The organism is Pseudomonas violetae, assembly GCF_023072615.1.
Lineage (GTDB): Bacteria > Pseudomonadota > Gammaproteobacteria > Pseudomonadales > Pseudomonadaceae > Aquipseudomonas > Aquipseudomonas violetae.
The window spans coordinates 170,903-227,935 of sequence record NZ_JAKNRW010000002.1 but is presented as its reverse complement, the minus strand read 5'-3'; the positions used below and the strand labels follow the sequence as shown (position 1 = coordinate 227,935).

Below are 57,033 nucleotides of genomic sequence, written 5' to 3'. Positions count from 1 at the left end.
CTGGTTGAACATCTCGCCGGAAGCCGTCATGCGGCTTGCGAAATCGGCCAGTTGACCGTCATCGCCTTTCCAGAAGGACCTAACCGTGTCGCGGAACTTATCGTTCCACTCGACCCAGCCCGGTGGGAAACCACCAACCTGATAACCACCCGGACCGCAATCCCAAGGCTCGGCAATCATTTTCACCTGGCGCAGTACCGGGTCCTGGCGGCAGGCGACGAGGAAGCTGTGGCGCTCGTCAAAACCGTCGTGGTAGCGCCCGAGGATGGTCGCCAGGTCGAAGCGGAAACCGTCCACGTGCATCTCCGTGGCCCAGTAGCGCAGGGAGTCGGTGACCATCTGCAATACGCAAGGGTGGCTCAGGTCCAGGGTGTTGCCGGTACCGGAATCGTTGATGTAGTAGCGCTTGTCGTCGGGCATCAGGCGGTAGTACGAGGCATTGTCGATACCGCGCATGGACAGGGTTGGGCCTTGCTCGTTGCCCTCGGCGGTGTGGTTGTAGACCACGTCGAGTATCACTTCAAGATTGGCTTCGTGCAGGTGCGCAACCATCTCCTTGAACTCGGCGATCTTGCCACTGGCCAGGTAGCGCGGGTCCGGCGCGAAGAACGCAATACTGTTGTAGCCCCAGTAGTTGGTCATGCCCTTGTGCAGCAGATGCTGATCGTTGACGAAGGCGTGGATCGGCAGCAGTTCGACCGAGGACACACCCAGTTTGCGGATGTGTTCCAGCACGTCGTCGACCATCAGGCCGGCAAAAGTGCCCCGTACGTTTTCCGGAACCGAAGGGTGACGCATGCTGATGCCGCGTACGTGGGTTTCATAGATGATGGTCTTGTCCCACGGCACGCTGACGCGGTGATCGTGACCCCAGGTATGAGCGGGGTCGATAACTTTGCACTTGGGTACGAAGGGCGCGCTGTCGCGTTCGTCGAAGCTGAGGTCTGCGTCGGGGTGGCCGATGGTGTAGCCGAACAGGGCCTCAGACCATTTCAACTCACCGATCAGTTGCTTGGCGTAGGGGTCGATCAGCAATTTGTTGTGGTTGAAGCGGTGGCCATTGGCGGGGTCATACGCACCGTACACACGATAGCCGTAGATCAGCCCGGGATGGGCGTCGGGCAGGTAGCCGTGGTAGATCTCGTCAGTATATTCAGGCAATTCGATGCGTTCGAGTTCGACCTCGCCGGATTCATCGAAAATACACAGTTCGACCTTGGTGGCGTTGGCGGAAAACAGGGCGAAGTTGACCCCCAGGCCGTCCCAGGTGGCTCCGAGTGGGAAGGGCAGGCCCTCACGAATTCGCGACGCCTCGGCGTGAGGTTCTATCGCGGGTTTTTTTGGACTGCTCATAAGTGCTCCTGCAAATGGGGTCTAGTACGGTATTGCTATTCTTTTTCAGGGCGAAAGACCCCGGGGCATGGCGAGCAAGCTCGCCATGAATCCAGTCAAATCAAATAATCAATCGTCAGACCGCAGGCTTTTTCCTCGCTCGCGGCTTTTTCTCGGAGTTTTTTTCTCCCGGCGGTATCACCGAAGAAGCGGCTGCAGGCTTGGCCTTGGCGCCGGCCTTGGGCTTGGCTGCCGGCTTGTCTTCAAGCTTGCCGTTAGGCTTGACAGCTTTGCTGCCAGCAGCCTTTGGCGATTTACTGGGGGCGAGGGCTTCAGCTTCCGCCAGTTTGCGAGCCATTTCCCAATGCCGGGCTTCCTGGCCCTCCGGTTTCCCCTCCGACTCCCAGATCTGATAGGCAAATTCGCGCACGCGTTTATCGTCGGTACTCATCTCTATGCTCCTGAACTGAACTCAAGCTTGGGTAGAAAATTGGATAAAAAGATTGACGGGGAATTCGCCCAGCGCGGTGCTGATGTTCAGCTCCCTGTGGTTTGTGACTGTGGCTCCGGGGAAAAGTCCCTTCAGATTTTCTGCAGATGCCTCGAACGGTAATTTGACTCGGGTGTCGCCCCACTGCAGCGCATCGATCAATGGTTCGGCACTGTTTTTCAGCAGTTCCGCGCAGCGAATCGGTACGATCACCACGGCTCTGCTGCCTGCGTGCTCACGCATGAAGGCGAGCACTTTGTGGGCCTGGCTGCCGACCACTTCGAGCGCCTGATAGCTGCCGCGGGCGAACAGTTCGGCATGCTCGGCTCGCAGGTTGAGGGTGCGCCGGATCAGCGTCTGCTTGATGCGCCCATCGCGCCAGTCCGCAAGCAGCTCTGCCAGCACCTGCGGTCGTTCCATGGTTTGCTGGCGGCTTTGGTAATCCACCGGCCGGCGGTTGTCCGGATCGACCAGCGAGAAGTCCCAATAATCGTTGCCCTGATACAGGTCAGGCACTCCAGGCACCGTCATGCGCAGCAAGGTTTGCGCCAGACTGTTCAGTGCACCGGGTGCCGCCAGCGTCTGGGCGGCCTTGCCCAGGGCAGAGCGCAACAGCTCACCCTCCGGACTCAGAAGCAAGCGTTCGATGAAGACCTGGACTGCATTTTCATAAGTGTCATTGGCCGCACTCCAACTGCTTTGCAACTTGGCTTCGCGCAACGCTTTCTGCTGCCACTGCCAAAGGCGCCTGGCGTAGTCTTCGAGGGCCGATTGATCGTCACTGCGCAGCGCTAGCGGCCAACTGCCGAGGATGGCTTGATAGAGGATCAACTCGTCGCCGGCAGACGGCATTTGGTCGTCGTCACGCAACGGACGGGCGAGGGTTTGCCACAGCGGAACCTGTTCGGCGTACCAGGCGCTGCGCTCACTCAGTATGGCCAGGCGCGCGCGGGTGTCTTCACCCCGTTTGTGGTCGTGGGTCGCCGTGGCCAGCAAATTATCCGGGAAGGCTTCCAAGCGTTGCAGGCAGGCTTGGTGGAAGTCGGCGACAGGCGCGCTGAACTGTTCTGTGCTGAAGCCCACGTCGTTGCGCGACAGCAACACCGCAGAGCGATAGAACGCGGTGTCCTCGACAGCCTTGGCGGCAGCCGGTGAAGTCAGTTGCTGGAAGCGTACGCAGGCATGCTTGAGGATCTTGCGTGAGCGACCAATCGGGTGGTCACGCCAGGGCTTGCCACCGAGCCATCCTGCCAGGCAGTCGAGTACCGGCCAGTCGGCCTCGCCGAGGGTCTGCCGCGCTCCTGCCAGCGCCTGCTGGAAAAACACGTCATCTTCGCTGGAACGTCCGAGCGGGCTGATGTAGGTACGGTACACGGGAAAGTGCACGATCAATTCCTGCAGTGCGCGCCGGATAGCGCCCAGGGTCAGGTCGCGGGTCATCAGGTCGTCCCGGGCCACTTGCAGCAGTGCCTGGGCCACGCTTTCGAAATCGCCGGCCAATGAACCGTTGAGGATCTGCTGCCGGGCCAGTTGGGCTTCCTGGCGGAAGTCGGCAGGCCGTTCGCTGTACTTGCTCCACAGTTCACCCAGGGATTGGGCGCCGTCGGGGTCATGTTGCAGCAGCGACAACTGATTCATGAATTCGTAGCCAGTGGTGCCGTCCACCGACCAGTCGCGGTGCAGCGCTTCGCCTTCACCGAGAATCTTCTCAACGTAGATCGGCAGGTGGCGACCTGGAGACAGCGAGTCCACTCGACGCCGCAGTTTGCGGCAATAGCCACGCGGGTCGGCCAGGCCGTCGATGTGGTCGATGCGCAATCCGTCGATCAGGCCTTCTGCCACCAGCTCGAAAATCTTCGCGTGGGTAGCCTCGAACACGGCAGGGCGCTCAACGCGCAGGCCCCCGAGTTCGTTGACGTCGAAAAAGCGCCGCCAGTTGATGTCATCGCCCGCCGTACGCCAACTGGCGAGGCGGTAACTCTGGCGCTCTAGCAGGAGGTGGAGGCGCTCAAAACCTTCTGCGGTCTGCGAGTCGCAGTCTCGCACATTCTGCTCGATGCGCTGCAGGATGGCCGGGTCCGTGGCCAGTTCACGCAGTTCTTCCTTGAGGGGCACGGCCAGGCTGTGGGCGTCGGTCTGGTAGCTCAAGGCGCTGAAGCGGTCGGCGAGAAATCTGAGTCGCTCGTCATCGCTCTTGAGCAGTTCGCCATAGCTGTTCGGACAGATCGGAAAGTAATGATCGTAGTGCTCGACATGAAACGAACCGCACTCGGGATCAAAACACAGGGGCAGAGTGCCGTCCTGCAATGCCACGCCATAGTCACTGCCCAGGAATGGCAGCAACAACTGGCCTTCCATCAAGGGGTCGGGGGAATGCCACTGGATGTCGAAGAACTCACTGTGAGGGCTCAGGCGCCCCCATTCCAGCAAGTCCAGCCACCAGGGATTGTCACTGCCGCCGACGGCCATATGGTTGGAGACGATATCGAGGACCAGCCCCATGTTCTGTTCACGCAAGGCCGCTACCAGGCGGCGCAGCGCGGGCTCGCCGCCCAACTGCGGGTTGACCTGGGTAGGGTCCACCACATCGTAGCCATGCATCGATCCGGCACGAGCGGCGAGCAGCGGCGAGGCGTAGACATGGCTGATCCCCAGGCTGGCAAAATACGGCACCAGCGGCACCGCCTGATCCAAGGTGAAGTCTTTATGGAACTGCAAGCGCAGGGTCGCGCGCAACGGTTGGGTTGATGGTGGAATCATTGGTCACGCTCACCGGCTTGAAGTCGCGCGCAGGCGAGCAGTTCCAGGCGCCGGGCGGCGTCGGGGTCATCGAGTAGGGCCTCACTGTAGCCCGGCAAACGCCGGCTCCAATTGGGGTGGGTGTCGATGGTGCCGGGCAGGTTGGCCTGTTGTTCTATGCCCAAGGCGTCTTCCAGCGGTAACAGCACCAGGGGCGCCCGCGTATGGCCAAGGAAACGCGCACTGGCGTCGAGCACCTGGTCGGTTTCATGGGACTCTTCGCGAAAGTTTTGCGGGTCTTCACCCAGTACCCGACGCAAGCCCTCGCGCTCACGCTCACGGTGCCGACGCCACTCGATTTCACTGCTGGCGTCGATCAGGCCGAGGCGGGCGTTCCAATCGATATCGCGGCCATGCCACCAGCCATTGAGCGTTGGCAGGTCATGGGTGCTGGTGGTTGCCAGGGCATTGTCCGGCCAGTCGAGGATCGACTTGAACTGCGTGTTGTCCTGTTCAAACAGCAACACACGCATGCCAAGGATCGAGCGGGCGATGAGTTTTTCCTGCAGCCCCTCCGGTACGGTGCCGAGATCTTCACCGAGGACAATGGCCTGGTGTCGATGGGACTCCAGGGTCAGCAGGCGCAGCAGGTCATCCACCGGATAGTAAAGATAGGCGCCGTCCGCGGGTGAAGCACCCTTAGGGATCACCCATAACCTTTGCAGGCCCATCACATGATCGATGCGCAGGCCACCGGCGTGGGCAAAGTTGGCGCGCAGCATTTCAATGAATGCGCGAAAACCGTTGCGCACCATACCTTCCGGCGAGAACGCGGAAATGCCCCAGCCCTGGCCGGTGCGATTGAGAACGTCCGGGGGGGCTCCCACTGTCAGGGACGCGAGTAGCTCATCCTGGCGACTCCAGGCCTGGCTGCCACCGCCATCGGCGCCGACGGCAAGGTCGGCGATCAGGCCGATGCTCATGCCACTGCTGCGGGCCGCAGTTTGCGCGCGCTCCAGGCAACGGGTGATCAGCCATTGGCAGAAAGCGAAAAAGCCGATGCGCCCGGCATTTTCTTCGACGAATTCGGCCAGCGCCGCGCTGCGCGGGTCACGCCATTGCTCGGGCCATTCACGCCAGTCGAGGGCTTCGCCCTTGGCGGCGCGAGTCTCTTGAATGGCTTCGAAACGGCAATGATTTTCAAGGGCCTCGCCACCGGCGTGGCGGAAGCTGCTGAAGTCGGCATGCAGTGGATGCTCGCCTTGCACAAACCCTTCGTACAGCGCCTGCAGCAGGCGATGTTTGGCCTCGGCCGCCACCGGCCAGTCGATCAGCGTCTGTTCTTCAAGGTGCTTGAAATCCGCCGCCAGGCCGGTGGCCTCAATAGCGGCGCGTACGGCTCGCTCACCCAGAATGGCGCCAGGCGCGGCGTACAGGCTGTTGAGAAACAGGCGGCTGGAAGGCGAATACGGGCTATAGCGCTGGGTGTCACTGCTGAACATGGCGTGCAGCGGGCTGATCGCCAGGGCATCGCTACCCCGTTCCCCGGCCACCCGGGCCAGATCTTCCAGGGCCTGGGTATCACCGAAACCACCATCGCCTGGGCGACGCAAGGAGTACAACTGCACGCTCAAGCCCCAGGCGCGGGGAATCGGATTGCCTACCGCATCGCCGACGCTGTAGCAGCGGGGCGGCGCTACGGCCAGGGTGAATTGCTGGCCATCGATGCTGACGTGTTGATAGCCAACCGGCACCAGGCCGGGCAGCACCGATTTGGCATCCAGCTTGAGACTGAGTCGTGAGCCGTCCTCGAGGTGGATTTCACATGGGGTTTGAGGCTCGAAGTAGCGCGCCAAATCGATACCAACACCCACATCTGCGGTGAGCATCGGTGGCAGGTGGCGGGTTAGCTGGACCTCCTGCAACTGCAGCAGGCTGGCATCTATTTCCTGGGTGGTGCCGGCGGGGTGGCCGAGACCGGTCAGGACACTGCGCAGTGCCGCAGGAGCAACTTTTTGCGGGCGGCCGTTGGCGTCGATCCAGTCGACTGCCAGACCGGCGCGGCTGGCGAGTATTTCCAGTTGCGCATCACTCATTGGCGCTCTCCATCCGGGGGTAGCAAAGGGGCTGCGGCCTTCAGGCTGACTAGCGCGCTATACGGGGCGAGATGCCCCTGATCCAACAGGCTGGCTGTGTGTGAGGGGTGTTCGAACAACACCTTGGCGCCGGCCTGAGAAGTGTGGACCACGGGCGCGTCACCGAGGTTCAGGTCAATGCGCAGCTCACTGCCATCGCCCATACGCCAGCGTGCACTCACCGCTCCGTGGCCGAGCACTAGGGCGCCCAGGGAGGTTGCGCCTGCCAGGCGTGGAACGATCTGCGCATGGCGCAGGCTCAGCAGGTGCCGGTACACAGCATGGATGGCCGGAATTTGAGCGGGCGCCAGGTTTGGTATGGACGCTTCGAACGTCTGTGGTGCATTCGGGTCGGGAATCTGCTCGCGCTTTTCCGGATCAGCGAATGCGCTGAAGGCTGCGAACTCGTTGCGGCGGCCTTCGCGTACCAGCTCCGCCAGTTCGCCGTGGTGATCGGTAAAGAAGAGGAACGGCTCTTCAGCGCCGAACTCGTCACCCATGAACATCAGCGGAATCATCGGCGACAGCAGCAGCAACGCGGTAGCTGCGCTCAGGGCATCCGGGTGTGCAAGTTGATGCAGGCGTTCGCCGCAGGCGCGATTGCCGATCTGGTCGTGATTTTGCAGGAACAGCACGAACGCAGCGGGCTCAAGGTGGCCGCTGGGTTCACCACGTATTTCACCGTGGCGGTTGACGTGGCCCTGGAACACGAAGCCTTCGCTCAGGCAACGCGCCAATTGTTGGGTAGGATGCTCGGCGTAGTCGGCGTAATAAGCATCGGTTTCACCGGTGAGCAATACGTGTAGCGCGTTGTGGCCATCGTCGTTCCACTGGGCATCGAAGCCTTCCTCAAGGAGGCTGGCCTGATTGTGTTCGTTTTCCAGCATCAGCCACACGTGCCGGCCAGGGGCGGTCTGTTGGCGGATGCGTCGGGCCAGCTCGTGCAGGAAATCCGGGCTTTCGATGGCGTGCACTGCATCAAAGCGCAAACCGTCGAAGCGGTATTCCATCAGCCACATCAGCGCGTTGTCGATAAAGAAATCGCGAACTTCACGGCGGCGGAAGTCGATGGCCGCACCCCAGGGCGTATGTTTGTCTTCGTTGAAGAAACCCTTGGCATAGCGATGCAGGTAATTGCCATCTGGACCGAAGTGGTTGTAGACCACGTCGAGAATCACCGCCAGGCCAAAGCCATGGGCAGTATCGATCAGGTGTTTGAGTTGTTCCGGAGTGCCATAGGAGGCCTGGGGTGCGTAGGGCAAGACCCCGTCGTAGCCCCAATTGCGCTCGCCGGGGAATTGTGCAAGGGGCATCAGTTCGATCGCGGTGATGCCCATGTCGACCAGGCGTGCCAGGTGCTGCTCGACTCCAATGAAGCCACCGAGTGCACCGACGTGCAGCTCGTAGATCACCGCCTCGTGCCACGGCCGACCTTGCCAGCGGGTGTGTTGCCATTGATAGGCGAAGGGATCGACCACCACGCTGTGCAAGTGCAGGTCACCGGCCTGAGCCCGGGAGGCCGGGTCAGGCACTTGCAACTCGCCGTCGATGTTGTAGCGATAACGCGTGCCAGCAGGGCAGCGCGCTTCGATCACGAACCAACCATTAGCCTGTGGCAGCAGCGGTAGGGATTGTCCATTTTCCAGTTCGACGCTGACGTCAAACGCATCTGGCGCCCACAAGGCAAAACGCGTGTGTTCTGCGTCCAGCATAATTGCGCCGTGGGGCCAGGTTTCAAGGGTCCGTAACGGCATCTCGAAAAAACCTCTTATTGTCGGTGCGATTTTCCTAGCGCCTTGGCGACCAGTTGTTCGTAAAGTTCGGCGTAGGGTTCAACGGCCTTGCACCAGTTGAAGGGTGCAGCCATGGCTCGGCAGCGCATGGCGTTAAGCAGGTCGGGATAGGCAAATACCTTGAACGCGCGGCTCAGGGCTTCCTGATAGCTTTCTGCAGTGGATTCGTCGAAGAGGAAACCGGTTACGCCGTTTTCAATGGTGTCGGCCAATCCGCCGGTATTGCGTGCCACTGGCAACGAACCGAAACGCTGTGCGTACATCTGGCTCAGGCCGCAAGGCTCGTAGCGAGAAGGCATCAGCAGGAAATCACTGCCGGCGAACATGCGGCGGGCGTCGGTCTCATTGAAGCCGATGCGCACGCCAATCTGGCCGGGAAAACGCAGGGCCAGTTCGCGCATGGCTTGCTCTTCTTCCGGCTCGCCACGACCGATGATGGCGATCTGGCCACCGGACTTGACGATGTATTCGGAGACCGCTTCGGTCAGGTCCAGGCCCTTCTGGTAGACCAGCCGTGAGACCACTGCAAACAGCGGGCCTTCGGAGTCTTTCAGACCAAACAGCTCGCGTACATGGGCGGCATTTACGGCCTTGCCGTCCCAGTCGCCAATCGTGAACGGGCAGAACAGATGCGGGTCAGTCGCCGCGTCCCAGCTCTCGTCGATACCATTGGGAATGCCGCTGAGCAGGCCTTGCTGGGTCTTGGCGGCGAGGAAGCCGTCGAGGCCGCAGCCGAAGTCCGGTGTGGTGATTTCCTGGGCATACGTCGCGCTGACCGTGGTGATGTGACTGGCGTATGCCATGCCGGCCTTGAGAAACGACATCTTGCCGTAGAACTCCATGCCTTCCTGTTGCAGGGCATGGGTGGGAATACCCAGTTCAGGGCACGAGCCCAAGCTGGTCACGCCTTGATACGCCAGGTTGTGAATGGTGAATAGCGTCGGGGTTCGCTGTCCACGCCAATGCATGTAGGCAGGCGCAAGGCCGGCAGGCCAGTCGTGGGCATGCACCAGGTCCGGGCACCAGTGAATCTGCGCCAGGTTGGCGGCAATATCGGCAGCGGCGAGGCCGAGACGGGCAAAGCGAATATGGTTGTCCGGCCAGTCGCGACCATTGTTGGCGCCGTAGGGCGAACCTTCACGCTCGTAGAGCTCGGGGCAGATCAGCACATAGATGACCAGGCCATCAGGCATGTCCATGCGCCCGATCTTGCAAGGCGGCAGTGCAGCATGACCGCCCAGCTCACCAATGATATGAATCGGATTCTCGCTGTGGAGCACCTGCGGATACCCTGGGATCAGGACGCGTACGTCGTGCAGTTGCGCCATCGCTCGCGGCAGCGCGGCGGAAACGTCACCCAGGCCGCCGGTCTTGACCAGGTCTGCAATCTCGGAGGTTACAAACAACACACGTTTGCGGTTCGGATTCTGACTGGCTGCCGGTGGCAGCTTGCGCGTACTGGTAACGTTGCCCGGTGAAGCTGGTTGCGCATTTACGGTGCTCGACTCGCCGGCCTGCTGATGAGCACGTTCTCCCTGAATATCTAAAGCCGCACTGATCATATGAATCTCCCGTGTTGTTGATCTAATTCTCGGTCTGGCACCAACGAAGTTCGATGGCCTGTCCCTATGGCCGGGCGCAAACGCGCTACGCATTGGAGAGCAAACGCTGCCAACGCGTTGGAGCACAATGGCTGGGGAGGCCTGTTGCAAGGATCGAACCAGTTGCAACACACCCACCTTTAAGCTGACCTTGTGCCAGAGGCAAAAGTTTCTTCTATTTTCCTTGGCTGTGACCGACGGGTTTTACCCGGCGAAAATGAGTCTAGGCCAGAACCTAGAGCGGGCCAGTCCAACTGGGTAAATTGTTCGACAATCCTTTTCAGAGGGTAACGGCCAGAGCGTATCGATGGGGATCGCACCGACGAAGGGCAGCTTTTTTTTGCATGACGCCTCACAATATGACTGATAAGTCACAATAGTGGTCAGGGTGTGACAATTTCGTTGCACTGTTGTGGTGCGGGCGTGCAAGTCCCGCATTTGGCTGAACCACTGCCTTACTGGATCACCAGGAGCCTTGTTATAGTTCGGGCCTCATTTTTGCCAGGTAAAGGATCGCTTCCATGACCGAGTACACCGCGTTCACCGTCGAACTGGCGGATAAAATCGCCCATGTGCAGATCAATCGTCCGGAAAAGATCAATTCAATGAACGCGGCGTTCTGGAGTGAGATCATCGAGATCTTCCGATGGATCGATGACACTGACGAAGTGCGTGCAGTAGTGATCAGTGGTGCAGGCAAGCACTTTTCCTCGGGCATCGACTTGATGATGTTGGCCGGCGTCGCCAATGAACTGGGCAAGGACGTCGGGCGCAACGCGCGTCTGCTGCGGCGCAAGATCCTGGCCCTGCAAGCCTCGTTCACTGCAGTCGATCAATGCCGCAAGCCGGTACTTGCGGCCATCCAGGGTTATTGCCTGGGCGGCGCAATCGACCTGATCGCCGCCTGTGATATGCGCTACGCCGCTGAAGACGCACAGTTTTCGATCAAGGAAATCGACATTGGCATGGCGGCCGATGTCGGCACCCTGCAACGCTTGCCGCGCATCATCGGTGACGGCATGCTGCGTGAACTGGCTTACACTGGCCGCTCATTTGGCGCTGAGGAGGCGCGCGGCATGGGCTTGGTCAATCGCGTCTTCAGCGACAAGGACAGCCTGCTCGACGGCGTGATGGGCATCGCCCGCGAAATCGCCAGCAAGTCGCCGATCGCCATCGCTGGAACCAAGGAGATGATCAGCTACATGCGCGACCATCGTATTGATGACGGCCTGGAATATGTCGCCACCTGGAACGCCGCGATGCTGCAATCCACCGACTTGCGCGTGGCCATGGCGGCTCATATGAGCAAACAGAAGCCCGAATTTCTGGATTGAGTAAAATATGACTTTAGGCTGGACCACTGCAGTACTGGACACCGATAAACCCGGAGGCTGGGCCGTTGCTCGCAGCTCCGAAGGCTTTCTGTATGACGACAATGGCGCGCTGTTCCCAAGGGAATGGCTCAAGCGTCAGGACCTGGCGATTCTCGCCGAGCATGGCATCGGCCATCTCGACGGCGAACCGGTCTATCTGCTGGAACTGCAGCGCCCGGATGAAGTTCCAGGCTGCAGTTGGAAGGGTTTGCGCGCCTTCATGCTCGAAGGCGATCATACGCTCTACAAGGTGCTGGGTTACGCCGCGCAGATTGGCACCTGGGCTCGCGAGCACCGTTTCTGTGGAAATTGCGGACAGGCGATGCTGCAGGTGCCGCGGGAACGTGCCATGTATTGCCAGCCCTGCGAATTGCGCAGCTACCCGCGCATCTCTCCGAGCATGATCGTGCTGATCACCCGCGGCGATGAAATCCTGCTGGCGCGCTCGCCGCGCTTTGTCACCGGGGTCTACAGCACACTGGCGGGGTTTGCGGAGCCTGGGGAGTCGGCCGAAGAGTGCCTGGTGCGTGAGGTCCGCGAGGAAGTGCAGATCGAGGTGAAGAACATTGAGTACCTGGGCAGCCAGTGTTGGCCGTTCCCCCATTCGATGATGCTGGGCTTCCACGCGGAATACGCCGGGGGGGAAATCGTCTGCCAGGAGGACGAGATCGAAGACGCCCAGTGGTTTAACGTGCACGCGCTGCCGCCACTGCCAGCGTCACGCTCGATTGCCCGTTACCTGATCGACGTCTATGTGGCGCGGCGTTTAGGCCACGCTGAACCAGTGCTGCCAGGCTAGCCGCACGGTCAAGCCCAGGACCACGGTGATGAATACCGGGCGAATGAACTTCGCGCCGCCGCTGATGGCGGTGCGAGCGCCGAAAAACGCCCCGACCATTACCGACAGGCCCATGCTCAGGCCGATGATCCAGTCCACCTGCCCGGAAAACACGAACACCGACAGCGCCGCAATGTTGCTGACGAAGTTCATGCTGCGCGCCACGCCGCTGGCCTTCACCAGGTCGATGGGGTACATGAGCAGGCTGCTGACGGTCCAGAACGCACCGGTACCGGGCCCTGCCACGCCGTCGTAGAAGCCGAGGGTGAAGCCCTGGGTCGATTGCCACTTTTTCCGGATCGGCGCGTTACTGTCCAGCGGCGCCTTGGGCGTACCGCCGAACAGCAGGTACAGGCCGCAGGCAAACACGATCACCGGGAGCATTTTGTTCAGCCACTCGGCTGGTAAGTAGTGTGCAACCACGGCGCCGGTCAGCGCGCCGATGAGGGTGCCGACAATAGCGTGTACCCATTGGCGCGGGTGGAATAGCTTGCGCCGATAAAAAGTGAAACTGGCCGTGGCCGAGCCGAAGGTCGAGCTGAGCTTGTTGGTGCCCAGCACCAGGTGCGGCGGCAACCCGGCGGTGAGCAGGGCCGGAGTGGTCAACAGCCCGCCGCCGCCGGCAATGGCGTCGATGAAACCGGCAATAAAGGCTACAACGGCGAGAATGGCCAGGGTGGTGAGGTCAACGCTGAGTTCGAAGGGCATGGAGTCGGCTTATTCGGCGGGTGCACAGCAGGGGTGCGGGGAAGGGCCGACATATTACCCAATTACCCGGATCAGGGGCGATTCCCGATGCGTGAGAAATTCCATGTCACAGTGCCAGCTCCCAGCGAAAACTCCTGTGGGAGCGGGCTTGCCCGCGAAGTGGCCATGACGTTCAAAATTTGAATCGACTGACCCAACGCTATCGCGAGCAAGCTGCTCCCACGTTGGACTGGAGTCGCGCCCATACCGCGCTGCTTTCAGACCTTGAGGTTGTTCAGGCTGCGCTCCATCCGCGCGATACCCTCTTCAAGCAACGAGCGCGGGCAGCCGAAGTTGAGGCGCACGAACTGCTGGTGCTCGTCGCCGAAATCCAGGCCCGCACTCAACCCGACTTTGGCCTGCTGCAGGAAAAACTGCTGCGGATCCGCCAGGCCCAGCGCCGAACAATCGAGCCAGGCCAGGTAAGTACTCTGCGGCACCTGCAGGCTGATGCCCGGCAGACGGGTGCGAACCGCTTCCATCAGCCAGTCGCGGTTGGCCTGCAGATAGGTCTTGAGCTCGGCCAGCCACGGCCCGGCTTCGCTGTAGGCGACTCGCGTGGCTTCCAGTCCAAGTGGGTTGACGCTGTCGACCATGCCGCACCGTGCGTGATTGACCCGCGAACGCACCGCAGGGTCATCAATGATCATGAACGAGGTCTTGAGGCCAGCGATGTTATAGGCCTTGCTCGCCGACATCAGCGTGATGGTGCGCCGGGAGATGTCCTCGCTCAGGGACGCTGTGGGAATGTGCACCCGACCGTCAAAGCACAGTTCGGCGTGGATCTCGTCAGAAATGATCCAGGCGTTCTGCTCAAGGCAGATGTCAGCAATCGCTTGCAGCTCTTCTCGCGGGAATGCCTTGCCGAGGGGGTTATGTGGATTGCTCAACAGCAGAGCGCCACCGCCCTGCAGTGACTGGCGCAAGCTGTCCAGAGGCGTGGCGTAGCTGCCATCCGCCTGCAAGTCGAACCCCAGCTCAACCTTGTTCAGCCCCCAGTGTCCCGGGGCATGGCGCAGCGGCGGGTAATTGGGTACTTGGACCACGACATTCTGTTGTGACTGGACCAGCGCCTTCAATGCCATGTTGAAACCCGATTCCACGCCTGGCAGGAAGACCAGGGCCTGGGGATCGACACGCCAGGCGTATTTGTTCCAAAGATCGGCGACGATGGCCTGGCGCAGATTGTCCTGGCATACGCTATAGCCGAGCAGAGGATGCTCCAGGCGTTTTTGCAGCGCCTGGATGATCACCGGTGGCGCGGCGAAGTCCATGTCGGCGACCCACATCGGCAATACTTCGTCGGGGTAGCGGCTCCATTTGGTACTGCCGGTGGCGTGGCGGTCGTGGACCTGATCAAAATTGAAAGTCATGCAGGTGCTCATAGGGCAGGGGTTGTATGGCGCCCATGATAAACGCCCAACCCCTCTGGGAGCCACGCATTCACTCCATTACATAACGCCCGGGCGCCGGCTCCAGTGCCGGGTACTGCGCGTTGCCCATCTGCTGCACCAACGGCTGGCGCTCGCCGGCGTGTTCGGCCAGCCAGGCAAACCAGTCGTTCCACCAGCTTCCAGGATGCTGGCGAGCATTCTCGAACCAGATTTCAGGATCGCTGCTGACCTGATCGTGGGTCCAGTAGTGGCGTTTTTCACGGGCCGGTGGATTGATCACGCCGGCAATATGGCCTGATGCACCCAACACGAACCGTGCGGGACCGCTGAGCAATTGGGTGCTGGCGTAAGCACTGCGCCACGGTACGATGTGGTCGTCGTGGGTGGCGAGAATGTAGGCGGGTGCCTCGACGGCGCGCAGGTCCAGTTTGACCCCACAGCACTCCAGTTCACCGGATTTCAGGTCGTTTTGCAGATAGGTATGCCGCAGATACCAACAGTACATCGGGCCGGGCAGATTGGTACTGTCATTGTTCCAGAACAGCAGGTCAAGGGCGTTGGGTTTCAGGCCCTTGAGGTATTTGTCGACGTTGTAGTTCCACCACAGGTCGTTGGGGCGCAGCAGCGAGAAGGTGTTGCCCATGTCTTCGCCCTTGAACAGGCCGATTGGTCCATTGATACCGCCAATGGTGCGCTCGCGGTAAGCGACCAGTTGTTCGTCGACGAAAATGTCGATGGGGCCGGTGTCGAGGTAGTCGAGGAAGGTGGTGAGCAGGCTCACACTGGCGATCTCGCGATCGCCGCGTACCGCCAGCACCGCCAGCGCCGTGCTAAGTAGCGTGCCGCCAATGCAAAATCCTACGCAATGAGGCCGCTGCTCGCCGCTGATCTCACGGGTGACGTGCAGCGCCTTGATGATGCCGGTGTCGATCAGGTCGTCCCAGGTAGTGCCGGCATGATCCTGATCGAAGTTGCGCCAGGACATCAGGAACACTGGATGTCCTTGCTGCAGCAGGTGGCGAACCATCGAATTGTCGGGGCGCAGGTCAAGGATGTAGAACTTGTTGATCGACGGCGGGACGATGAAGACCGGGCGCCGGTAGCCGGTTTGCGCTTGTGGATAGTACTGGATCAGTTGAAAGAGTTCATTCTCGAACACTACCTCCCCGGGCGTGTTGGCCAGGTCGACGCCCACCTGGAAAGCATCGCGGTCGCACTGGCGCATCCTGCCTTCCTGCAGATCGCTTGCGAGGTGCAGCATGCCTGTCAGCAGGCTGCTTCCCTGGGTGTCGACCACCCGTTGCAGCGCATCGGGATTGCTCGCCAGGCTATTACTCGGTGCGCTTGCTGCGATGGCTTGCTCTACCAGATACAGCAGGCGCTGGCGCGGCTTCTTCGTCTCGATCGGCAGATGGTCAAGCAGCTTGAGCAGGAAGCCGGCATTGAGCAGGTAAAACGCAGCGAGGGAACCGTACAGCGGATGGTTCCAATTGCCGCTCACGAAACGCCGGTCTTCGAAACTGAAGGGCTGCCCGCTCAGTACACGCTGGCCGAGTTCGGCCCATTGCTGCTGGTATTCGTTTTGAAGGTTGTCCAGCGTTGCGCGAGGCAACTCGAACCAGGCGTCGTAGTCCTGCCCGGTAAACCAGGGATGGGTGCTGACCCATAGGCGCAATTGGTGCAATGCAAAAGTGGCTAGAAAGGGGATCTGGCCTGACCAGTAGCTGCTGAAGGCTTGCGCTTTGCTGTCCATTAGTTTCCACCCATCACAATCGAGAGCAACGCAATACGACTAAGCGACTTCTTACCGTCCGTTGCTTTTATTGTTTTGCGCTGCAAGATGGGGGAGTGTTGGGGATGGAAGGGCCGCGCGGAAGTGTTGCGAGATGACTGTCTTGTGTCCAACGACGCCAAGCAGCCAGGTGGTTTACCTGTAGCGGCTGTCGAGCCCGCAGGGCTGCGTTCGAGGATGAGAAACCTGTGCAGACTCCGACGCAGATCAATACCCCAAGCCAGGCCGCCGTTTATCATGGCTACCAAGTGTGTCCAGTACCCACGTCATCGAGGACGCCATGTACAGAATGAGCTCGGGCTATGCCAATGTGCTGCTCAATACGCTCTCGGCCGAGGGACTGGATGTTGCCAGCCTGTGCCAGGTCGCAGGACTGGACATGACCCTCGCCAGTGTCCCTGGTGCGCTGTGCGAGCGCAGGGTGATCTATCAACTGTGGCAGCTGGCGGCCCAGGCCGGTGCGGACCCGGACATTGGCCTCAAAGCCTACGGGCATTTTCATCCCGGCAGCTTCCAGATAGTCGGCTACACCATGATGTCCAGCCTCAATCTGAAACGCGCACTTGAGCGCCTGGTTCGATTCAGCCCATTGATCGGCACCGGCTTCAGTCTGTTTTTCGTCCCGGAGCAGGGCCACTACCGCCTGGCGTCCCTCGACCATCAACAGTCCGGCTCGATCAAGCCTCGACAGTACGCCGATGCCGGTCTGGCGTCATTGCTCGGCATCTGTCGCTGGCTGGGTGACGGCAAGTTGCCGCAACCGCTGAGCGTGGAGTTCAGCTATCCCGAACCGCAGGACACGTCGGAACATAAACGCCTGTTTGGCTGCGAACTGCATTTTGGCTCGGCGTACGACAGCATTCTGTTCGACGCTCAGGAGCTGCTGCGGCCATTGAGCATGGCCAATGAAGCATTGGCGGTATTGCACGACAGTTTCGCCGAGGCGCAACTGGACCTGCTGTTCGGCTTCACCATCGTCGGCAGGATTCGCGCGCTGATCACCCAGCGCTTGAGTCAGGGGCAGGGGCTCTGCGACATGGAATCGATTGCTGCGGCGCTGAATGTGAGCAAGCGTACGCTACAAAGGGCGCTGGAAAAGGATGGGGCGCAATTCAAGGATGTGCAGAATGCAGTGCGCCGGCAACTCGCGGACTTTTACCTGCGCCACTCGCATTTCAACATGAAGCATGTGGCGTATCTGCTCGGCTTTCATGACCACAGCAGCTTCAATAAAGCCTGCAGCCGCTGGTTTGGCATGACGCCGGGGCAGTACCGCGCCAATGAATCGTTCGAGGTCGAGGAGGCCGCGCCGGTCTGCCGCGGCCCTGGTGCGTCAGCGGTCGCCGAGCAGACAGCTAAGGGCGCCATACACCCCGTAGAAGCTTAGTTCCTGGCCTGCATCACGCAGGTCGCGGTAGCCGTCCAAGGCATCCTGCAACTGATCGGAATACAAGTCCTGCCACGCCAGCAACGGGTTGTCCGGGCGGGCGCACCGGCGATCCCGGCTGGCCCCGGCCGCGCCTGCCGCCACACACCACAGGGCAGGGTTCAGGCTGCTCCACAGCAGTTGCTGTTGGTGAAAGGGATGTGCTCGGCGGATCAGTTCGGCACCGGGTTCGTTGATCAACTGGCGTAACCACGGACGAACCCAGGCATCGTAGAGGCTGTTGTTGAGGGTCGAGGCGCGTTCGACAAGGGCGAATTCGCGATCGTCAGCCTGTGGTGCTTCAACGTCGCCATGGATATCGGCGAGTTTGCGCGGTTCGAAGCTTACGGAATAGGGGGGCGACGTATTTTCCGGCAAGTCCTCGATCAGCATCTCATACAGGCCGGGTGGCAAGGCATTGATCGTATCGACCGCTCCCAATAGTTCGCGGTGCTCGCGGCGAGCCACTTCGCCGGACACAAAAATACCCAGGTGCCCGATGCTGGCATGGCGCAGGTAAACGATGGTGCGGCCAGCGTTGTCCAGGGCGAGATCGTTGGGATAGACATCGATGATCCAGTCCAGCGCCTGTTGCGGCGAAGTAATGTTGTCGCCACAGGAGCAGAACACCACTACCGGTACCTCAATCCGCTTGAGGTCCAGTCCATTGCTTTTGCGCCCGACACCGCCGGACAGTTGATTGCCGATGAACAGTTGGTCAACGATCATCTCTATTTCTTCGCCATTGAGCAGGGTCGGACTGCCCCACCAGCGTTCGAAGTCGAGAAAACGCTCGGCCTCGTTGTCGACTTCGCTGAACAGGTGATAGTACTTGCCCCACCAGGCATTGGCCGGGTCGAGGCTTTCGAAATTGCTGACTAGCCAGGCGCCGTCGAAACGCGAGTTGCCCAGATCGCTGCCCAGGCGTGCCATCCACCCACCGCCCAGCAGGCCACCGCAGTAACGCAGCGGGTTGCGCCCATGAGTGCCGGCCCAGTAGGACAGCGGCGCGCCATTGATAATGATCAGTCCTGGCAGCTCCGGCCTGGAGGCCGCCAAGCTCATCAGGGCCCAGCCCGCCTGGCAGTTGCCGATGACCACCGGCTTGGCACTGTCGGGGTGTCTGGCGCTGACCAGCTCGATGTATTGCGCCTCGGCCTGAACAATGTCTGCAAGGGTTTGCCCGGGGTTGGGCGCGTGACTGAACGAGATGAAGTACGTGGGGTGACCGGCTCGCAGGCTTTCGCCGATCAGCGAATCTTGTTTGAAACCGCCGATGCCCGAGCCATGACCGCCGCGCGGGTCGATGATGACCACTGGCTGCTGTTCGGGGTCGTTGGTTGGTGCCGATGGGTCGACGATCTTGAGCAGCGAATAGTTGACCGGGCGGGGCAGGTGCTCGCCGGCGAGCAGAATCTCGTACTCGAACTTAAGCAGCAGCGGATACCCAGCGCGTTCGTGCGCCAGGGTGTTGTCGCCGCGCTGGCGCAAGGTGTCCCAGAACAGCAGGCTGCGCTGGCCAAGATCGGTCAGGTAGTCCTGCCAGTCGGTGGCCGAGGGTTGCCTGAGTTGCCCCAATCGTGAGGGGGTAAAGGTACTGGCCTGGCGCGTGTTCACGGCGTCCAGCACGTTGTGCAGATTGAGCTGTTGCAGATGATTCAGATGTTCGAGCAGCCCGGGCGTCGCTAAAAAGTCTCTATCCTGCGCTGCAATATTCCCTGTCTGAGTCATTGTGTTCTCCTGCCACGCTGCATGGAAAGCGCCCAGGGATCAATGATGCTGTAAGTATGAGCATGGGCACTCAATGCTGGAGTTTATCCTTAAAGAGAGCGGAATCACCATGATTATTGTGCAGTGCACAAAATATTCGTTGCTAAACGGATTTGTGCGCTGCAATATTGCCACTAGCGCGATGACTGGCGGGATCGCCGTCGCGTCCTTGCCCTCTCAGGGCTTTCAGTACCAGGAGATTCCAGCATGTCTTTTTTCAATCCGGAAAAACTGCAAACCGCTCAGAAAGCCAACCTCGATCTTTTGCAGCAAATCAGCGGCAAAGTCTTCGCCAGTGTTGAACAACTGAGTCAGTTGCAGTTTAAGGCACTGCGCGACTCCACCGAGGAGCACTTCGAAGGTGTTCGAAAGTTGCTGGCCGTGCGCGATCCTCAGGGTTTCGCCGAACTGCAGGCGTCGTTTACTCAACCGGGCGCACAGGGCGAACGCCTGGCCGAGTTCAACCGCCAGGTCCAGGCGCTGATCGTCGATACTCAGTCGGACATCGCCAAACTGACCTCCAGCCAGGTTGAGTCCGGCACCCGACAGGTTGAAGAGTTCGTGGAAACCTTGAGCAAGAATGCGCCGGCGGGTTCAGAGCCGATAGTCGCCGCGTTCAAGTCGGGCCTGGCGAACGCCGGTACGGTCTTTGAAGGCGCACAAAAAGCCGCGAAGCAGGCAGCTGATGTGGCTCAGAGTGGTTTTGAAGCCGCGAGCGCAGCGCGGGGAAAAGCCGCGCCAGAAACCAGCGGCAAGGCGAGTAGCGGTAACAAATAATCAGTTCAGGCCAGTGGTACTGATGGCGACGGGTTTATTCCCCGTCGCCATTTTTTTTCGGGCCGCCTTTGGCATCCGGCTTTGCGCCGAACATGCCAAACAGGTTCTGGGTATTGAGGTACAAGGCCTTGGACTGGTCGACATACTGACGCATCAAATCCTGCATCACGGGAGCCTGCTGGTGCATGAAAGTGCTCCAGGCTTCGGAAGACTGCGCCCCGGTCTGGGACTGGATGTCTATGACGGTCTGGATGCTTTTGTCCAGGTAGCTGCCGAGCACGCCCTGATAAGGCCCGTAGAACTGGATAATGCCCATCAGCATCTCGCTGGTGAAGATCGGCTCGCCACCGCTTTCAGCTTCAAGGATCACCTGCAGCAGGATGCTGCGGGTCAGGTCCTCGCCGCTTTTGGCGTCGACGACTTGGAACACCACCTTGTCGACGACCAGTTGACGAATGTCCGCCAACGTCAGGTGACTGCTGGTGTGTGTGTCATAGAGTCGGCGGTTGGGGTATTTCTTGATCAGGCGGGGGGTGATATCGGTCATGCGGGGCGTCTCGCGGCGAGCCTGGTTTGCAGGCATCTTATCCTACTCTCACTGCCAATGCCCTGGAGAGCGCCTTCGCCATGCAGTGCGCTTCCCGTAAATCGTCCCCACACCGTGGGGACGAGACTTTGCTCACCAGATCGGCAAGGTGTAGCTGACAATCAAACGGTTCTCATCCAGGTCACTGCCAAAGTTCGTCGAGCGCACTGTCGCGTTGCGCCATTTCACCCCGATATTTTTCAGCGGTCCACTCTGCACCACGTAACCGATATCGGTATCGCGCTCCCATTCCTTGCCTTCAGGTCTGTGACTGCCCAGGTCGATATTTGAGCCGGTGATGTAGCGAGTCATGAAGGTCAGGCCCGGCATACCCATGGCTGCAAAGTTGTAGTCGTAGCGCGCCTGCCAGGATTTTTCGTCCTTGCTGGCGAAATCGCCGATCTGTACGAAGTTCACCAGAAACGCATCGGTGCCGTTGATGTAGGCGTAACCAGTGTCGCCGCTCATGCCTTGGTATCCCAGGCCAAAGGCATGACCCGCCAGGCTGTAGGTGAACATCGCGCCCAGGGCGTTGTTGTCGACATTGCTGCCACCATCGTCGGTGGAGCGAGCGAAGCGCAGGTCGGTTTTCAATGACTGGCCCACCGTGATGGGCAGAACGTAGGTGAGGTTGAGCAGGTGCTGGTTGTAGAAATTATCCAGATGACCATAGCTGTAGCCAGTTGCCAGATCCGGCGTCCATTTGTAATTGAGGCTGGCGAAATCGAAGCTGTCACTGGCCAGGTGGCGGGTGATGATGCCCTTGGCGCCCGTACGGGTGATGCCCATGTCCTCGTAATCCGAGGAATCACGCTGATTGACCTGAGTCAGACGCCCGGCGTCTACTGTCAGGCCCTGGATGTCCAGTGAGTTCAACTGGCCGCCCTGGAAGGTTTGTGGCAACAGGCGTGAGTCGTTCGCCTGCACCGTCGGCAGCTTGGGCAACAGCGTCCCCAGTTTGAGCACACTTTTTTCCGCGCGAACTTTGGCCGTCAGGCCCACTTCAGCGTACTCGTCCTGGGCTCCCTGGCTGATATCGCCATGGCGCTTGAGCAAGCCGGAGCCGGCGCGACCAGGGCTGGAATCCAGCTTGACCCCGAGCAGGCCAATGGCGTCGAAACCGACGCCGATCGTCCCGGCCGTGAAGCCCGACTCGAAGCGCATCAAGAATCCCTGGGCCCATTCTTCCTGTTTGGATTGCGCAGCATTGTCCTGGCGAAAGTCGCGGTTGAAGTAAAAATTGCGCAATTCGACGCTGGCTTTGCTGTCCTCTATAAAATCAGCAGCGGCGGGAGCCGAGAGGCTGATGACGCCGCCGGCCAGTAGCAGCCGGGTCGCAAGATTGCAGGTGTGACGATCCATGGTGAAGCCCCTTTGTTTTTATTATGAGAAAACGGATCTGGCGACCCTCGCCGAGCAGGCGAGGGCTGCTGAATAAAAAACGCGACGCCTGAAAGAGAGGAGCAGGGCGCCGCGCGGTTCAATCGTTAGAACTGCTCAGCCGTCAAGCCATAGAGCGAGGCGCTGCCGGAGCGTATGGACTGCTCCAGGCTCAGGATGCGCGGCAGCAGGCGCTGAATGTAGAAGTCGGCGGTGGCGATCTTCGCACCGTAGAAGGCCTCGTCGGTGCTGCGCTGTTTGCCGGCGACGTGCGCCATGCGTGCCCACAGCCAGGCATAAGCGACGTAGCCGAACAGGTGCAGATACTCCACCGAAGCGGCGCCGACTTCGTTGCGGTTGGTCGCGGCCTGGACCTGTACCCAATCACTGAGGTTTTCCAGGCGCCTTACGGCATCGAGCAGTTGAGCCACGTAGGGGGCGTCTGGCTGGTCGGTGAAACGCCGGATTTCATCGGTGAACTGGCGCAGCACCACCCCGTGATTGGCCACCACTTTGCGCCCGAGCAGGTCGAGCGCCTGGATGCCGTTGGTGCCCTCATAGATCTGCGCGATGCGCACATCGCGAACCAGTTGCTCCTGACCCCACTCGCGAATGTAGCCGTGGCCACCGAACACCTGTTGGCCGTGGATGCAACTTTCCAGCCCGCTGTCGGTAAAAAATGCCTTGGCCACTGGCGTCAGCAGGGCCACCAGGTTTTGCGCATTGTCCCGCTCGTTGGCATCATCGGAGAACTTCGCCAGGTCCAGTTGCTGTCCGACGTAACTGGCGAAGGCTCGACCCCCTTCGGTCATGGCTTTCATGCTTAACAGCATGCGGCGCACGTCCGGGTGGACAATGATCGGGTCGGCCACTTGGGCCGGAGCCATGGCGCCGGTGGGGGCACGACTTTGCACGCGTTCACGGGCGTAAGTCACCGCGCTCTGGTAGGACGCTTCAGCACAACCGATGCCCTGGATGCCGATGGACAGCCGCTCGTAGTTCATCATTGTGAACATGGCTGCCAGGCCTTTGTTGGCTTCGCCCACCAGCCACCCGTTGGCGCCGTCGAAGTTGATCACGCAGGTGGCCGAGGCCTTGATGCCCATCTTGTGCTCGATCGAGCCGCAACTGACAGCGTTGGCAGCACCGAGGGAGCCGTCGGCGTTGACCCGGACTTTAGGCACCACAAACAGCGAGATGCCTTTCGGCCCGGCTGGCGCGTCAGGTAGCTTGGCCAGTACCAGGTGAATGATATTTTCGGTCAGGTCCTGATCGCCGCCGGTAATGAAAATCTTGCTGCCGGTGATCTGGAAACTGCCGTCGGCCTGGGGTTCGGCGCGGGTGCGGATAAGGCCCAGGTCGGTGCCGGCGTGGGCTTCGGTCAGGCACATGGAACCGGCCCAGCGACCTTCGTACATGGGCGGCAGGTAGAGCTCTTTCAAGGAGGTGCTGGCGTGGGCATCCAGCGCCAGGCAGGCGCCGGAACTCAGCGCCGAGTACAGGGCGAAGCTTGAGTTAGCGCCGTAGAGCATTTCCTCGAACTGTACGGCGAGCATCTTCGGCATGCCCATGCCGCCGAATTCGGCATTCCCCGACAGGCCCACCCAGCCCCCCTCGATGTAGGTGGCGTAAGCCTGTTTGAAACCGATCGGGGTGCTGACCTGGCCATCCTGCCACTGGGCGCCTTCTTCGTCGCCGCTGCGATTAAGCGGTGCGATCAGCTGGGAAGTGACCTTGGCGGCCTCCTCAAGAACGGCATCGGCGGTAGCCGCGTCGACGTTGTCGGCCAGGGCCGGTAGGCGCGCCCACAGGGCCGGGGCTTCGAACACTTCGTGCAGCACAAAGCGCATATCGCGCAGCGGGGCGTTGAATTCGGGCATTACGTGAACCTCACAAGGTTATGCGATGGGCGCGCCCGGTCATGGACGGGCGCACCCGGACGATCAGTGGCTGGAAGCGCTGGCGGCACCCAGACCGGTCTGGGCCCGGACAAACTGGTCGGCGTAGGCATCACGCTCCTTGTCGGCCCGTGCGCTGCGGTCGAGTTTCGACACCACGACGATTACCAGGAACGCCAGTGGCATGGAAAACAGGGCCGGGTGGTCGTACGGGAAGATCGCGTGGGCATGGCCCAGCACGGTCACCCATACGGCAGGCGAAAGGATCACCAGCACCAGGGCGCAAATCAACCCGGCAAACCCGCCGATGATCGCGCCTTTAGTGGTCAGGTCCTTCCAGTACATGGCCATGATCAGCACCGGGAAGTTGGTCGACGCGGCGATGCCAAAGGTCAGGCCCACCAGGAACGCAACGTTCATCTTCTCGAACAGGATGCCCAGTAGAATCGCGATGATGCCAAGGCCCACGGTGGCCATGCGGGTTACGCGCATTTCCTGTTTCTCGGTCGCCTTGCCTTTCTTGAAGACCGTGGCGTACAGGTCGTGGGAAATCGCCGAAGCGCCGGCCAGTGCCAGGCCGGACACCACCGCGAGGATGGTGGCGAAGGCCACCGCCGAGAGGAAACCGAAGAACAGGTTGCCACCCACGGCCTTGGCCAGGTGCATGGCAACCATGTTGCCGCCACCGATCAGGGTGCCACCGACTTCACCGTTGACATAGTACTGCGGGTCGGTGCCGATGATCACCATCGCGGCAAAGCCCAAGGTGCAGACCACGAGGAAAAAGAAGCCGATGAAGCCAGTTGCGTAGAACACCGATTTGCGCGCTTCCTTGGCATTGGGCACGGTGAAAAAGCGCATCAGAATGTGCGGCAGGCCGGCAATGCCGAATACCAATCCCAGGGACATGGACGCCGTGTTGATCGGGTCAGCGAGCATCGAGCCGGGGCCCATGATGTTCCAGCCACTGGCATGAGCCTCGACAGCCCGGGTAGCCAGGGCTTCGTAGCTGAAGCCGAACTGCGACATGGCCATCACCGCCAGGGTCGTTCCGCCGGCGAGCAGCAACACCGCCTTGATGATCTGCACCCAGGTGGTGGCGATCATGCCGCCGAAGATCACATACACCAGCATCAATGCACCGACGATCACCACGGCCACCGGGTAGTCGAGACCGAACAGCAGCTTGATCAACTGGCCGGCGCCGACCATCTGCACGATCAGGTAACAACACACCACGGTCAGGGAACCGAAGGCGGCAAAGATCCGCACTTTGTTCTGGTCCAGCCGATAGGAAACGATGTCGGCGAAGGTGTAGCGGCCCAGGTTGCGCAACCGTTCGGCCATCAGGAAAGTGATGATCGGCCAGCCGACAAAAAAGCCGATGGTGTAGATGAAGCCATCGTAGCCCTTGGCAAATACCAGGCTCGACAGCCCCAGCAGTGTCGCTGCGGACATGTAGTCCCCGGCAATGGCCAGGCCATTCTGGAAGCCCGTGATGCCACCGCCTGCGGTATAGAAGTCAGAGGTGGATTTGGTCTGGCGTGCGGCCCACCAGGTGATGGCCAGCGTGCCCAGGACGAACAAGAAGAACATGCCGATCGCATGCAGGTTCAGTGGCTGTTTTTCTGCGACGCCAGTCAGCGGCGCAGCCAGGGCCAGGCTGGCCGGCAACAGGCCGGATGCAGCTATGAGGAAATTACGCAGGATGCTCATGACTTGCTCTCCTCGAGAATGGCCGCGCCCAGTGCATCAAAGCGGGTGTTGGCGCGGTACACGTACCAACCTGTCAGCAACCAGGAAAACACGATGATCGCGGCACCCACCGGCATGCCCAGTGTCAGCATCCGGTGTTCGCCGAGCGGGGCGTGCAACCACTGCGGAAAAAACGCCACCACAGCCATGAACACGTAATAGGTGCCCAGCACTGCAGCGCTGAGCGACCAGGCCAGGCGCGAACGGCTGCTGACCAGTTGCAGGAATTTCGGGTTGCCCCGAATGCGCTCACAGCGTTGGGTGTCGGTTGAATGGATGTCGATCATGGGTAGCTCCACCTTGTTTTGTTGTTATCGGTGTGAGGTGCAAGGCCGAATTCGGCCCGCACGAGCCCTAAGCGGCAGGAAGTCGACCTGCCGTCATAGGGGTAATACCTGGTTGGGTTAGAGTGCCTTGGCCCTGTCGCGCAGGACGTACTTCTGGACCTTTCCGGTCGAGGTCTTGGGCAGCAGGGTGAAGATCACCGTGCGCGGGACTTTGAAACCGGCGAGGTGTTCGCGGCAGAAGCTGATGATGTCGGCTTCGCGCACATCCTGGTGATCGGCCTTGAGCGTGATGAACGCGCAGGGCGTCTCGCCCCATTTTTCATCGGGACGCGCGACGACTGCGGCTTCCATGACGCCCGGATGGCGATACAGCACGCCTTCCAGTTCGATGGTGGAAATGTTCTCGCCGCCGGAAATGATAATGTCCTTGAGCCTGTCCTTGATCTCGACGTAGCCGTCGGGATGACAGACCGCCAGGTCACCGGTGTGAAACCAGCCGCCTTCGAATGCCTCGGCCGTAGCGGTGGGATTTTTCAGGTAGCCCTTCATTACAGTGTTGCCGCGCATGAACACTTCGCCGATGGTCTGGCCGTCACGCGGAGTCGGTTCGAGCGTTTTCGAGTCGCCGACCATCACCCCTTCCAGCGTTGGGTAGCGCACACCTTGGCGGGACTTGATCTGCGCGCGGTCTTCCAGGGGCAGCTCATCCCATTCGGCGTGCCAGGCGCAGAGCGTCACCGGGCCATAGGTTTCGGTCAGGCCATAGACGTGAGTGACCTTGATGCCCATCTGTTCAACGGCACCTATGACTTTGGCCGGGGGGGCCGCTCCAGCAACCATTGCGTTGACCGGATGATCGATGGCGGCCTTGGCCGATTCCGGCATGTTCACCAGTGCGTTGAGCACAATCGGCGCGCCGCACAGGTGAGTGACCTGGTGTTCGCGGATCAGCGTGAGAATTCTTTGTGGATCGACCCGGCGCAGGAACACGTGCACACCGGCCATGGCGGTGATGGTCCACGGATAACACCAGCCGTTGCAATGAAACATCGGCAGGGTCCAGAGATACACCGGGTGATTGCCCATGGCCCAGGTCATCTGGTTGCCCAAGGCATTGAGGTAGGCGCCGCGATGGTGGTAGACCACACCCTTGGGGTTGCCGGTAGTGCCGGATGTGTAGTTCAGCGAGATGGCTTGCCATTCATTGACCGGCCATTTCCAGTCGAACGCCGGATCACCTTCGGCCAGCAGCGCCTCGTAGTCCAGATCGCTGACGGCCTGTCCTTCGCCGTATTCCGGGTCATTGACGTCGATGACCAGCGGCGGATGGTCCAGCATGCCGATGGCCGCGTGAATCACATCATGAAATTCCCGGTCGGTAATCAGCACCTTCGCCTCGCCATGCTGAAGCATGAACGCAATGGCTTCGGCGTCCAGGCGCACGTTGAGGGGGTTGAGCACGGCGCCGATCATCGGCACACCGAAGTGCACTTCAAGCATTTCGGGGATGTTCGGCAGCATCACTGCCACCGTGTCGTTATTGCCGATGCCGCGACCGGCCAAAGCCGAGGCGAGACGGCGGCAACGGGTGTAGGTTTGCGCCCAGGTGCGGCGGATCGAACCGTGGATAACGGCGGGGTAGTGGGGATAGACGCTAGCGGTACGTTCGATAAAGCTGAGCGGAGACAAAGCGATGTGATTGACCGCCGAAGGGCTTAGCCCTTGTTCATAAATCGACATGTTTGGTTACTCGGTGGCTGATTGTTAGCTCTACAGATGGCACGTCGGCGTCGTCGCCGCGTGCATCTTTTATGTCCGGAATGCTTTATATAACATTTCGCCTTTGGTATGGAAGTACAACCTATAGAGTATAGTATATATACTATATTTGATTCTTCTTGCTCTAAATGAATGCCGCCGGTCTGCCACTGCCGGTATATGCTTGGACTCCACCCCGATGCGGACCCGCGATGACCCTGACTCCCGTTCGACTGCACAGCTGGTTACGCCTGCAACGCGAGGGCGTGCCGATGGCTGCCTGCGCCGACGCCTTGTGTCGGGCGCTGCAAGACTGTCCTGAAGTACGTCGTGCGGTGTACCTGAGCTGGCAACCATTGGCCGGCATCTACAGCCATGAGGGCGGCGCCCAGCACTTCCCTCCGGGTCAGGGCGATCCGGTCCTGGCCAGCGACCGGCTGCTGTTCGAGGCCTTGACTGCTGCCGGACGCCTGGACCTGGCGCAAGTGCGCCGGCTCGATTGCTGGCTGGCCGGTCGGCTGCGCCGGGCTGCTATCAGTCACGGGCAGATATTCGACTTGGCGTTGCAGCCGGGACAGGCGGGTCTGTTGTTAGTGGAGGTCTGCGAAGGGGTAAGTTTTGACTGGCTGGGTTGGGTTCGCGACTTGCTGACGACCTTGCTCGGCAGCGTCAACGGCATGTTGCGTGGTTCGCCGTTGCTGGGTCACGACCCGCAACCCGGACTGTTGCTCGATGCGCAGGGCCGTCCGCTGGAATTCAATGCGGCGCTGCTGGCCATGCTGGCGGAAAAACCCTTGACCGACGTGCTGGGCTTTTTGCCGGTCAACCATAGGGTGCTGGTGCGCGCCTGTCTCGACCAGCAGCGGGCCATTGAAGGTGTGGAAGCCCAGTTCGAGGACCAGGTGCTGATTTGGACTTTTATTCCCGACCCTCAGGACAACCGCGTGCTCGCCCGTTGTCGCGACGCAACCGTGCAGGTGCTGGCTGAGCGTGAGGCCGCCACGGCGCGCCGCCTGTACCGGTTGATTATCGAAAATACCACCGACCTGATTTCCCGGCACTCTCCCGACGGACGCTTTCTGGATGCCTCGCCTGCGTCCTGGACTTTGCTCGGCTACTGGCCCGAAGAGCTGCGCGGGCAAATGGCTCAAGGCTTGTTCCACGGCCAGGACCTGGCCAGTCTGGTGCAGCGCGCGCGTGACGCGCTGGAGCAGGACGGTTATCACACCATGACCTATCGCATTCGTCATCGTGACGGCCACTACCTGTGGTTCGAAACCGCCAGCCGAGCCATCCGCGAGACCTACACCGGTACCGTGGTTGAAGTGGTTAGTGTCTCCCGGGACATCACCGCCCGGGTCCAGGCCGAAGAAAACAATCGCCGGCTCGCCGAAGTGGTCGAGGCCAACACGGACCCAGTGCTGTTCATCGACCCCAACGGGCACGTCACCTACCTCAATCCCGCAGCGCGACGCATCCTGGGCATCAACCCGCTGCAACCGATGCCGTCCATGGAAGACTTATTTGCCAGCGCCGACCTGCTGCGCCTGCAACGCCAGGGCTGGGGCGCCGCTGAGCGCGATGGTGTGTGGAGCACCGATGCCCGGTTGCTGCCGCCCGCCGGAGGTACCGGAGTACCGGTATCCCTGGTATTGCTGGCCCATCGCGCCGCAGGTGGTGAGCGTTATTACTCCATGGTGGCGCGCGACATGACCGAGCGCGAACTGCGTGAAACCCAGCAGCGTCGCCATCAGGACGAACTGGCACATACCGCGCGGCTGGTCACACTGGGGGAATTGGCCTCAGGGATCGCCCATGAAATCAACCAGCCACTGGCCGCGGTGGTCAATTATGCCAATGCTAGTCAGCGTTATCTGCAGTCTCTGGACTCTAACCCCAATGCCGCGGAACGCGTCGCCCAGGGGCTTGAGCGCATCAACTACCACGCCACCCATGCCTCCGAGGTAATCCGGCGCCTGCGAGCCTTCCTGCGCAAGGGCCAGCGCCGCATGCAGGCCCTGGACATCGCTGATGTAGCCCGCGAAGCGGTGCGCTTGTGTGCCTGGGAAGCAAGCAATTGCCAAGTGACAATCGAGGATCAGCTGCCGGATAATCTGCCGCCGATTTATGCGGACCGGGTGTTGCTCGAACAGGTCCTGCTCAACATTCTGCGCAATGCCATTGATGCCAATCGCGAGCAACATCCCGGCCAGTCTTCGCTGATCGTCATGGCCGCGGGGCTTGGCGGTAGTGCAACCGTGGAAATCAGTGTGCAGGACCAGGGCCCAGGTGTGAGCGAGGCGGAACTTGAGCAAATCTTCACTCCGTTCTACACCAGTAAGGCCGATGGCCTGGGCCTGGGCCTGTCCATGAGCCGCAGCATTATCGAAGGTTTTGGTGGCGCGCTGCAGGCCAGGCGCCAACCCTGCGGGCTGCTGATGATGTGCCGCCTGCCGCTTGCCGGTCCGACCAAACAACAACAGGAATAACGCAATGGCAGCTGTGATGGAGCACGTGGTGTATGTGGTCGACGATGACCAGGGGATGCTCGATTCAACGGTGTGGTTACTGGAGTCTGTCGGCCTCAAGGCCCTGGCCTTTACCAGTGGAGTCGCATTTCTCGACGCCTGCGATGCCAGCCTCGACGCCTGCGTGCTGCTCGATATCCGCATGCCAGGCATGGGCGGCCTGAACGTGCAGGAAGAAATGCGCACTCGCGGCCTGAATCTGCCCGTCATTTTCGTCAGCGGCCACGCCGATGTACCAATCGTGGTACGCGCCTTCAAGGCTGGCGCGCATGATTTCATCGAAAAGCCTTACAACGAGCAGCTATTGCTGGACAGCGTGCAACAGGCACTCAGCAACAGCGCCGTGAACCGTTCCGGGATTCAGGGCCATGACGCACTGCAGGCGCGGTTGCTCACCCTCACCCCGCGAGAGCGCGACGTGCTGGTGCCGCTGGTGCAGGGCTATACCACTCGGGAAATAGCCGAGCAACTGGGGGTCAGCGCCAAGACCGTCGACCTGTATCGCTCCCGCGTGATGAAGCGCATGCAGGCCGCCACCTTGCCCGATCTCGTCGGCATGGCGATCGCTGTCGGGCTGGTCGATCCGTTGAAGCTGCGCTGAGCCCTCATACTGCCTACTGAGCGTCTATGCTGAGCGAACGACTTTCGCCACCCGCATGGAGCCAGCCATGGTGCCCACCCCGATAAACGACAAGGCGCTGACTCGCACCCTTCTCGACGTGCTGATTCGTGCTGGGCTGATTGCCATCCTGGTGCTGTTCTGTTTCGAGATCTTCAGTCCGTTCCGCGACCTGATGCTGTGGTCGCTGATCCTTGCGATTACCCTGTACCCGCTGCAAACGCGGCTTGTGAGGAAAGGCGGGCACAAACCGGGGCACATCGCGACCCTGATCGTGATGGTCGCGATCGTGATCCTGATGGTGCCGATCTACCTGTTGGGTACTTCTATTGCCGATTCAGTCGAAAGGGCGATGGTGCTGGTCAAGGACGGTGGCTTCCACGTGCCTGCACCGAATGCTTCGGTGGCCGATTGGCCCCTGGTCGGCAAGCCACTCTCCGACCTCTGGTTGCAGGCCTCCACCGACCTGCCTGATTTGACTGCCAAATATATCCCGCAGATCAAGCATTTCAGCCTGGGCTTGTTGAGCAAGATGGCCGGGGTGGGTATGGGATTGCTGATGTTCATTTTCGCCCTGATCATCGCCGCAATTTTTATGGCCCACGGCGAAGGCGGCAGCCGCAGTGCGGTGCAGATCGCTTCGCGGGTAAGCGGCCCGGTCAGGGGGCCGAAAATCGCCGGGCTGTGCACTGCCACCATCCGCGCGGTTGCCCTCGGTGTGGTTGGCATTGCCTTTATCCAGATGCTGTTGGTAGGCCTGGGTTTCGTCTTCAAGGGTGTGCCTGGTGCCGGCCTGCTGGCGCTGGCGGTATTGCTGCTGGGTATCATGCAACTGCCGGTGACCTTGATCACGCTGCCGGTGATTGTCTTTGTGTTCGCCACCGAGGGCGCGACCACCGGGACCATCATCTTCGCCATTTACGTGTTCGTCGCCGGGCTGGTGGACAACGTACTCAAACCTTTGCTGCTGGGGCGCGGCGTCGATGTGCCGATGCCGGTGATCCTGATCGGAGCCCTGGGTGGCATGGTGTCCAACGGGATCATCGGGTTGTTCATCGGGCCGGTGGTGCTGGCGGTTGGTTACCAACTGTTCTGGCAGTGGGTGCAGGATCGGCCGGATACAGATTCGCCGCCGCCCGCCTGACCCCTTACATTCTTTAAACCTTCTGATGAAGCGAAGTGTCGATAACTGGAGACCCAAAACTTCGCTCATCCGAGGGAACGCCCATGATCGGTGTTGTGATACCCGCCCACAATGAAGAACACCATATCAGCCCGTGCCTGGAGTCCATCCTTGTCGCGGCGCGCCACCCTGAGCTGCAAGGTCGCGAGGTCAGCGTACTGGTGGTGCTGGACGACTGTTCGGATGACACTGGCCCACGCGCGCGCGCCATGGATGTACCGACGCTCGATGTCTGCTACAGGAATGTCGGCAAGGCGCGGGCGACCGGGGCCGAGGAACTGCTGGAGGCGGGAGTGCAGTGGCTCGCGTTCACAGATGCCGATACGCTCGTCCCTGCCGACTGGATCGCCCGCCAACTCGACTGCATGGCCGACGCCGTGTGCGGTACAGTTGAAGTGGATAACTGGGACGAGCACGGGGAGGGCGTTCGCACTCGCTACCTGGAGCGCTACCAGTTCATTGAGAATCACCGCCATATTCATGGTGCGAACCTGGGACTCAGCGCTACCGCTTATAAAAACGTCGGTGGCTTTCAACACCTGGCTGCCCATGAAGACGTGCACCTGGTTGCTGATCTTGAGCGCATCAGTGCGCGTATTGTATGGACCGCGTCCAATCCGGTGGTGACCAGCGCGCGCAAGGATTACAAATGCAAGGGTGGGTTTGGCGAGTACTTGGCGTCGCTGGGAAAAGTCCTGGGTGCGGCGGCCCTGCATACACCCGCGAGCGTTGATGCGGTGCAACGTCATGAATTTTAAATTGCCCTAGTGGCAAGCCTCGCTGACGGCTTTTGCCGCGCGGCGCAACTCTTGTTTGACGTCGACCGGGATGCGCTGGCGGACCAGTCGCTGCTCCAGGAACGTCTGGTCACCTGCTGTTTAAACTTGTTCGTCTACGGCTGCCCCCTTGGCCTCCAGCGCTGCGGCGTGTGCATCGATCACGGCATTGACCTCGGCATCGTTACGGGCGGCATCGAGTTGCTTAATCAGCGCCGCCACTTCATCTGCTTCAGCCTTGGCATAAGCCTCGACGGTCAATCCGGAGGCCAGCGCCCGCGCGCGGATTTCCAGGTTCTTCATGGTCTGCTTGGCGTCTTCACATAGCGCCGCTTTTTTAAGGCTGTCGGCGACTTGCCAATGAATCACTTGAAAGGACAGGACGCCGACCATGGCAATGACCAGGCCACCCAGCAGTAACGCGATCTTGGAGTTGTGGTGTGCCGTCATGGTTCGTCCATGGTTGGGGTCTTTAGCGGGCGCTGCAGATAGATTAGAGGGGTGATTGAAAGTTTGCATTGAGTTGAGCGCCAACCGACAGCTGGCAGCAATTGAGTGACTATTTGCCGCCGGTCGCCAGCCGCGATTTTTTATCAAATTATACGCAAGCGATTGCTTCAGATAACTGTAGGTGGCGCACTCCATGAGTCCCGGATGAGTAGCGGCGCCGTCCTTGAGGCCTGAAGAGACTCGACGCTACTGCCAGTTCTGTCGAACTGGATACGCAGCGTCTCTCAAAACAGTTGCTACCGCTCGCTTCCCGGGTGCCCAATAAGCGGGCCAACCATCGATAGGAGTTTCCATGTCCGATCCCGTCTCGTCGAGTACCGGCTCTGCGCGCTCCTGGCTTGAACTGGCCCGCAGCAGCAGTTGGTCGAGCGTGTTGTTTTGGTTGACGTTGATTGTCGTGACCTTCTTGCTGCTGTCCAGTGGCTACAGCGCATTGACCGAGGCCGACTCGGATGTTCTGCATTACGCCATGCTGGGTGGCACCGCCGGGTTTGCGGCGACGGCGCTGGGCGCACTGCTGGCGCTGGTACTGCGTGACGTAGCAGTCCGCACCCAGGACATCATGCTCGGTTTTGCTGCGGGAATGATGCTGGCGGCCAGCTCCTTTTCGCTGATCCTTCCCGGCATCGCCGCCGCCGAAGCCATTAGCGGCAGCAAACTGGCGTCTGCGGCGGTGGTGGTGCTGGGCATGGGGCTGGGCGTGGCCTTGATGATCGGTCTGGATCGTTTTGTGCCCCACGAGCACCAGAAAAGTGGCAGGCGCGGTCCTGACGTTGAACGACTCAACCGGGTATGGCTGTTTGTCCTGGCCATTACCCTGCACAACCTGCCCGAGGGCATGGCCATAGGGGTCAGTTTTGCGGACGGAGATATGAAGGTGGGCTTGCCCCTGACCACTGCCATCGCGATCCAGGATATTCCGGAAGGGCTTGCCATTGCACTTGCGCTTCGGGTCACGGGGATCTCGGCCTTGAAGTCGGCATTGGTCGCGATTGGGTCCGGGCTGATGGAACCGTTGGGTGCGATCATCGGCCTTGGGGTTTCATCGGCATTTGCCCTAGGCTATCCGGTTGCCCTGGGGCTGGCGGCCGGGGCGATGATTTTCGTGGTGTCCCACGAGGTGATCCCCGAAACCCACCGCAATGGCCATGAAACACCGGCCACCCTGGGTTTGATGATGGGGTTTGGGGTGATGATGTTTCTTGATACCGCGTTGGGGTAAGTCCGCGCCGGTGCTAAGTTAAGGATGTGTTGGCAACTGTACTTTATATTGGTTGGAGTCAGGGCTGCCGTCGTTCCGCCAGAGCCGCCCACGTTCTGCAAGTGCAACTCCCTGTCGCTTGATGTCGGCGCGCGATCCGCAACATTCCCCATAACATGGCGATCGCTATCGCCATCCAGGAGGCGATCATGCTGAAGATTGTCATTGCAAGGCTCATAAATTTCTCCGCTGCTTTGTCGTCTTCCGGCTCTCCCAGTAAATGACCACGCGGCGTCCTCTGGATTCAAATTTTCGCTCAATGACAACTAAGTCCGCATCCAACTAATTCAAACTCTGTTTTTTGGTGTAATGTTAGAGGACTCATCACGTAGAGATCTCCCATGTCCAAACTCGCAGAATTTCGCCAACTGGAAAGACACCTGGCAGAACAACTCCAGGCGCTGGAAGCATTGAAAGGTGATGCTGGCCTCAAGCAGGAAATTGAATTCGAAACCAAACTGCGCGCCTTGCTGGCCAAGTACGGTTACAGCTTGAAAGACATCGTCAACCTGCTCGATCCGCAAGCCGGCCGCCGTGCGCCTGCTGCCGAAGCCAAAACCGGCACACGCAAGCCGCGCCAGGTCAAAGTCTACAAAAACCCGGAGTCGGGTGAAGTTGTGGAAACCAAAGGCGGCAACCACAAGACCCTGAAAGAATGGAAAGCCAAATACGGCTCAGAAAAAGTCGAGTCGTGGCTGGCCAAGTAATGCGGGTGCGCGCCTGATTCCGCGCGAGCCCGTTCAACTTGCAGCAGATAACAGCAGAAGCCCGCGAAAGCGGGTTTTTGTTATTAACCGCCTGACGCAAGTTTGCGCCGCTCGACTGGCCAGCCGTTCTACGTTGGGGAGTTCAAGGGCCGCGCGCAGGGGCCGTGATCGATAGAGGCTTGGGGTGAATAACGTCCCATTGGATTGAAGATAAACGGTAATACTTTTTCCGGTATGTGGCTGCCGCTATTGTGGACACTGAACAGCAGTTTACCTGCCTTCACTTCCAGCGTGACGGTAATGGGGGCGCGTCCATCACCGTGCTGAACTGCGTTATTGATCAGGTTGGAAAACACTTGCTCCAGCCGATCGCCATCAAAATGACCGATTGCGCGACCCACCGAACTCAAATGAATATTGGTCTCGGGGTGGACGGTTCGGGACTCGTCGACTATCCGTTCGCAGGTCGGACTTACATCTATAAGCACTTTCTCTTTATCGGAATGCCGAGCCCAACCTGAGAGCGGGTGAAGTCCAGCCCAGCAGGAAATCTTCACCCACTCGCTGGCGGATGCCGCGCAGGATGTCGAAGGTAAAGCGCATACGGTTTTCCAGCGAGCCGCCGTACGGGCCGTCGAGGTCATTGGTCAACGGCGACCAGAACTGGTCCATCAGATGCCCGTACGCCTGAAGCTCCAGGCCACACTGGATGTTCTCCAAGTGGCCGCTGCGCTACCTGGATGATCCGAAACAGATACTTGGCGGCGCCGAGCAAATCCATGCCGTGGCGCGCAAGGGGTTTAGTCAGCAGTATCCTGAAGTCGCGTATTTCTTTGGCCACTACTCAGTGCCCAAGACGGACCTGGAGGCGCTGATGATGGAGGCTCGGCAGAGTTCGTCCGATCAGGTGGTAGCCGCGTATTACGTTGCCAACAAACCACGCTTCGACGCCATGTTCCCGCAGGGCACAGAGGCCGTCAGCAGCCGTCAACCCTGAAGGAGCGGTGACGAAAGGCAGCCCCATGAAATGGTGCCATTGGGGCGCCCACGGATGCCGGTCACGCAATTGGTCGCTACAATGCGTACCTCGACCGTGACCAACCTAAAAAAATCATGTCCCTACCCAAACATCAGCTCGAACTGCTCAGCCCCGCTCGTGATGTGAGCATCGCTCGCGAAGCCATCCTGCATGGCGCCGATGCCGTATACATCGGTGGCCCGAGCTTCGGCGCCCGCCACAACGCCTGCAATGAGGTCAGTGAAATCGCACAACTGGTGGAGTTCGCCCGTCGTTACCACGCCCGGGTATTCACCACGATCAACACGATTCTGCATGACAACGAGCTGGAGCCAGCGCGCAAGCTGATCCACCAGTTGTACGATGCCGGGGTCGACGCGTTGATCGTCCAGGACCTTGGCGTGATGGAACTGGATATCCCGCCCATCGAGCTGCATGCAAGCACCCAGACCGATATCCGCACCCTGGCGCGGGCGAAGTTCCTCGACCAGGCGGGTTTTTCGCAACTGGTACTGGCCCGGGAGCTGAACCTGCAGGAAATTCGCGAAATCGCCGGCGAGACTGACGCGGCCATCGAGTTCTTTATCCACGGCGCGCTGTGCGTGGCGTTCTCCGGCCAGTGCAACATTTCCCACGCCCAGAACGGTCGCAGCGCCAACCGTGGCGACTGCTCCCAGGCCTGTCGCTTGCCGTATACCCTCAAGGACGACCAGGGCCGGGTAGTCGCCTACGAAAAACACCTGCTGTCGATGAAAGACAACAACCAGAGCGCGAACATCCGCGCGCTGGTGGAAGCCGGTGTTCGGTCGTTCAAAATCGAAGGGCGTTACAAGGATGTGGGTTATGTGAAAAACATCACCGCCTACTACCGTCAGCGCCTGGACGATGTGCTTGAAGATCGGCCGGACCTGGCCCGGGCATCCAGTGGCCGCACCGCGCATTTCTTCGTGCCCGACCCGGACAAGACCTTTCACCGTGGCAGCACCGACTATTTTGTCACTGACCGCAAGATCGACATCGGCGCCTTCGACTCACCGACCTTCACCGGTCTGCCGGTGGGCGTGGTGGAGAAAGTCGGCAAACGGGATCTGCAGGTAGTGACCACTGCCCCGTTGTCCAACGGCGATGGCCTCAACGTGCAGATCAAGCGTGAGGTAGTGGGTTTCCGGGCCAACATCGCCGAGCCCAAGGACGAATTTGTCGAAGACGGCCAGAAGCGTTATCGCTATCGCGTCGAGCCTAACGAAATGCCGGAAGGGATGTACAAGCTGCGTCTCAACCATCCGCTGAGCCGTAACCTCGACCATGACTGGCAGCAAGCCCTGCAGAAAACCTCTGCCGAGCGTCGCATCGGCCTGTCATGGATGGCGCGCCTGGATGCGCAGCGCCTGCAACTGACCGCCACGAGCGAGGAGGGCATCAGCGCTAGCCTGTCCCTGGATGGCCCGTTCGGCCTGGCCAACAAGCCGGAGCAGGCGCTGGAGCAATTGCGCGATCTACTCGGCCAGTTGGGCACCACTGACTACTACGCCACGGCGGTCAAACTGGAGGCTCCCCAGGCGTTCTTCATCCCCAACTCGCAACTCAAGGCTCTGCGCCGCGGCGTGATCGAAGCGTTGACTGCGGCCCGTCTGGAAGCCCATCCACGCGGAAGCCGCAAAGCCGAAACCAGCCCGCCGCCGGTGTACCCGGAGTCGCACCTGTCGTTCCTGGCCAACGTCTATAACCAGAAGGCCCGGGATTTTTATCACCGTCACGGCGTCAAGCTGATCGATGCAGCCTTCGAGGCCCATGAAGAAACGGGTGAGGTGCCGGTGATGATCACCAAGCACTGCCTGCGGTTCTCCTTCAACCTCTGCCCGAAACAGGCCAAGGGCGTCACCGGCGTGCGCACCAAGGTAGCGCCGATGCAGCTGGTGCATGGCGACGAGGTGCTGACGCTGAAGTTCGACTGCAAGCCTTGCGAAATGCACGTCATCGGCAAGATCAAGGGCCACATCCTCGACCTGCCGCTGCCGGGCAGTGTGGCGGAACCGGTGGTGGGTTATATCAGCCCCGAAGATCTGCTGAAGACCATCCCCCGGGCGCCGCATTGAAATCTAAGGCGACACGTCCCTTTTAGGCGCCGGCTTGTCGGCGATTGCGGTGCTGAATGTTATGCCGCCATCACTGGCAAGCCAGACTCCTGCAGGGGCCGGGGTTGTATCAATCATGTCCCTATGGCGTTACCTGATAACCACGCTGTTGCATGCAACTGCTGTAGGCGGATGACGCCGTCGCACTATTTTGCTGCGCGCTACGGCGGTCCTGACGGCGGTCCTGACGCTGCCGGGACCCACCTGCCACCGCACCCGCCACAGCCGCATCCTTGGCCTTGTTCTGGCGATATTGCTGTTTGACGTCGTCGTCCACCCGATCATAGAACTCGTCGTACTGACGACCTCGTGCACCGGCAACCGCAGCGCCCGCAACGGCGCCAGTAGCTGCTCCCCGTACACGTCCACCGGATTGTGGTGTCGTGCTGGAGCTGGTGGTGCTGCCGGCCTGGGACTGGCAAGCACTAACGTCCTGTTGGATGATTTCCTGCGTCTGTCCTTTTAGAGGCGTGATGGTCTCGGCTGCTGCGCTTGACGAGACCGCGCAAAGGATCAGGGTAATGCAAGGGGCGTAGGTGATCTTCATGGTGAACCCCACTGCGGCAAGTATGCGTTGGAGTTACGGCGCTGGGATCCTTAGAGATTAGTTCACCTGCCACGCTTGGCTCGCACCTCTCATCACATCGCACTTATCTGGAACCTTCACAGGCCGCTCAACATTCCCTCGACTTGCGCATACTCCCAGTTACTCAACAGTTCCACGGGATCAGTGCCATAACGATGCCAGTCGGCAAACGGGGCCGAGCGGCCATCCAGGGTGACGCAGGACTCACATTGGGCGAGGGTGCCGTGTTCCTGGCACAGGTTGAGCGCCAACGCAGTCCTTTGTGGATTTCCTGCTGACCAATCCCTGCCTTATGGTGCAACTGGCGGGGAAGGCGGGCTTGATCTTTGTCAAAAGCGAGGAGCAACGATGGGCCGTCCGACATGCGGTCATCAACGCCTTGTCAAGCCCCGCTTTTGTTGACCGTTATCAACCTTTCATCGGTCATCGCGGCGCACTCTGCAGGCTGTGCTGAACTGTGGCGCATACGGATAAAGGAGCAATCACCATGGCGACCATGAAAGCAGCAGTTTTCGTTGAGAAACACCGGATCGTGCTGGAGGACAAACCCATTCCCGAGGTCGGGCCGCTGGATGCACTGATCCGTATCACCACCACGACCATTTGTGGTACCGACGTGCACATCCTGCGCGGCGAATACCCGGTGGCCAAAGGGCTGACCGTGGGCCATGAACCGGTTGGTATCATTGAACGGCTCGGCTCGCAGGTGCACGGCTTTGTCGAAGGACAACGGGTGATTGCCGGTGCCATTACCCCCAGCGGACAAAGTTACGCCTGCCTGTGCGGCTGCGCTTCCCAGGACGGCCCGGATACCCGCCACGGCTTTCGCGCCACGGGCGGCTGGAAGTTTGGCAACATCATTGACGGCTGCCAGGCCGAATACGTCCTGGTACCGGACGCGCTTGCCAATTTGTGCCCAATTCCCGACGGCCTCAGCGATGAGCAGGTGCTGATGTGTCCGGACATCATGTCCACCGGTTTTTCCGGGGCCGAGCGCGGCGAAGTGAGCATCGGTGATACTGTTGCCGTATTTGCCCTCGGACCGATCGGCCTGTGCGCGGTGGCCGGCGCACGTCTCAAGGGCGCGAGCACGATCATTGGCGTTGACGCCGTGGCCGAGCGCATGAACGTCGCGCGGCAGTTGGGTGCGACCCATGTGGTCAATTTCAAGGACGGCAATGTCGTCGAGCAGATCATGGCCCTGACCGATGGTCGTGGCGTCGATGTGTCCATCGAGGCGCTGGGCACCCAAGGGACTTTTGAGTCGGCTCTGCGGGTTCTGCGTCCAGGCGGTCGCTTGTCCAGTCTCGGGGTTTACTCAAGCGATCTGCGCATCCCGCTGGACGCCTTCGCCGCAGGGCTGGGGGACTACAGCATCGTCACCACCCTGTGCCCCGGCGGCAAGGAACGCATGCGGCGCCTGATGGCGGTGGTGAACAGTGGTGGTGTGGATTTGTCGCCCCTGGTGACTCACCGCTACAGACTCGACGACATCGAAGCAGCCTATGACCTGTTTGCTCACCAACGAGACGGGGTGATGAAGGTGGCGATAACGCCGTGAGAATTGAACATGATTTCGCCTGGCGAATGGGCGCCTCATGATCGAGACCCTGGGTATCACGGGAGCTGCGACTGCGCTTGGAATTGGCCTGCTGGTCGGTCTTGAGCGCGAGCGGCACAAAGGCCAAGGACAAAGCCGTGCCTGCGCCGGGTTGCGTACGTTCGCGATTACCGCACTATTGGGCTATGGGGCGATGCAGGTGGGTGGCGGTCTGCTGGTCGCGGCCGTGGCGATCACCCTGGGGCTGCTGATTACCGTGGCGTACTGGCGCAGTTTGAGCGATGACCCGGGGCTGACCAGTGAAGTGGCTTTATTCACCGTATTGGTATTGGGGGCCCTGTGTGGCAGTCAGCCCCAACTGGCGATTGCCATGGCTGTGGTGATGGCGGGGTTGCTGGCGTACCGACAGAAGCTGCACCACTTTGCTCGCAGCCAATTGACCGAGGCTGAAATGCGCGATGCACTGGTCCTGCTGACTGCCGCTCTGGTGGTATTGCCGCTGGCGCCTGATCGCTACATGGGGCCTTATGGGGGCATCAACCTGCGCACCATCTGCACCCTCACAGTTCTGCTGATGGTGGTAGGGGCAGTGGGGCATGTTGCCGTTCGTGCCCTGGGAACCAGGTACGGCTATGCGATCAGCGCCATCGCCTCCGGGTTTGCCTCGAGTACCGTGACTATCGCCGCGATGGGCCATATCGCCGGCAAGGAACCGGCCAACGTTAAGATCCTGAGCGCCGCAGCGATTTTTTCCAACCTTGCGACAGTCGTTCAAGTGGGATTGATTCTGGGCGCGGTCGACACCGGTCTGCTGCGACCTGTTTTTTGGCCGCTCGTGTGCGGCGCCCTTGCTACGGGTCTGTATGGCTTGTGTCTGATGTTTCCCAATACCGCGAAGAGCGCCAGCCAGCCGATCAAGGTCGGCGGTGCGTTCAATCTCAAGCTGGCGCTGGTGGTCACCTTGACCATGACCGGCATCACCTTTCTGTCGTCGGTGATGCTCAGGCACTACGGGGAAGCGGGGTTGATGTTGACGGCAACCTTCACCGGTTTCGCCGATGCCCATGCGTCGACGGCGTCGATTGCCTCTCTGGCAAAGTCGGGCCAATTGCCGTTCGACGCCATTGCCATGCCAGTGCTGATCGCCGTCAGCAGTAATTCGCTGAGCAAGTGTGTGGTGGCGTGGGTCAGTGGCGGACGCCGGTTTGCCATGTACCTGATTCCGGGTCAGGTCCTGCTGACGCTGGCAATGTGGTCCGGCATCTTGTTGTCCTGAATGAGATCTTGACGCTAGCTGACAAAGATCAAGTTGCCCGTCACGTGTTCATTCAATCTGTAGACGACCGCTACCCTGAAAGCCATATGCCGAGGTGTTCCATGTCGCAGACTCAGCGTGTCCTGTTGATTGCCCCTTCAGGCATGACCCGTACCCCGGCCTTCGACCGGGCTGGCGCACTGGCGCTCGCCATGCAGTTGCCGTTGCACATCGTGGCATTTGATTATTCCCAGGCACTGGCGGTGGCCGGGCTATTTGCCCCCGAGCCACTAAAACTGGCCCGTGATGGCTATCTGCGCAGCCACAGTCAATGGCTCACGGAACAGGCCGAACTGATGAGCCGGCACGGCATCGTCGTCACCAGCGAAGTCGTTTGGGTGCAGCACCCGTTCGAGGAGATTTTGCACTTCGTCAACGAGATGTCCCTGGCGCTTATCGTAAAGGATGCGCAGGAAGAGTCGGCATTGAAGCGAGTATTTTTCACTCCCCTGGATTGGCAGTTGCTGCGCGATTGCCCGGTGCCGGTGCACCTGGTCACCAACGCGCTCAATCCGCGTCCGCGCAACGTACTGGCCATCGTTGATGTACTGCGCAACGAAGACCAGGATCTGGTGTTCAACGACCAGATTGTCGAAGCCGCGAGCAAACTGGCTGCTTTGTGTCAGTCCCGCCTCGAACTGTTGCACGTGTACGACTGGACGGTCGTGTATGCCCGGGACATGGGTTTTGGCGCGCTGCCGATGGCTGGCGGCATCTATGAATCTCTGGGCGCCGCGCAGCACGAGGCTTTTGCGGCATTGGCCGAACGCCACGGCGTACCGCCGCAATGCCGGCATTTTATCGAAGGGCTGCCCCTGAACAGTATTTGCGAGTTCGCTGCCGACCATCACACCGATGTCATCGTGATGGGCACAGTGCAACACAGGGGGCTGAATGCGTTATTGGGGACCACCGCCGAGCAGCTGTTGCATCGGGCGCCCTGCAGTGTGTTGGCGATCAAGCCGGGAAGGGCGCTGCAATAGCGAAACTGAATCGCCCCGCGATAAACCGTTGGCCGGAAGATCGCGGGACGACGCTTCAGACCTGTAGACGATGAATGACCTGATGGCGGTCTTCGGGGTCAGTGTGAGTTTCAAACCCCAGTGATCTGGCGAGGTCACGCATCGGCCCATTGCTGGCGGAGTCGACCGAATACATTTGGCGGAAACCGTACTGGCGGGCCGCTTTGATCAAATGCTCCATCAACAGCGCACCCAAGCCCAGGTGTTTCCATTCATCGGCGACCGTAACAGCGCATTCACATTGATGTTCATCGGTGGCGGCATAGCGACTGACACCGACCTCGATCAATTGTCCGTTCTCGTGTACCAGGGCGATGAAGGCCAGACGTTGGCGATTGTCGGTGTCCATCAACTGATCGAGCAAGGCGCCGCTGGGCTCCTTGATTTGCGCAAGAAAACGCATGTGTCGTGACTCGGGGGAAAGCCGTTGGATAAAGGCCCGTTCGCGCTCGCGGTCTTTCTCCGCCAGCGGCCGGACCAATATGTGGCGACCGTCCTTGAGAGCCTCGATCCAGTACCTTCCGGTGACGGCGGCATAAGCGGCCGCAGCCCGGTCATTGTGGTCTTTGACGGTCAGCATGGGGGGGATCCTCCATCGGTTTGAAAGGGGGCGCGCTTTACGAACCGCGCTGTTCATACCTTTCTACGCTGCTGCTGGTTGGTGAATCTGATCTGGATCAGAGATACACAGCATTGGCGGTAATGGGCGCGGCGACGGCGAGTGTGCCGACATGGAGTTTGGAAAACAGCTTGAGAGACGCGGTCACCGACACCCACGAAGAAGCGTTCGAGGTGCTCGCTGAACGCTACGATATCGAAGAAAATCGACACCTGCTGACCGGTATCCCCCACACAGTGATCAGCCATTTCGTCCGGTTGCACGGTTTCGACATGGTGGTGCTCGGCACGACCTATCAACACGGCATCGACCGTTTCATCGGCAGTACTGCCGAGAGCGTGCTCAATCGCGCGCCCTGCAGTTTGACAATCGTCAAGCCATTGTCTCGGCTGGATCCGGCCGGTGGTCAGTCATGTGCCCGGTTGAAAAAAATCAACCTTGGCAGTCAAACTCAATACCCCGGCCTTTGAGCATCACGCCGACCTGCGGCGAAACCGCGTGCTAGGGCTCAACTGCGCAGCAGTCGTCAAGGCTGTTTGGCGCTAGGGTACAAAGCGCTTGGGCAGGATTCGGGTAAGGGTGTTATCGCGCATCCAATAGTGGTGGAAAACCCCGGCGCAAGCGTGCACGCCAATCAGCCAGTACCCGGCGCTGCCCAACCATTCATGCCAGTATTTCAATTGCTTAGCCATATCTGGGTCGATTGCGATGGGCGAGGGCAAGGTGAAAGCAAAATACGGTATCGGTTTGCCCGCAGCACTCAGCATCAGCCAGGCGAGCAGGGGCGTCACTATCATCAGCACATAAAGCGCCAGATGGGTCAGGTGGGCCAGGGCAGTCTGCCAGGCAGGGGGGCGAGGCGAAATGGGCGGGCGCTTTTGTAAACGACCGAGTAACCGCACCCACACCAAGGCGAAAACCGCCAGTCCAAACAGGGCATGGGTCCCCAGCAAGGGGCCCTTCAATGGATGCTGGCGGGGAAGCCAGCCCCTGATCTCGATACAGGCATAGACGCCGACAAACAGCCCCAGCATCAGCCAGTGCAAGGTGATCGAGAGTTTTCCGTAGCGGTTGTGAGCGAGTGAATCGCGAGTCATAAAGGCCTCTTGAACGTTAATGTGGCTGCGGACTCATTCGCGCAGCCCGTTTTCGTTCGGTAAGCGAACCGAATGGCGCGAGCCTGCCTACCTAGTCTTAAGGCAATCTGAAGACAGGCCCGCCCGATCTTTTGGCTACCTTCAGACTCCGTTAAGAAATGCCTCGGATACTCCTTCCACACTTTCCCGGGAGGCGTCTTCCAATGCCCGATTTTAACTGGAACATTGCTCTGCCCCTGCATTTCGGCCAAGCCGAAACCCCGCAGATGAGCTTGGCCCGAGCTCTGCCGGAAGAGCCCTTGCGCCCCGTCCTGGAAGCTTTTATCCAGCAGCGTTTCCGCAAGGCCCATGGGGCCGACATCCGTAATTTCATGCCGGAGCTGTTCGGCATGAATAACGCCTCAGGTGAACTCTGTGCAGTGGCCGGCGTGCGGTTGGCGAGCCGGGAACCGCTGTTTCTCGAGCGCTACCTGGACGAGCCGGTCGACCCGCTGATCAGTGCCGCGGCCGATTGTGCAGTAGACCGCAGGGGCATCGTCGAAGTGGGCAATCTGGCTGCCAGCGACACGGGGAGTGCGCGAATGAGCATCATCGCCATCACTTACCTTTTGGCCATGGGCGGCCTGGAGTGGGTGGCGTTCACCGGCAACATCGGTCTGGTGAACAGCTTTCACCGCCTGGGCTTGAAACCCGTGACCCTTTGCGCCGCCGATCCCGCCCGGTTGGGCGATGACCGCCACAGTTGGGGCAGCTATTACGAAAGCAAACCCTGGGTGCACGTTGGCAATATCCGCGCCGGCTTCATTCATTTGCGCAACATCGGGATGTTCAACCGACTGGGGTTGCCAGCGTCCATCGAGGAATCCAGCCATGTCGCCTGAAATAGAGCACTTCAAGAGGACCTTGCGCGGCCATGCCGAAAGTAAGACCAATGCCATCGCTGTGTGGGGGGATCATCTGAAACTGGACTACGCCACGTTATACGCAGAGGTGGTGTATCGCCAGCAGCGCCTGCGCGACGAAAACGTCAAGGTGGTTGCCCTGGCCCTGGACAACGGTGTCGATGCGATACTCTGGGACCTGGCCGTGCTGTTCGAAGGTCTGACCTGCCTGACGTTGCCCCCTTTCTTCAGCCCGGCTCAACGCAAACATTGCCTGAAGCAAAGCCAGGCCTCCCTGGTGATTGCCGAGCCAGCTCTGGAAACTGAACTGCAATCGGCCGGGTACGAGAAAACCGGCGAGTTCTGGCGCCGCACCTTCAGCGGCCCGAGCCGCATGCCCGAAGGCACCGCCAAACTGACCTTCACCTCGGGCACCACTGGCACGCCCAAAGGCGTGTGCCTGAGTGCCGCGAGCATTCTGCAGGTTGCCCGGGAACTGGATCAGGCCAGTCAGCCTACCCATGCGCAGCATCACCTCGCGCTTCTACCACTGGCGATTCTGCTGGAAAACCTAGGCTGCTATGCCGCGCTGTATGCCGGTGCAAAATTGAGCTTGCCCAGCCAGAAAACCCTGGGCATTCAGGGGGCCAGCGGTGTTGATATACCGCAACTGCTCGGTTGCCTGGCCACCCGTGTGCCTGAGAGTTTGATCCTGGTGCCGCAGTTGCTGCAGATTCTTGTCAGCGCTGCCGAGCAAAAAGCCTTCAACCCCTACCCGCTGCGTTTTGCCGCCGTGGGCGGAGCGCGGGTTTCCGAGGAATTGCTGCACCGAGCGCAACGCATCGGCCTTGCGGTTTATGAAGGTTACGGATTGTCGGAGTGCGCGTCGGTGGTGTGCCTCAATCGCCCGCAAGCACATCGACCCGGGAGTGTCGGTCGGCCGCTGCCCCATGTGGACATCCGCCTGGCCGAGGACGGCGAAGTGTTGATCAAGGGCGCGACCTTGCTCGGGTATCTGGGCGAGCCTGCGCACACCGATGAGTGGTGGCCCAGTGGCGATCTCGGCGAATTCGACGCCGACGGCTTTCTCTACCTCAAGGGGCGCAAGAAGCATCAATTCGTCACCAGTTATGGGCGCAACGTGAACCCCGAATGGGTCGAAGCCGAGCTGACCCAGCGCCGTCATATCGCCCAGGCCTTTGTCTACGGCGAAGCGATGCCAGGCAACCACGCGCTGCTTTGGCCCCATCGCCCCGATTGCACCGATGAAGACCTGGCCGCCGCCGTGGCCCACGCCAACGAGGCCTTGCCCGATTACGCCCAGGTCCACCACTGGACGCGTCTGGCTCAACCGTTCACCCCCGCCAATGGCCTGCTGACTGCCAATGGCCGACCACGCCGGGACGCCATCGTCGAGCGTTACCGCGCGCAACTGACAGAAGCTGTCTTTTCAGAGGAATCTGCGTCATGAGTTTTTTCGATACGCTGCAAGAAGCTACTCAACAAGAACGTCACGCGCTGTTCAATCTGCCGATCATTCGTGATGCCCTCGAGGGCAAGGTCAGCCTGGAAAGCTACCGGGCCTTCCTGGCGCAAGCCTATTACCATGTGCGCCACACCGTGCCCTTGATGATGGCCTGCGGTTCGCGCTTGCCGTTGCGCCTGGAATGGCTGCGCAAAGCGGTGTGTGAGTACATCGAAGACGAATACGGCCACGAACAATGGGTGCTCAACGACATCGAAGCCTGCGGCGGCGACAAAGAGGCGGTGCGCGACGGTCGTCCGTCCTTGCCGATTGAATTGATGGTCAGTTTCCTCTACGACCTGATAGCCCGGGACAACCCGGTCGGCCTGTTCGGCATGGTCAATGTGCTTGAAGGCACCAGCATCGCCCTGGCGACCCATGCCGCCGACAGCATCCGCGACCGCCTTGACTTGCCGCAAAGCGCCTTCAGTTACCTCAGTTCCCATGGTTCGCTGGATATTGAGCACATGCAGACCTATCGCCGGCTAATGAACACTCTCGATGATCCTTGCGACCAGGCTGCCGTGATTCACGCCTCCAAAGTGGTGTACGCGCTGTACACCGATATGTTCCGTGGCTTGCCGCGGGACGGGGAGAACCCCCATGCGGCTGTCTGAAGCTCGCGTAGTGCTGACTGGCGCCAGTGGCGGCATCGGCCTGGCAATCACCACTGCCCTGTGTGCCAGTGGAGCCAAGGTATTGGCAGTGGCCCGGCATCGGGAACCGTTGGTGCCTTTGCTCAAACGCTATCCGCAGCAGTTGTCCTGGGTCGGCGCCGACCTGACGTTCCTCGCCGACCGCCGCAAAGTACTGGCCGCCGCCGAAGCCTTCGACGGCCTCAACCTGCTGATCAATGCCGCCGGGGTCAATCATTTCGCCATGCTTGAACAGCTTGATGACAGCGAAATCAACGCCATGCTGGCGGTGAACATCAGCGCGCCGATCTGCCTGACCAAGTTATTACTGCCGCTGCTCAAGCAGGCTGAAAGCGCCATGGTGGTCAACGTCGGCTCGACCTACGGCTCCATCGGTTACCCCGGCTACGCCAGCTATTGCGCCACCAAGTTTGCCCTGCGGGGGTTTTCCGAAGCCCTGCGTCGGGAACTCGCCGACACCCGGGTCGGCGTTTTGTACGTGGCCCCGCGGGCCACCCGCACCAGCATGAACAGCGCGGCGGCGCAGGCCTTGAATGATGCCCTCAAATCCAACGTCGATGACCCGCAAAAAGTCGCCTCGGCGGTGATGCATGCCATTGCCGGTGATCACCGCGACTTGTACATGGGCTGGCCGGAACGCTTTTTCGTACGGCTGAACAGCCTGTTGCCCAACCTGGTGGATCGCGGCCTGCGCAAGCAGCTGCCACTGATCCGACGCCTGAGTCAGAAGTCTGATAACGAGAACCTCAAGCCATGAAAAAAATATTTGCGTGCTTGTTGATGGGCGCCTTGAGCGCAAACGTCTGGGCGCTTGACGCCGCCGATCAACAACGTCTCACTGGCATCCAGCAAAGCTGGGCGCACATTCAATACGAAGTGCCCGCGGATCAACGCACTGCCGCTTTTGAACAGCTCGCCGTCCAGGCATCGGCGTTCACTCGCGAACGCCAGTCGGTGGCCGAAGCCTGGATCTGGTCCGGTATCGTCACCAGCAGTTGGGCCGGAGCAAAGGGGGGGCTCGGCGCATTGAGCAAGGTCAAGGATGCAAAAGTCGATCTGGAGAAAGCCCTGGCGCTGGACCCAAAAGCCTTGCAAGGCTCGGCCTACACCAGCCTTGGCGCACTGTACGACCGCGTGCCAGGCTGGCCAATCGGTTTCGGCGACGCCGACAAGGCCGAACAATTGCTCAAACAGGCCTTGCAACTCAACCCGAACGGCATCGATAGTCTGTACTTCTGGGGAGATCACCTCTACCGTCAAAAACGCTACAGCGAAGCCCGGGGCGCGCTACAAAAAGCCCTGCAGGCAGACCCTAGGCCTGGACGGGAAACCGCCGATGTGGGACGGCGCAAAGAGATCCAGGCGTTGCTGGTGGACGTGAACAAGAAACTCGACTGACAGGAGTCTGTGTGCGCTTATTACTGATTGAGGATGACGTGGCTCTGGGTGAAGGCATTCATCAAGCCCTGGGCCGCGAAGGGTATACCGTCGACTGGTTGCAGGACGGTAGCAGCGCCTTGCATGCACTTCTCAGCGAATCCTTTGACCTGGCAGTGCTCGACCTCGGCCTGCCGCGCATGGACGGGCTGGAAGTGTTGCGTCGCCTGCGTGACAGCGGCTCCAACCTGCCCGTGCTGATCCTCACGGCGCGGGACGCCACCGACGACCGTATCGCGGGGCTGGATGCCGGGGCCGACGATTACCTGATCAAACCCTTTGATCTGGCCGAACTCAAGGCGCGTCTACGGGCCTTGTTGCGGCGCAGTGCCGGTCGTGCACAGATGCTCATCGAACACGCCGGCATCAGCCTCAATCCGGGCACCCAGCAAGTCAGCTATCTGGGCGAACCGGTGGCGCTGACGCCCAAGGAGTATCAACTGCTCCACGAATTACTGTCCCCACCCGGCCGGGTCATGACCCGCGATCACTTGATGCAGTTGCTGTACGGCTGGAACGAGGAAGCCGAAAGCAACACCCTGGAAGTGCACATCCATCACCTGCGCAAGAAGTTCTCAACTGACCTGATCCGTACTATTCGCGGCGTCGGTTATTTGGTGGAGGAGCGTCGATGATGTCCATTCGGCGCCGCACCCTGACGTTGATCATCGGCCTGATGCTCGCCGGTCTGGCGGTGATCAGCGTATTGAACTGGAACGACAGCAACCACGAAATTGCCGAAATCTACGACGCCCAACTTGCCCAAAACGCCCGGCTGCTGCAGGGTGTGATGCGCATGCCGCTGGCCAGCAAGGAACACGCCGAACTCTATCAAGCGTTCAATAAAGCCTTGGGCGAAGCGGTGCCCAAGGTCGATGGACATCCTTATGAAAGCAAGATTGCCTTTCAGGTCTGGAATCGTCAGGGCCAAGTACTGGTGCACACCGCCAGCGCGCCGTCTTTCGGCACACCGCCAGGCACGCCAGGGTTCAGCGATGTGGTGGATCTGAAAAACCGCCAATGGCGGGCATTCATGCTGGAAGACAAACAAACTGATGTGCGGATCTGGGTGGGCGAACGGGACGATGTGCGTTCCGACCTGGTGGACCGCATCCTTCGCCATACCCTGTTGCCCAATGTCCTGGGTAGCCTGATTCTCGCGGCGATGGTGTGGCTGGCCATTGGCTGGGGCCTCAAGCCCCTGGCCGATATGGCGGCGAGGCTGCGGGCTCGGCACAGCGGCTCGCTGGAGCCGCTGCAACTGACCCCGCTGCCCAGTGAACTCGAACCGATGCAAGCAGCGCTCAATCGTATGCTTGCGCAGATTCAGGAAGTCATGGGCCGCGAGCGGCGTTTTATCGCGGATGCCGCCCATGAAATGCGTACGCCATTAGCGGTGCTCAGGGTCCATGCACAGAACCTGATGGAGGCGGGGAGTGAAGAGGATCGCCGTGAATCCCTTGAACATTTGATCGCCGGGGTTGACCGTGCCAGCCGACTAGTCAACCAATTGCTGACCATGGCCCGACTTGAACCTCAATCGGCGATACCCGCATCCCCAACCATTGATCTGGTTGCCACTGTGCGCGCCAGCCTGGTTCAGTTGACACCCTGGTTGTTGAACAAGGGGCTCGAACTGGCCTTCGATGTCAGCGACGAAATCGGTCCTGTCAGAGTCGACTCTGCTGCCATCGATATCGCCCTGAACAATTTGGTGACCAACGCCGCAAACTTCTCCCCCAAGAATGGCTTGATTACCGTCAGGCTGAATAAAAAAGCCGATCACTACGAACTGTCTGTCGAGGATGAGGGGCCGGGGATCAATGAGGAGGACCGCGATCGGCTGTTCGAACGCTTCTACAGCCGCGGAAATGATCAGGGTGCGGGCCTGGGGTTGAACATCGTCCAGGCGATTGCCGATCGCCTGGGCGGGCAGGTCCGATTAGAGAATCGCACCCCCTCAGGGTTGCGCGCTACGCTGGAAATTTTTCGTGGCTGGACTGGCAACGCAGCAAGAACATGAATTCCATCGAGAGTGGTATCGCAGCGTTTTTGTGTCACTTTACTGGGTAAAGCGTTAGCAGCACCCATCGATCTGAACAGCTTGTTTGGGCGATGACCGATGTTCATAAGCGGCCATAACCAGGATTCTGAGACCCATTAGCCAGAAACTGGATTAGAGTGTGTTCCTTCATAAGGACCCTCCACTCGATTCGCCTAGTCGCGCCAAGCGGTTCCAGCGAACGAGCCGGGCAAAAAAACCGTATATCAATCGTTATTTGAAGAATGAATCGTGCGCTGTTTGTTTCTCTCGATGGGCCCAAGGGGACCGGCAAAACCACACTGTTGGAGGCCGTTACGAAAGTACTGAGGGCAGATAACAAAAAGGTGATTCGGCTTTGCGAGAGTAAAAGCGATCCCTATAGGGGGGAAACAATGGCCCTCGTTAACACACTCGTGAGAAATCCCACTCGGGAGTTGGAGTTGGCGGTTTGTGAGCGCTTTGCGGATAGCCGTGCCTGGATCTCCCAGCATGTGCTCGCTAAACAGCCACCAGGCAGCATCATCTTGATCGACCGCTGGTATCCGTCTGATGCCGCGTTTCGCCGGATAGTCCCGTTTGCAGAAATTCTCCAGTTGAACATTGATCGAAACGTACGAGTGCCAGACCTGAATGTCGGGGTTGTCACCGCCCCAGATATCTCATGGGCGAGGGCTGCGGCACGACGGCGCGGGCTGAGCAGTACTGTGATCCATAAGCTGGAAGAACATGTCGCTTGTACCAAGGCGTTCGAGCGAGCGGTTGCAGATCATGGCTGGGTTTTATGCCGTAATGAGGGAACAATTGAAGACGCAACGATGCACGTGATTTCTGAGATTTATAGAGTCCTTCGCTGCCCCGTAGGCGAAGTTTCGGTTGAGATAGATCGTGACCAGGATCGTAGGCATGATTTGTCGCCGCAGCGCTAGCCTGCTCACGCTTTGATCTGGCTGCCTGTCATCGAACTCTGGGCCGAAGCTGTCACCCGCCTTTGAATTCCGGCCCGCCAAACGTCCTCATCTTTTTCCAACGGTGTCGGTCAATTACACGTTTTGATTCCCAGGAACGTGTAGAGGGGGCAGACACGGAAAATGGCAGTAGCCAGTGGCACTAAGCCGATCCAGCCCCACCAGCCGATCACACCGGTCAGACTGAGGGCAATGAAAAGCAGCCCTGCACAAATGCGCAAGCTACGGTCAATTGTTCCGATATTGGCTTTCATGGCGATCTCCCGATCAATGGTTGCGCCGGCTCTCCAGCGCGGTGAACAACAACATGCCGGCCAGCATGGCCAACATGAACACGATCACTTGCCAGCTTCCCGTCAGCAGAATTGCCACTGCGGGGCCAGGACAGATGCCCGCTACTCCCCAGCCGATGCCGAACAACAGGCTCCCGCCAATCAAGCGCCGGTCCAACTCACGTTTGATCGGTAGCTGCATTGGCCTTCCCAGCAGCGAAGTGGATTGTTGGCGCGCCCAGGTTAGCGGCCCAACAGCTATACCAATTGCCCCGACCATGACCAACGCCAAGGAAGGATCCCAGGCACCGGTTAAATCCAGGAAAGCGAGTACTTTGCTCGGGTTGGCCATGCCTGCCAGAAGCAGACCTAAGCCGAATAGCAAACCAGCGATGAATGCACTCAGTTTGATCATGTCCAACCCCCCAGAAGATGACGCAAGACAAACACTGTGGCGAAACCACTGAGCATGAAACACACAGTGGCGACCATTGATCGCGGCGAGAGGCGTGATAGACCGCACACCCCATGGCCACTGGTGCAACCTGAACCGTACCGTGTGCCGATGCCCACCAATAAACCGGCCACGATCAGTGCGAGCCATCCACTCTGGAACTCAATCTGCGGCAGCGTGGCGAACAACCCCCATAGAAGCGGCGCGATGAGCAAGCCCAGGAGGAAAAGGGCTTTCTCGCTCACTCCCTCGCTCCCACGCTGTAACAGACTGCCGATCAGACCGCTGATGCCTGCGATACGCCCGTTGGCAACGACGAAGAGACTGGCCGCCAGGCCAATCAACGCGCCACCTGCAAGGGATGACCAGGGAGTGAAGTGGATCCAGTCGACATTCATGAGCCTTCTCCTGCGCAAAATTGTTGATACAAGGTTTGGATGACTGCCAATGCGGCGGGCTGCTGAGAGAGAGTCGGTTGCTGTATCCCCAACCGTGACTCCCGATAGGCGAGGCTGGGCAGTCCTGGAAGTGGATGGCTCCTGCTCACGACCCAACAGCCTTTACCAGCAAGGCGAGCGCTACCACCATAGAAACAGCGGCAAACCCTTTTTGTAAGTGTGGACCCTCCAGCCGGGTCGCGATCAGACGCCCGCACACCATTCCAACCAATGCTCCAATGGAAAACGGAATGGCAACTGTCCACTGCAAGTGCCCAGCTGCAGAGCTTGCAGCAACGCCGGAAATTGAAACCAGCGCAATCACGGCCAGAGACGTGGAAAGCACTGACTGCGCTGTCAAATTGGTATATCGCTGGAGCGCCGGCACCATCACAAAACCACCACCCACGCCGAGTAAACCAGAAAGTCCGCCTGCGACAATGCCCGAAAAGGTAAGTGCCCATGCACACGGGGCAGTCCAGTTTAGCTTTCCTCTATTGACGTCCAATAGGCAAGGCGGTGGTTTGGATGTGACGGCTATCTTCGACTTGGAGGGGGGTAACGATCGTTGAAATACCCGGAACGCGACGTACATCAGGACCAAGGCAAACATGATCGTCAACGGACGGTTAGGCGTGCGCTGCGCCAGCCAAAGGCCAAGTGGAGAACATACGATCCCTGCTCCTGCAATTAAAAGCGCAGCTTTGTAGCGGACAGTGCCGTTTTTGAGGCCCATTACGGCACCCAGGGTCGCGGCTAAACCGACAGCCAGTAGACCAATTGGTCCTGCATCGGCCATGCTCATGCCCACTCCAAACACCAGGAGCGGCACAGCCAGTATTCCCCCTCCGGCGCCGGTCAGAGCCAGAATGACTCCAACAGTAAGCCCGAGCAGTAAGACGACGATCATCTGAGTCTCCTTGTGTTCAGGCCTGATTTCATACGTCAGCCAATTCAGGTTTCGCCATCCACTCATGACCCTTGAGCATTCCCTTCCAATACAGCGGTGGAAGAATTCGCTCTTTGAGCAGCCATGCCAGCCTTGATGGACGGGTACCGTCAATCAGCCAGGATGGAAAGCTGGGGGAGACCTTGCCGCCATAGGTGAACTCGGCCAATACGATTTTTCCGCGCTCAACCGTCAGGGGGCAGGAGCCGTAGCCGTCGTAATGGGCGCTGCCTTTTGCTTTACCCATTGCAGTCAACACGTTATGGGCAACGACTGGTGCCTGTTTGCGTGCTGCGGCGGCGGTTTTGGCGTTGCTGGAGTTGGCAGCGTCTCCCAGCGCGTGAATATTTTCCCAGGTTTTATGACGCAAAGTGGCAGGGTCGACATCAATCCAGCCAGCCGCGTCAGCGAGAGGGCTGACCCTCACAAAATCAGGGGCAATCTGCGGTGGAACCACATGAAGTAGATCGAAGTCACGAGTAACCAGATGGGCGCTGCCATCCGGATTAACGCAGTTGAATGTTGCAGTGCGCGCGGGTCCGTCCACGCGGGTGAGTGTGTGGCCAAAATTCAGGTCGATACCATAAGCCGTGATGTATTCCATCAGTGCGGGCACATAATCGGGAACTCCGAACAGCACCGCGCCGGCGCTGCAAAACTCGATCTCGACTTTGTCCAATACACCGGCACGTTTCCAATGATCGGCAGATAAGTACATCGCTTTTTGCGGTGCACCGGCACATTTGATCGGCATGGGCGGTTGGGTGAAAAGGGCTCGGCCACTACGCAGTTGCTGCACCAGTTCCCATGTATAGGGGGCAAGGTGATACAGGTAGTTTGAAGTCACGCCGTTGCGCCCCAGGGTGTCCGACAACCCCTCGATGGCATCCCAATTGAGCTTCAGGCCAGGGCACACGATCAATTGCTCGTATTTGACGACTCGGCATCCATCAAGAATGACGGCATTTCTCTCGGGTTCGAAAGCAGCGACCGCCGACTTGATCCAATGCACACCGCGGGGGATGGTCGTGCCCATCGTGCGGGCAGTTTGGGGGGCATTGAAAACGCCACAGCCGACAAGTGTCCAGCCAGGCTGGTAGTAGTGCACATCTGCAGGGTCGATTATGGCAACGTCGAGTCCCGGATCTCGCGCCAGTAAACTGGATGCAGTCGCGATACCTGCCGCACCGCCCCCGATGATGACCACGGTATGCTGCGCCTCAGCCACTTCGACCGGCGTGCGCCCCTGATTCGCAATCCGGCGAATGACGCCTTTCATATCGAACCCGGCTTTTTTGGCCGTCTCGACGATGTGTGGCAGGGATTGTTGGCCCGCTTGTGACAGTGCCCACATCGTTGTCGAGCGCATACCGGAACGGCAATAGGCCAACACTGGTTTTGGCAGCGTTTCAAGGAGCTTGCCGAAGGCAATACCTTGCTCGTCAGTGACTTTGCCTGATTCTGCGGGAAGGTAGTGCGCCTCGATACCGACCGCTTCGGCGGCTCGTTTGATTTCGGCAAACAAGGGCTGATCACTGCCTTCGCCATCGGGACGGTTACACACGATGTTGCGAAAACCGGCTTCTTTTAGTTCAGCCAATTGGTGGGGGAAAATCTGTTCTGATACCGACAGTCCGGGCGCAAGGTGGCGAATGTCCATAAGTGACTCCGTTATGGTTATTTTTCTTATGCGTTTTTTGGGGAATGCAACGTCAGGCGACGTTGAGCGGGATTTTCAGGTAGCGCGTTCCGTTCGCTTCAGGCTCAGGCAAGTGCCCAGCTCGCATGTTGACCTGAACCGATGGCAGGATCAGTGTCGGCATCTCCAACGATGCATCACGCTTTGTGCGCATCGCCACAAACGCCTGCTCACTGATACCGTTACGGACGTGAACGTTGTGGGCGCGCTGGTCGGCAACGGTACTGATGAATTGCACTTCGCGGCCACCCGGCTGATAGTCGTGGCACATGTAGAGCGAAGTATTGGCCGGCAGGCTCAACACCTTGTTAATTGACTGGAATAGCGTGCGAGCATTTCCACCGGGAAAGTCACAACGTGCAGTACCGTAGTCAGGCATAAACAAAGTGTCGCCGACGAATGCAGCCGTTTCGGTTCCGTCGCTGATCACATAAGTCATACAGGCGGGGGTATGGCCGGGTGTATGGAGCGCGCGGCATTGCAGTGAGCCAATGGCGAACGGCTCGTCATTGACGAACAGGTGATCGAACTGACTCCCGTCGCGGGCCATATCGCCAGTTGTATTGAACAGAGTGCCAAACACCTCCTGCACCGTCGAAATCTGGCTGCCGATCGCTATTTTTCCACCGAGCCTTTCCTTCAGATACGGCGCTGCCGTCAGGTGGTCTGCGTGGACGTGGGTCTCGAGAATCCAGTCGACGCGCGCATTGAGTTCGTTCACCCTCGCAATCAACAGGTCGGCAGACGTTGTGGCGGTGTGGCCGGATTTAGGATCGTAATCCAGTACGCTATCTATCAAAGCGCAGTGGTGGGTGGCCTCATCCAACACAAGATAGCTGACGGTATTAGTAGCAGAATCGAAGAATCCTTCGACGTGAAGTTTTACGCTCATGACCTGTCTCCTTA

General features: G+C 59.8%; 49 protein-coding genes and 5 pseudogenes (1 of these 54 running past the window's edge). 24 read left to right on the top strand and 30 right to left on the bottom strand.

Annotation, left to right across the window (positions count from 1 at the left end; genetic code table 11):
- The 6 genes from glgX to glgA all read right to left on the bottom strand — a co-directional run.
- Positions 1–1,353: the 5' portion of a glycogen debranching protein GlgX gene (gene glgX / locus L9059_RS03310; protein ID WP_247287528.1), read on the bottom strand. 807 nt of this gene lie to the left of the window's left edge; only the first 1,353 of its 2,160 coding nucleotides appear in the window; the start codon lies at positions 1,351–1,353; the stop codon falls past the left edge of the window.
- Positions 1,354–1,468: 115 nt separating this feature from the next.
- Entirely contained in the window at positions 1,469–1,783 is a 315-nt protein-coding gene (locus L9059_RS03305; RefSeq protein WP_247287526.1) for a DUF2934 domain-containing protein, read from the bottom strand.
- A gap of 21 nt (positions 1,784–1,804) precedes the next feature.
- Positions 1,805–4,582, bottom strand: coding sequence for a malto-oligosyltrehalose synthase (locus L9059_RS03300; protein WP_247287525.1), 2,778 nt, complete (start codon positions 4,580–4,582; stop codon positions 1,805–1,807).
- On the bottom strand, positions 4,579–6,657 hold the full coding sequence (gene malQ, locus L9059_RS03295) for a 4-alpha-glucanotransferase (RefSeq protein WP_247287522.1): 2,079 nt from the start codon (positions 6,655–6,657) through the stop codon (positions 4,579–4,581). The genes L9059_RS03300 and malQ overlap by 4 nt, the downstream gene beginning before the upstream one ends.
- The gene (gene treZ / locus L9059_RS03290; protein ID WP_247287520.1) at positions 6,654–8,450 is read right to left on the bottom strand and encodes a malto-oligosyltrehalose trehalohydrolase; all 1,797 of its coding nucleotides are present in this window, start codon (positions 8,448–8,450) and stop codon (positions 6,654–6,656) included. Before treZ ends, malQ begins: the two co-directional genes overlap by 4 nt.
- Before the next feature lie 14 nt (positions 8,451–8,464).
- Positions 8,465–10,051 (bottom strand): glycogen synthase GlgA, encoded by a 1,587-nt coding sequence (gene glgA / locus L9059_RS03285; RefSeq protein ID WP_247287518.1) that lies wholly within the window; start codon positions 10,049–10,051, stop codon positions 8,465–8,467.
- Positions 10,052–10,611: 560 nt separating this feature from the next.
- On the opposite strand from glgA, the gene L9059_RS03280 reads away from it, so the two are divergent.
- Together L9059_RS03280 and nudC are read left to right on the top strand one after the other, a co-directional pair.
- Entirely contained in the window at positions 10,612–11,424 is an 813-nt protein-coding gene (locus L9059_RS03280) for a crotonase/enoyl-CoA hydratase family protein (protein ID WP_247287516.1), read from the top strand.
- A gap of 7 nt (positions 11,425–11,431) precedes the next feature.
- Positions 11,432–12,262 carry an NAD(+) diphosphatase gene (gene nudC / locus L9059_RS03275; protein WP_247287514.1) on the top strand — a complete coding sequence of 277 codons (831 nt, stop codon included), beginning with the start codon at positions 11,432–11,434 and terminating at the stop codon, positions 12,260–12,262.
- Here the strand turns inward: nudC and L9059_RS03270 are convergent.
- The 3 genes from L9059_RS03270 to phaC form a co-directional block, all read right to left on the bottom strand.
- Positions 12,230–13,009, bottom strand: coding sequence for a TSUP family transporter (locus tag L9059_RS03270; RefSeq protein ID WP_045058598.1), 780 nt, complete (start codon positions 13,007–13,009; stop codon positions 12,230–12,232). The two genes, nudC and L9059_RS03270, sit on opposite strands and share 33 nt — an antisense overlap.
- 257 nt (positions 13,010–13,266) lie before the next feature.
- On the bottom strand, positions 13,267–14,421 hold the full coding sequence (locus L9059_RS03265; protein ID WP_247287512.1) for a MalY/PatB family protein: 1,155 nt from the start codon (positions 14,419–14,421) through the stop codon (positions 13,267–13,269).
- A 70-nt stretch (positions 14,422–14,491) separates the two neighbouring features.
- On the bottom strand, positions 14,492–16,195 hold the full coding sequence (gene phaC, locus L9059_RS03260) for a class I poly(R)-hydroxyalkanoic acid synthase (RefSeq protein WP_247287494.1): 1,704 nt from the start codon (positions 16,193–16,195) through the stop codon (positions 14,492–14,494).
- 319 nt (positions 16,196–16,514) lie between these two features.
- On the opposite strand from phaC, the gene L9059_RS03255 reads away from it, so the two are divergent.
- Positions 16,515–17,621, top strand: a complete 1,107-nt coding sequence (locus L9059_RS03255; protein WP_247287477.1) for an AraC family transcriptional regulator — start codon at positions 16,515–16,517, stop codon at positions 17,619–17,621.
- Here L9059_RS03255 and L9059_RS03250 read toward each other — a convergent pair.
- Positions 17,568–19,391: a DUF3141 domain-containing protein gene (locus tag L9059_RS03250; protein WP_247287461.1), complete on the bottom strand. Its 1,824-nt coding sequence runs from the start codon at positions 19,389–19,391 to the stop codon at positions 17,568–17,570. The genes L9059_RS03255 and L9059_RS03250 overlap by 54 nt on opposite strands.
- A gap of 246 nt (positions 19,392–19,637) precedes the next feature.
- Here L9059_RS03250 and phaP point away from each other — a divergent pair, with 246 nt between their 5' ends.
- Complete coding sequence (gene phaP / locus L9059_RS03245; protein WP_247287459.1) at positions 19,638–20,207, top strand: TIGR01841 family phasin; 570 nt, start codon at positions 19,638–19,640, stop codon at positions 20,205–20,207.
- Positions 20,208–20,241: 34 nt separating this feature from the next.
- On the opposite strand, the gene phaR is transcribed toward phaP, so the two are convergent.
- From phaR to L9059_RS03215, 6 genes are all read right to left on the bottom strand, one after another.
- Positions 20,242–20,790, bottom strand: coding sequence for a polyhydroxyalkanoate synthesis repressor PhaR (gene phaR, locus L9059_RS03240; RefSeq protein ID WP_345894248.1), 549 nt, complete (start codon positions 20,788–20,790; stop codon positions 20,242–20,244).
- A gap of 96 nt (positions 20,791–20,886) precedes the next feature.
- Positions 20,887–22,155, bottom strand: a complete 1,269-nt coding sequence (locus tag L9059_RS03235) for an OprD family porin (RefSeq protein WP_247287455.1) — start codon at positions 22,153–22,155, stop codon at positions 20,887–20,889.
- A gap of 125 nt (positions 22,156–22,280) precedes the next feature.
- Positions 22,281–24,053, bottom strand: a complete 1,773-nt coding sequence (locus tag L9059_RS03230) for an acyl-CoA dehydrogenase C-terminal domain-containing protein (protein ID WP_247287453.1) — start codon at positions 24,051–24,053, stop codon at positions 22,281–22,283.
- 63 nt (positions 24,054–24,116) lie between these two features.
- A complete protein-coding gene (locus L9059_RS03225; protein ID WP_247287451.1) occupies positions 24,117–25,787 on the bottom strand; it encodes a cation acetate symporter in 1,671 nt (556 codons plus the stop codon).
- Positions 25,784–26,113 carry a DUF485 domain-containing protein gene (locus L9059_RS03220; RefSeq protein WP_247287443.1) on the bottom strand — a complete coding sequence of 110 codons (330 nt, stop codon included), beginning with the start codon at positions 26,111–26,113 and terminating at the stop codon, positions 25,784–25,786. Before L9059_RS03220 ends, L9059_RS03225 begins: the two co-directional genes overlap by 4 nt.
- A 117-nt stretch (positions 26,114–26,230) precedes the next feature.
- Entirely contained in the window at positions 26,231–27,853 is a 1,623-nt protein-coding gene (locus L9059_RS03215) for an acyl-CoA synthetase (RefSeq protein WP_247287441.1), read from the bottom strand.
- 230 nt (positions 27,854–28,083) lie between these two features.
- Between L9059_RS03215 and L9059_RS03210 the strand changes: the two genes are divergently transcribed.
- The 4 genes from L9059_RS03210 to L9059_RS03195 all read left to right on the top strand — a co-directional run bounded on the left by L9059_RS03210 (position 28,084) and on the right by L9059_RS03195 (position 32,959).
- Positions 28,084–30,360 carry a PAS domain-containing sensor histidine kinase gene (locus tag L9059_RS03210; protein WP_247287438.1) on the top strand — a complete coding sequence of 759 codons (2,277 nt, stop codon included), beginning with the start codon at positions 28,084–28,086 and terminating at the stop codon, positions 30,358–30,360.
- A 4-nt stretch (positions 30,361–30,364) separates the two neighbouring features.
- Complete coding sequence (locus L9059_RS03205; RefSeq protein ID WP_247287436.1) at positions 30,365–31,000, top strand: response regulator transcription factor; 636 nt, start codon at positions 30,365–30,367, stop codon at positions 30,998–31,000.
- A gap of 67 nt (positions 31,001–31,067) precedes the next feature.
- A complete protein-coding gene (locus L9059_RS03200; protein ID WP_247287434.1) occupies positions 31,068–32,162 on the top strand; it encodes an AI-2E family transporter in 1,095 nt (364 codons plus the stop codon).
- Positions 32,163–32,245: 83 nt separating this feature from the next.
- Entirely contained in the window at positions 32,246–32,959 is a 714-nt protein-coding gene (locus tag L9059_RS03195; protein WP_247287424.1) for a glycosyltransferase family 2 protein, read from the top strand.
- Between the two features lie 120 nt (positions 32,960–33,079).
- On the opposite strand, the gene L9059_RS03190 is transcribed toward L9059_RS03195, so the two are convergent.
- On the bottom strand, positions 33,080–33,427 hold the full coding sequence (locus L9059_RS03190; protein ID WP_247287422.1) for a hypothetical protein: 348 nt from the start codon (positions 33,425–33,427) through the stop codon (positions 33,080–33,082).
- A gap of 352 nt (positions 33,428–33,779) precedes the next feature.
- On the opposite strand from L9059_RS03190, the gene L9059_RS03185 reads away from it, so the two are divergent.
- Both L9059_RS03185 and L9059_RS03180 read left to right on the top strand, forming a co-directional pair.
- Positions 33,780–34,709, top strand: a complete 930-nt coding sequence (locus L9059_RS03185; RefSeq protein ID WP_247287420.1) for a ZIP family metal transporter — start codon at positions 33,780–33,782, stop codon at positions 34,707–34,709.
- A 380-nt stretch (positions 34,710–35,089) separates the two neighbouring features.
- Positions 35,090–35,455, top strand: a complete 366-nt coding sequence (locus L9059_RS03180; RefSeq protein ID WP_247287410.1) for a histone-like nucleoid-structuring protein, MvaT/MvaU family — start codon at positions 35,090–35,092, stop codon at positions 35,453–35,455.
- A 158-nt stretch (positions 35,456–35,613) separates the two neighbouring features.
- Here L9059_RS03180 and L9059_RS03175 read toward each other — a convergent pair.
- Positions 35,614–35,993, bottom strand: a pseudogene (locus tag L9059_RS03175) (sensor histidine kinase); the annotation flags it as partial.
- Positions 35,993–36,157: pseudogene (locus L9059_RS03170) on the bottom strand (oxidoreductase); the annotation flags it as partial. The pseudogenes L9059_RS03170 and L9059_RS03175, both read right to left, overlap by 1 nt.
- Here L9059_RS03170 and L9059_RS03165 point away from each other — a divergent pair.
- Both L9059_RS03165 and L9059_RS03160 read left to right on the top strand, forming a co-directional pair.
- Positions 36,156–36,452, top strand: a pseudogene (locus L9059_RS03165) (glycine betaine ABC transporter substrate-binding protein); the annotation flags it as partial. The pseudogenes L9059_RS03170 and L9059_RS03165 sit on opposite strands and share 2 nt — an antisense overlap.
- Before the next feature lie 116 nt (positions 36,453–36,568).
- Positions 36,569–38,569 carry a peptidase U32 family protein gene (locus tag L9059_RS03160; protein ID WP_247287407.1) on the top strand — a complete coding sequence of 667 codons (2,001 nt, stop codon included), beginning with the start codon at positions 36,569–36,571 and terminating at the stop codon, positions 38,567–38,569.
- 121 nt (positions 38,570–38,690) lie between these two features.
- Here the strand turns inward: L9059_RS03160 and L9059_RS03155 are convergent, their stop codons facing one another.
- Positions 38,691–39,155, bottom strand: a complete 465-nt coding sequence (locus L9059_RS03155; protein WP_247287405.1) for a YMGG-like glycine zipper-containing protein — start codon at positions 39,153–39,155, stop codon at positions 38,691–38,693.
- 116 nt (positions 39,156–39,271) lie between these two features.
- A complete protein-coding gene (locus L9059_RS03150; RefSeq protein ID WP_247287403.1) occupies positions 39,272–39,445 on the bottom strand; it encodes a DUF7693 family protein in 174 nt (57 codons plus the stop codon).
- A gap of 236 nt (positions 39,446–39,681) precedes the next feature.
- Here L9059_RS03150 and L9059_RS03145 point away from each other — a divergent pair, with 236 nt between their 5' ends.
- From L9059_RS03145 to L9059_RS03135, 3 genes are all read left to right on the top strand, one after another.
- Positions 39,682–40,755 (top strand): NAD(P)-dependent alcohol dehydrogenase, encoded by a 1,074-nt coding sequence (locus tag L9059_RS03145; protein ID WP_247287393.1) that lies wholly within the window; start codon positions 39,682–39,684, stop codon positions 40,753–40,755.
- Between the two features lie 37 nt (positions 40,756–40,792).
- Positions 40,793–42,031 (top strand): MgtC/SapB family protein, encoded by a 1,239-nt coding sequence (locus L9059_RS03140; protein WP_247287391.1) that lies wholly within the window; start codon positions 40,793–40,795, stop codon positions 42,029–42,031.
- A gap of 101 nt (positions 42,032–42,132) precedes the next feature.
- Entirely contained in the window at positions 42,133–43,053 is a 921-nt protein-coding gene (locus L9059_RS03135) for a universal stress protein (RefSeq protein ID WP_247287389.1), read from the top strand.
- A gap of 55 nt (positions 43,054–43,108) precedes the next feature.
- On the opposite strand, the gene L9059_RS03130 is transcribed toward L9059_RS03135, so the two are convergent.
- Positions 43,109–43,672 carry a GNAT family N-acetyltransferase gene (locus L9059_RS03130; RefSeq protein ID WP_247287387.1) on the bottom strand — a complete coding sequence of 188 codons (564 nt, stop codon included), beginning with the start codon at positions 43,670–43,672 and terminating at the stop codon, positions 43,109–43,111.
- A 131-nt stretch (positions 43,673–43,803) separates the two neighbouring features.
- On the opposite strand from L9059_RS03130, the pseudogene L9059_RS03125 reads away from it, so the two are divergent.
- Positions 43,804–44,181: pseudogene (locus tag L9059_RS03125) on the top strand (universal stress protein); the annotation flags it as partial.
- A 72-nt stretch (positions 44,182–44,253) separates the two neighbouring features.
- Here the strand turns inward: L9059_RS03125 and L9059_RS03120 are convergent.
- Complete coding sequence (locus tag L9059_RS03120) at positions 44,254–44,808, bottom strand: cytochrome b (RefSeq protein ID WP_247287385.1); 555 nt, start codon at positions 44,806–44,808, stop codon at positions 44,254–44,256.
- A gap of 203 nt (positions 44,809–45,011) precedes the next feature.
- Here L9059_RS03120 and L9059_RS03115 point away from each other — a divergent pair, with 203 nt between their 5' ends.
- The 8 genes from L9059_RS03115 to L9059_RS03080 all read left to right on the top strand — a co-directional run bounded on the left by L9059_RS03115 (position 45,012) and on the right by L9059_RS03080 (position 52,277).
- Positions 45,012–45,689: a thermostable hemolysin gene (locus L9059_RS03115; RefSeq protein ID WP_247287383.1), complete on the top strand. Its 678-nt coding sequence runs from the start codon at positions 45,012–45,014 to the stop codon at positions 45,687–45,689.
- Complete coding sequence (locus L9059_RS03110; protein ID WP_247287381.1) at positions 45,679–47,160, top strand: AMP-binding protein; 1,482 nt, start codon at positions 45,679–45,681, stop codon at positions 47,158–47,160. Before L9059_RS03115 ends, L9059_RS03110 begins: the two co-directional genes overlap by 11 nt.
- Complete coding sequence (locus tag L9059_RS03105) at positions 47,157–47,831, top strand: iron-containing redox enzyme family protein (RefSeq protein ID WP_247287379.1); 675 nt, start codon at positions 47,157–47,159, stop codon at positions 47,829–47,831. Before L9059_RS03110 ends, L9059_RS03105 begins: the two co-directional genes overlap by 4 nt.
- Positions 47,818–48,627, top strand: a complete 810-nt coding sequence (locus L9059_RS03100; protein WP_247287378.1) for an SDR family oxidoreductase — start codon at positions 47,818–47,820, stop codon at positions 48,625–48,627. The genes L9059_RS03105 and L9059_RS03100 overlap by 14 nt, the downstream gene beginning before the upstream one ends.
- Positions 48,624–49,268: a tetratricopeptide repeat protein gene (locus L9059_RS03095; protein ID WP_247287376.1), complete on the top strand. Its 645-nt coding sequence runs from the start codon at positions 48,624–48,626 to the stop codon at positions 49,266–49,268. Before L9059_RS03100 ends, L9059_RS03095 begins: the two co-directional genes overlap by 4 nt.
- A gap of 11 nt (positions 49,269–49,279) precedes the next feature.
- A complete protein-coding gene (locus L9059_RS03090; protein ID WP_247287375.1) occupies positions 49,280–49,942 on the top strand; it encodes a response regulator in 663 nt (220 codons plus the stop codon).
- Positions 49,939–51,330, top strand: a complete 1,392-nt coding sequence (locus tag L9059_RS03085; RefSeq protein WP_247287372.1) for a sensor histidine kinase — start codon at positions 49,939–49,941, stop codon at positions 51,328–51,330. Before L9059_RS03090 ends, L9059_RS03085 begins: the two co-directional genes overlap by 4 nt.
- A 263-nt stretch (positions 51,331–51,593) precedes the next feature.
- Entirely contained in the window at positions 51,594–52,277 is a 684-nt protein-coding gene (locus L9059_RS03080) for a dTMP kinase (RefSeq protein WP_247287370.1), read from the top strand.
- A 110-nt stretch (positions 52,278–52,387) separates the two neighbouring features.
- Here the strand turns inward: L9059_RS03080 and L9059_RS03075 are convergent, their stop codons facing one another.
- From L9059_RS03075 to L9059_RS03050, 7 genes and pseudogenes are all read right to left on the bottom strand, one after another.
- Positions 52,388–52,570: a YgaP family membrane protein gene (locus L9059_RS03075; RefSeq protein WP_247287362.1), complete on the bottom strand. Its 183-nt coding sequence runs from the start codon at positions 52,568–52,570 to the stop codon at positions 52,388–52,390.
- Positions 52,571–52,583: 13 nt separating this feature from the next.
- Entirely contained in the window at positions 52,584–53,003 is a 420-nt protein-coding gene (locus L9059_RS03070; RefSeq protein WP_247287360.1) for a DUF6691 family protein, read from the bottom strand.
- Positions 53,000–53,440: a YeeE/YedE family protein gene (locus tag L9059_RS03065; protein WP_247287358.1), complete on the bottom strand. Its 441-nt coding sequence runs from the start codon at positions 53,438–53,440 to the stop codon at positions 53,000–53,002. Before L9059_RS03065 ends, L9059_RS03070 begins: the two co-directional genes overlap by 4 nt.
- Positions 53,437–53,541 (bottom strand): annotated as a pseudogene (locus L9059_RS30840) (transcriptional regulator); the annotation flags it as partial. The pseudogene L9059_RS30840 and the gene L9059_RS03065, both read right to left, overlap by 4 nt.
- A 44-nt stretch (positions 53,542–53,585) precedes the next feature.
- Positions 53,586–54,389 (bottom strand): sulfite exporter TauE/SafE family protein, encoded by an 804-nt coding sequence (locus L9059_RS03060; RefSeq protein WP_247287356.1) that lies wholly within the window; start codon positions 54,387–54,389, stop codon positions 53,586–53,588.
- Between the two features lie 28 nt (positions 54,390–54,417).
- Complete coding sequence (locus L9059_RS03055) at positions 54,418–56,088, bottom strand: bifunctional protein tyrosine phosphatase family protein/NAD(P)/FAD-dependent oxidoreductase (RefSeq protein WP_247287354.1); 1,671 nt, start codon at positions 56,086–56,088, stop codon at positions 54,418–54,420.
- A 52-nt stretch (positions 56,089–56,140) separates the two neighbouring features.
- Positions 56,141–57,019, bottom strand: a complete 879-nt coding sequence (locus tag L9059_RS03050; protein ID WP_247287352.1) for an MBL fold metallo-hydrolase — start codon at positions 57,017–57,019, stop codon at positions 56,141–56,143.
- Positions 57,020–57,033 lie beyond the last annotated feature (14 nt).

Bases quoted from the DNA above. Each gene is read 5' to 3' on its own strand.
- L9059_RS03115 (WP_247287383.1), top strand. From the start codon at position 45,012: ATGCCCGATTTTAACTGGAACATTGCTCTGCCCCTGCATTTCGGCCAA.
- L9059_RS03130 (WP_247287387.1), bottom strand. From the start codon at position 43,672: ATGCTGACCGTCAAAGACCACAATGACCGGGCTGCGGCCGCTTATGCC.
- phaR (WP_345894248.1), bottom strand. From the start codon at position 20,790: ATGCCTGCAAACCAGGCTCGCCGCGAGACGCCCCGCATGACCGATATC.
- L9059_RS03065 (WP_247287358.1), bottom strand. From the start codon at position 53,440: ATGAATGTCGACTGGATCCACTTCACTCCCTGGTCATCCCTTGCAGGT.
- phaP (WP_247287459.1), top strand. From the start codon at position 19,638: ATGTCTTTTTTCAATCCGGAAAAACTGCAAACCGCTCAGAAAGCCAAC.
- nudC (WP_247287514.1), top strand. From the start codon at position 11,432: ATGACTTTAGGCTGGACCACTGCAGTACTGGACACCGATAAACCCGGA.
- L9059_RS03160 (WP_247287407.1), top strand. From the start codon at position 36,569: ATGTCCCTACCCAAACATCAGCTCGAACTGCTCAGCCCCGCTCGTGAT.
- L9059_RS03080 (WP_247287370.1), top strand. From the start codon at position 51,594: ATGAATCGTGCGCTGTTTGTTTCTCTCGATGGGCCCAAGGGGACCGGC.
- L9059_RS03155 (WP_247287405.1), bottom strand. From the start codon at position 39,155: ATGAAGATCACCTACGCCCCTTGCATTACCCTGATCCTTTGCGCGGTC.
- L9059_RS03300 (WP_247287525.1), bottom strand. From the start codon at position 4,582: ATGATTCCACCATCAACCCAACCGTTGCGCGCGACCCTGCGCTTGCAG.
- L9059_RS03060 (WP_247287356.1), bottom strand. From the start codon at position 54,389: ATGATCGTCGTCTTACTGCTCGGGCTTACTGTTGGAGTCATTCTGGCT.
- L9059_RS03095 (WP_247287376.1), top strand. From the start codon at position 48,624: ATGAAAAAAATATTTGCGTGCTTGTTGATGGGCGCCTTGAGCGCAAAC.
- L9059_RS03230 (WP_247287453.1), bottom strand. From the start codon at position 24,053: ATGCCCGAATTCAACGCCCCGCTGCGCGATATGCGCTTTGTGCTGCAC.
- L9059_RS03085 (WP_247287372.1), top strand. From the start codon at position 49,939: ATGATGTCCATTCGGCGCCGCACCCTGACGTTGATCATCGGCCTGATG.
- L9059_RS03190 (WP_247287422.1), bottom strand. From the start codon at position 33,427: ATGACGGCACACCACAACTCCAAGATCGCGTTACTGCTGGGTGGCCTG.
- L9059_RS03070 (WP_247287360.1), bottom strand. From the start codon at position 53,003: ATGATCAAACTGAGTGCATTCATCGCTGGTTTGCTATTCGGCTTAGGT.
- L9059_RS03195 (WP_247287424.1), top strand. From the start codon at position 32,246: ATGATCGGTGTTGTGATACCCGCCCACAATGAAGAACACCATATCAGC.
- L9059_RS03075 (WP_247287362.1), bottom strand. From the start codon at position 52,570: ATGAAAGCCAATATCGGAACAATTGACCGTAGCTTGCGCATTTGTGCA.
- L9059_RS03280 (WP_247287516.1), top strand. From the start codon at position 10,612: ATGACCGAGTACACCGCGTTCACCGTCGAACTGGCGGATAAAATCGCC.
- L9059_RS03180 (WP_247287410.1), top strand. From the start codon at position 35,090: ATGTCCAAACTCGCAGAATTTCGCCAACTGGAAAGACACCTGGCAGAA.
- L9059_RS03120 (WP_247287385.1), bottom strand. From the start codon at position 44,808: ATGACTCGCGATTCACTCGCTCACAACCGCTACGGAAAACTCTCGATC.
- L9059_RS03145 (WP_247287393.1), top strand. From the start codon at position 39,682: ATGGCGACCATGAAAGCAGCAGTTTTCGTTGAGAAACACCGGATCGTG.
- L9059_RS03185 (WP_247287420.1), top strand. From the start codon at position 33,780: ATGTCCGATCCCGTCTCGTCGAGTACCGGCTCTGCGCGCTCCTGGCTT.
- L9059_RS03135 (WP_247287389.1), top strand. From the start codon at position 42,133: ATGTCGCAGACTCAGCGTGTCCTGTTGATTGCCCCTTCAGGCATGACC.
- glgA (WP_247287518.1), bottom strand. From the start codon at position 10,051: ATGATCAGTGCGGCTTTAGATATTCAGGGAGAACGTGCTCATCAGCAG.
- phaC (WP_247287494.1), bottom strand. From the start codon at position 16,195: ATGGACAGCAAAGCGCAAGCCTTCAGCAGCTACTGGTCAGGCCAGATC.
- L9059_RS03200 (WP_247287434.1), top strand. From the start codon at position 31,068: ATGGTGCCCACCCCGATAAACGACAAGGCGCTGACTCGCACCCTTCTC.
- L9059_RS03050 (WP_247287352.1), bottom strand. From the start codon at position 57,019: ATGAGCGTAAAACTTCACGTCGAAGGATTCTTCGATTCTGCTACTAAT.
- L9059_RS03110 (WP_247287381.1), top strand. From the start codon at position 45,679: ATGTCGCCTGAAATAGAGCACTTCAAGAGGACCTTGCGCGGCCATGCC.
- L9059_RS03205 (WP_247287436.1), top strand. From the start codon at position 30,365: ATGGCAGCTGTGATGGAGCACGTGGTGTATGTGGTCGACGATGACCAG.
- L9059_RS03210 (WP_247287438.1), top strand. From the start codon at position 28,084: ATGACCCTGACTCCCGTTCGACTGCACAGCTGGTTACGCCTGCAACGC.
- malQ (WP_247287522.1), bottom strand. From the start codon at position 6,657: ATGAGTGATGCGCAACTGGAAATACTCGCCAGCCGCGCCGGTCTGGCA.
- L9059_RS03225 (WP_247287451.1), bottom strand. From the start codon at position 25,787: ATGAGCATCCTGCGTAATTTCCTCATAGCTGCATCCGGCCTGTTGCCG.
- L9059_RS03215 (WP_247287441.1), bottom strand. From the start codon at position 27,853: ATGTCGATTTATGAACAAGGGCTAAGCCCTTCGGCGGTCAATCACATC.
- L9059_RS03235 (WP_247287455.1), bottom strand. From the start codon at position 22,155: ATGGATCGTCACACCTGCAATCTTGCGACCCGGCTGCTACTGGCCGGC.
- L9059_RS03100 (WP_247287378.1), top strand. From the start codon at position 47,818: ATGCGGCTGTCTGAAGCTCGCGTAGTGCTGACTGGCGCCAGTGGCGGC.
- L9059_RS03140 (WP_247287391.1), top strand. From the start codon at position 40,793: ATGATCGAGACCCTGGGTATCACGGGAGCTGCGACTGCGCTTGGAATT.
- L9059_RS03255 (WP_247287477.1), top strand. From the start codon at position 16,515: ATGTACAGAATGAGCTCGGGCTATGCCAATGTGCTGCTCAATACGCTC.
- L9059_RS03305 (WP_247287526.1), bottom strand. From the start codon at position 1,783: ATGAGTACCGACGATAAACGCGTGCGCGAATTTGCCTATCAGATCTGG.
- L9059_RS03220 (WP_247287443.1), bottom strand. From the start codon at position 26,113: ATGATCGACATCCATTCAACCGACACCCAACGCTGTGAGCGCATTCGG.
- L9059_RS03265 (WP_247287512.1), bottom strand. From the start codon at position 14,421: ATGACTTTCAATTTTGATCAGGTCCACGACCGCCACGCCACCGGCAGT.
- L9059_RS03270 (WP_045058598.1), bottom strand. From the start codon at position 13,009: ATGCCCTTCGAACTCAGCGTTGACCTCACCACCCTGGCCATTCTCGCC.
- L9059_RS03055 (WP_247287354.1), bottom strand. From the start codon at position 56,088: ATGGACATTCGCCACCTTGCGCCCGGACTGTCGGTATCAGAACAGATT.
- L9059_RS03250 (WP_247287461.1), bottom strand. From the start codon at position 19,391: ATGACTCAGACAGGGAATATTGCAGCGCAGGATAGAGACTTTTTAGCG.
- L9059_RS03105 (WP_247287379.1), top strand. From the start codon at position 47,157: ATGAGTTTTTTCGATACGCTGCAAGAAGCTACTCAACAAGAACGTCAC.
- treZ (WP_247287520.1), bottom strand. From the start codon at position 8,450: ATGCCGTTACGGACCCTTGAAACCTGGCCCCACGGCGCAATTATGCTG.